Source organism: Pseudomonas petrae, assembly GCF_021728295.1.
GTDB classification, from domain to species: Bacteria; Pseudomonadota; Gammaproteobacteria; order Pseudomonadales; family Pseudomonadaceae; genus Aquipseudomonas; species Aquipseudomonas petrae.
In genome coordinates, this window is the sequence record NZ_JAKJXE010000002.1 from 114,184 (window position 1) to 171,456 (window position 57,273).

Sequence of the window (57,273 nt, forward strand, 5' to 3'; positions counted from 1 at the left end):
TGTTGTCGCCGACCTGGATCTGCGCCTGCTGGTTGTTCATCACTACCAGCGACGGCGCCGACAGCACCTGCGTGCGGCCGCTGGTTTCCAGGGCGTGAAGGGCGATCTGCAGGTTATTGCTGACGAAGGAATAAAACAGCGAATCGTTGGCGCCAAGGCCGGCGCCGCCACCACCCAGTGCGCCCTGACTGCCGGCGGTGTTCGCCACGGTGGTGCTGGTGGAATTGCCGGCCAGACGGCCGAGGTACCACTGCACGCCAAGGTCCAGCTCACCGGTCAGATTCACTTCAAGAATCCGCGTCTCGATCTGCACCTGCATCGGCGCGTTGTCCAGCCGCTTGATGGCGGATTCGATCTCGGCCCACTGGGCCGGGCGTGTGCGGATCAGCAACTGGTTGCTGCTCTGCTGCGCGGTGATGCGGGTGCTGTCGTCCAGACGCTTGCTGGCGCCAGACCCGCTGGAAGCCGCGTCCGCGCTGTCGCTCTGACTGCTGCTGTCGGCGCTGTCCTCGGAGGTTTCGCCATCCTGCTCTTCATCACCTTGCTGAGTGCCGTTCTGCAAACCACCATTGGCCCCACCCATGCCCGAGCCCATGCCGCCACCGATCCCGGAGGAGCTGCCGCTCAGGCCCTGACCACTGCCGCTCAGGCCGCCGCTGCTGCCGGTGCCGCTGCCGTTGAGCGATGACAGCGAACGCGTGCGCAGGCCCGGTGCGACCTTGGCCGCGCTGTCGTCCTTGATCTGGCCGTTGCCGTAAATCTGCCGCAGGTATTTGGCCAGGTCCGTGGCCTTCATGTTGCGCACGTCGTAGACGTACATCTGCGGCTCGTTGCCGCCACCTTCGTCGATGGTGTGAATCCAGTCACCGACTTCGCTCAGGTAACGTGGCTGCGAGGAAATCGCCACCACCGAGTTGGTCCGCTCGATGGGCAGAAACTTGACCATGCCCGCCAACGGCATGCCGCTGTCCGGGCCGAACATCTTCTGCAGCTCGGGCATCAGCTCGCCGACGCTGGCGCGTTGCAGGCCATAGACGGCGATGGACATGCCCTTGAGCCAGTCGACGTCGAAGGTGTCGATGGTGTCCTGATAGTTGGCCAGTTCATCCGGCGTACCGGCGAGGCTCAACACGTTGCGCGCCGGATCGACCAGCAAAAAAGCGTTGTCACGGGCGAAGGGTTTGAGCAGCTTCTGCATCTCGGTGGCCGAGATAAAGCGCAACGGGAACAGCCGTGCTGACAGCCCGGTGGACGGTCGCGCCACAGGCATTTCCGGCACCAGCTTGCCGGCAACGGCCTGATTGGCCGGCAGGATCACGTAACGGTCGCCCTGGCGGATCATTGCGTTGTCGGTCCACGACAGCAGCGTTTCGAGAATCGACAGCGCCTGCTGTTTGTTCACCGGTTGCGAGGTCGAAAAGCTGACGTCGCCTTTCACGCCCTGATTGATGCTGTAGTTCTCGTGCAGCAAATCGCCGAGCACGGTGTTGATCACCGCTTCGATGGGCTGGTTGGCGAAGTTGAAGGTGATGTCGCCGGCGGCCGCCGACGCGCCTTTTCCACTCGCGCCGGTCTGGGCCGAGCCCGCACCGCGCACGAACGTCTGGTTGCCACGAATGATCTGCTGGCGCGCGGGCGCAGGCTTGGCGCCGGGGTTGTTCGGGCTCGGCGCTTCGACCGGGTCGCTGACCGGGCCTCGCTGCGAGCCGGTGCCATTGAGTGCTTCCTGCATCAGGGCCGGATCGTTTTCGAAACGTTCCGGGGTGGAAGCGCATCCGGCCAGGGCCACGGCGGTGGCCAGGCACAACAACGGGCTGCGCAAACGGGAAAACTCAGGGGTGCGATTGTTCATGGTGTGGGTACGTTTGGAAGGGTAATAGGGGGGACGTTCGACGGCGGCGGCAGGCGCAGCAGGGGCAGGCGCAGTTCGCGGGTCTGGCCCTGATGGCTGAAAACGGCTTGCTGCGGCGTGACCGACTCCAGGGTCCAGCCGTTGTCCAGTGTGCTGCCGACGGCCAGCTTCAGACGGCGCTTCTGCGGCAGTTGCAGCAGCACCCACTGTGAAGCGCCATCGATGATCACGCCGCTCAGGCTGATGCCGTCCAGGGACGAGGCCTGGGATTTGCCGGTGACCAGATCGGGCTTGCGGTCCGGGCTGAACATCGATTGCTGCCACGTCAGCGTGAGGGCTTGGGCCGGTAGCGCAGGCAGTGCAGCAGGCCCGGCCGTTGGCGTGGCTTCGCGCGCTTCGCCGGCCGGCAACCAGTCAATGTCCTGACCGGCGCCGGTGCTCAGGCTGACGGCGACAGCAGCGAGGACAACCGTGGCCGCGCCGAGGGCGAGGGTGAGAGAGTCGAACTTCATGCGTCAGGCTCCTCGGTGGACTGCTCGGATGGATCGGGCTGCTGCCTTTCGGGCTGCGGCTCGGCGGCTGGCGCTTTCGACGGCAGCGCCTTGCGCGGCGCGGCCTGCTGCAGATAACCGCGCAACAGCAGATGCACCTGCAAGCGTCCGGCACCGCCACTGGCAGGGGCCGCGGTGGCGCGGCGAATGCTCAGGTTGTCGATGAACAGAAACGGCTGGCCGTATTCCAGTTTGTGCAGCAAACCCACCAACGGCTCCATGGCGCAGTCCAGGGTCAGGCTGACTTTGACCTGACGGTACGGCTCGGCACTGTCGCGCTCGGGGGTGATCGGCATGCGCTGGGTGACCTGGCAGCCGGGGCCCTGATCGGCGTGGGCCTTGACCAGATCGAGACTGCGTTGCATCAGATCGGCCGCCACGGCGCTGGGGTCTTCGCCGGGCAACAGGCTGCTGCGGCTCGACGGGTCGCGGCGGGCCGCCTGCAACTGCTGCTCAAGGCTCTCGCGCTGAGCGAGCGCGCCGGCGTAGCGTTGCTCTTGGTGGCGCAGGGTGTCGGCCTGATCCTGCAGGTCGCTCAACGGGTCAAGAAACCAGCTCTGCACCAGCAGCCACCACGCCGCCCACAGCACCAGGGCCAGAGCAATCAGCGCGGCGCCGCGACGTTCACGCGGGGTCAGTTCACGGCGCATCGGCAGCCTCCTTGCGCAACTGGGCGCGCAGGGAAAAGCGCTCTTTGCCGGTCTGCGCGTCGGGTTGAATGATCCCCTGGAACTGCGCGTCGGTGAGGGTGCGGCAGTCTTTCATGCGGCTGATGAGCGCGCTGGCCTTGGCGCTCTGGCCGGTGATCGACACGCTGCCGCCGTCGGCAATCTCCAGCTGCTCGACCCAGGTGTCGGCGCCCAGGCAACCCGTCAGGTCAGCCAGCACGCTGGAAGTGGTCGGCTGCGCGGCCTTTTGCTGGGCCAGATAGCGCGCGGCGCCCTGGGTGTTGATCAGCTCGCGGCGCAGGTTCTGCACGGCTTGCACCTGGCTGCGTTGCTCGTCGACGTGTTGTTGCATCGCTTCCACCTGGGCCGTGCGCGCGTCCAGCCAGAGCACCATGCAGGTCAGCAGCAAGGCGCCACAGACCACGGCGAGGAAACGCGGCAGGCGTGCGGAGCCTGCAACCGCGGGCTTCAGTTCTGTCGGCAGCAGATCAATGTTCAGCCGATCGCCGTTTGCGTTGCGCGCGTCCACCCCATACAGCGACAGGCCACGTGCCTTGCAGATGTCGATGATCGGCTGCAAACGCTCGCGCAACACCGCCACCAGCAGCACTTGCGCCAGGGTTTTGCCCTTGGCGGTGACACGCGCGACGTACTGCATCTGCTCGCGGGGGTAGGGCGTGTACTTGTCCAGCTCGAAACCGACCACGCTGTGCAGATCGCGCAGCGCCGCCAGCGGCAGTTGCAACGGCTGCGCCAGCACCATGCCGGCCGGGAGCATCAGGATCAACCGCTCGCCGGTCTCGTGGGCAATGTGCTCGGGCAACGGCCAGTCGATCAGCCGCTCGCGCACCTGAGGCATCAGCCGTGCGCGGACGCCGGCCGGGAGCATCGTCTGCAACTCGTTCAGCCAGGCCTGCCACAGATGGTGCGCCGGGCTGTCGCGCCACTGACTGCGCACCCGGGCCTGCAAGGGCGCCAGGTGCTGTAAAAGTGATTGCTTCATTCTTGCCAACGCAGAACGCGATACGGTCGCGCTCCCTCCTTCGATGGGTTCAATAACAACGTGACGTTGAGCGTCGTGGTGTAACCGCCGGGCAATGTCGCCTGGCTTCGAATACTGATGACCGGCCCTGCGTCTTCGCTGGCAGGTCCCGCTTGAGGCAGACCCAACGCTTGCCGCAGCCAGGGCGACGCCATGCGCGGATCGGGCGTGGTCAGGCCGCTCCACAACGTCACGTGCGGGCTGGCGCACTGGTACAGCGGCTGGCCGATGCCCTGCAGTTCCCGAACTTCCTCGACCATCCGCAGCGGCGCCCGGCCACCGCCGCGACGCTGCTCCAGACCCTGCGCCACTTGCCGCGCCAGGTCCGGATTCGCCCCGCACGCCACCAGCAGGCGGGTGAAGGATTCAGCCGGCGCCGCGTTGAGGTCGAGCTTGCCTGTCTCGCTGCCCAGACTCACCGCCAGCGCGGCGTCCTCGAAACGCAATCCGTGGGGCTGGTTGTCGGCTTTCCAGTGCCGTACCGGGTCGCGGTCCAGCTGAGCCAGCACCGCCATGCCGATGCCGGCCTCCGCCGCGAGTACTGCCTGGGTGTGCTGGCGTTGCCATAGCGCCTGGCGGTTCTGCAGGTGTACCGAGCCGAGCAAGCCGGCAAGGAGGGTGCTGAGCAGCGCCAGTACCCACAACACCAGGAGCAGCGCCACGCCGCGTTGGTTTTCGCCACGGCCTTTCATAACGTGTGCGCCTCGCCGGACAGATCCAGACGCAGGTTGATGCTCTGCAGCGGCCACGGCACGGGACCGGCCAGTTGCGCGTTGATGCGCACGCTGATCGGCAATCGTCCTGGCCACGGCCAGTGATCCAGCCACGCCGTGGATTCACCGGTGGGCGACACGCCGCGGTAACTCAATTGCAGCGAGCGCACTTCATGCAACAACACCTGGGGCTCTTCGGCCGGCAGCAAGGCCTGACCGCGCAACCGCTCCAGGCTAATCTGCAAACGCTGACCGGCCGCCAGCGTCACGCTGTGCCGGTACAAACCGCCGCCCAGGGTGGCGGGCAGCGGCGCATAGAAACTCATGGCCTGGGCGTCGCCCTCGAACACTGGCGCCTGGCCGGGCTCGGATCCGCTGGCCGCCAGGGGCAGCGCCTGGCTGATGGCGCTGCGCAGAAAATTCTGCGTCGAACGTATTTCATCGAGCCGCGTGCTGTAACGCTCGGCCTTGGCCATGGCGCGGTTGGCCCCGGTGATCGCGGCGCCGACCATCGTCAGCAGCACGCCGAGCAGGCTCAGCACCACCAACACTTCGAGCAAGGTAAAACCCTTGCTTGGGCGGGTCATTGAGCCGCGGGTCATCGAGCGGCACCCGAGTCTGAGCTGCGCACTTGCAGGCTGCTGTAATGGGCGCGGCGCGCTCCGTCGCTCACCTCAAGGTCCAGCCGCCACGCCGTCGCCGGGCTGTTGCCCCGGGGCAGCGCGCTGACATCCATCTGCCAGTTCACGCCGCTCCAGCGACCTTCGGTCCGACCCGGCTGCAAGCGACCGGCGCTGGCCTCATCCATCAGCGAACGCGCGGCCAGACTCAGCCGGTCACTGCGTTGCGCCTGCTGCAAGGCCCGCGCGCTCTGCCCGAACGCCACCACCAGCACGCTGCTGCACACCGCCAGCACAGCCAGGGCGGCGAGCATTTCCAATAATGTGAAACCGCGCTGACGCCTCAATTGAGCGTGCGCAACTGAACGTTGCCGGTCAGCCAGTTGATGTCGACGCGCCAGTGTTTGTCGCCCCGGGCCAGCAGCAGATGGCCGCCGCTGGAACCGCCGTCGGGATAGAACTCGAACGCCGGGCCCAGGCCGTCGGCGGTCTGCAATTGCACGCGCATGTCGGTGGGCAATTGCACCGGCTTCAGGTGCGGGCCCTGAAGCCGACCGTTGCGAAGATCAAAGCGCGTCTGCGCCGGTTGCCCGGTGACGATCGCCTGCACCCGCGCCGCCCGCAGCGATTGCACCACTTCGCTCAACGCCCGGCGCTCACTGGCCGCGTGCAAACCCCGCCCCACGCCGAAGCTCACCAGGCCGACGCTGATGCCGATCAGAACGATCACCACCAGCAATTCGAACAGGGTGAAGCCGCGGGCGCGGGGCAGGGCGCGCATGTTATTCCCAGTTACCGATGTCAGCCTTGTAGCCGTCACCGCCAGGCTGGCCGTCCTGACCAAAGAAGATCAGGTCAAAGCTGCCGTGCTCGCCCGGGTAGCGGTAGCCGAACGCGTGGCCGAACGGGTCTTTGAGGTCCGAAGGCTTGGCGTACGGGCCGGCCCAACCGGTAGCGTTGGCCGGCTTGGTCACCAGCTGCTGCAGATTGGCCGGCGGCGTACCGACGTCCAGGCCGTAGCTTTCGACCTTCATGCCGAGGCTGGCGAGTTGCGCCTTGCCTGCGCCGTATTTGCCCTTGTCGACGTTGCCGCCGACCTGACGCACGACGATGGTGGCGACAATGCCCAGCAGCACGATCACGGCGAGCATTTCCAGCAGGGTGAAACCGCCCTGGCGACGGCCTTGGGCAGCGTTGAATCGGGACATGTGTATTTCCTCAAATGTTACTGGTAAGGCTCATCAGCGGCAGCATGATGGCGAGCATGATCACCGCGACCATGACGGCCATGACGACGGTCAGGCTGGGCACCAGCGCGGCGAGCAGACGGTCGATACCGCGCTTGGCTTCGACGTCGAACACGTCGGCGACCTTGAGCAGCATGCCGTCCAGGTTGCCGGCCTGTTCGCCGACTTCGATCATCTGCAGGGCCAGTTCCGGCAGCAGCGGCTGCTCGCCGAACGCCTGGGCCAGCGTGCCACCACCCTTGACCCACTCCGTGGCCTGCTCGACCTGCGCGCGCAGGGCGTAGTTGCCGCACACCTGACGGACAATGGTCATCGCCTGCAACAGCGCGACGCCGTTGCTCAGCAGCGTGCCGAGGGTTCGCGCCAGACGCGCGGCTTCGATCCGCTGCAACAGCGGGCCGATGACTTTAATAAAGAGCAGGCGCCGGTCGTGACGCTGACGTCGCTGGGGATCGCGGCGCAGCACCGCGACGGTCCAGATCAGCCCGACGATGGCGCCAAGCAACAGCAATCCGTAGGCGCTGAGAAATTCCCCCAGCCACAGAATCGCCTGGGTGATGAACGGGATCGGCACGCCCAGATCACGAAAGATCGGCACGAACTGCGGCACCACGTAGGCCAGCAGCAGGGCCAGCGAACCCAGCACGCCGACCACCAGAAAGATCGGGTAGATCAGCGCATTGATCACTTCGCCGCGCAGCATCTGACTGCGCTCCAGGTACTCGCTGAGCTGACGCAGGGTGTTTTCCAGGGACCCGCCGGCTTCGCCTGCACGGACCATGCTGATGTACAGGCTGGAAAACTGGCCGTGCTCTTCTTCCAGCGCCTGGCTCAACGGTTTGCCGGCCTTGACCTGTTCGCGAATCCGTTCGAGCAGCGCCTGGCGCTTGGGCTCGTGGGTCTGCTTGAGGAGGATGGTCAGGGCGCGCTCGAGTGGCTGGCCGGCACCGAGCAGGGTCGCCAGTTGCTGGGTGAAGCTCACCAGCGCCGCGCCGTTCATCGCACCCCGGCGCATGGCCGCGCGCAGACCGCTGTTGGTGCTGGCCTCAAGGCTGAGCAGCAACAGGCCGCGTTTGTGCAGGGCCGATGTCGCGGCGTTCTGATCGGCCGCTTCGAGGGTGCCGTGTTGGGCGACGCCGTCGGCATCCAGTGCGCGGTATTTGAAGTGGGCCATGGTCAGTCGCCACGCGTGACGCGCAGCACCTCTTCAAGGGAGGTCACGCCGTCCACGGCCTGACGCAGGCCTTCTTCATACAGCGTGCGCAGGCCACCACGGCGCGCCGCTTGCTCAAGTGTCGAGGCGTCGGCCTGACGCATCAGCAGGCCGCGCAGTTCTTCATTCATGACCAGCAATTCGGTGATGGCGCTGCGGCCGTAATAACCGCCGCCAGGCAATTCGCTGGCGGGGCGGTACAGCATGATCGGGCGCTGATCGGTGAAGCGATCCAGACCGTGCTCGGCGACCAGTTCCGGCGGCGCTTCGAAGGCGACGCGCGTGAGCGGATCGAGCCTGCGCACCAGCCGCTGGGCCAGAATGCCTTTGACGGTGGAGGCGATCAGGTAGCTTTCAACACCCATGTCCAGCAACCGCGTGATACTCGCGGCGGCACTGTTGGTGTGCAGGGTCGAGAGCACCAGGTGCCCGGTCAGGGACGATTGAATGGCGATGCGGCAGGTTTCGAGGTCGCGCATCTCGCCGATCATGATCACGTCTGGGTCTTGCCGGACGATGGAGCGCAGGGCGCCGGCGAAGTCCAGGCCAATGGCCGGCTTGACCTGAATCTGGTTGATGCCCTCAAGCTGATACTCGACCGGATCTTCAACGGTGATGATCTTGCGCTCGGCGGTGTTGAGCCGTGACAACGCGGTGTACAGCGTGGTGGTTTTGCCGGAACCGGTGGGACCGGTAACCAGCAGAATGCCGTGGGGATTTTCCAGCACGTCGAGGAAGTTCTGCAGGCGCTCGCCGTCCATGCCCAGGCTGGGGAAGTCGAAACTGACGGTCTGCCGATCCAGCAGACGCATCACCACCGATTCACCGAAACTGGTGGGCACCGTACTCACCCGCAGGTCCAGCTCTTTACCCTGAATGCGCAGCATGATGCGGCCGTCCTGGGGCAGGCGACGCTCGGCGATGTCCAGTCGGGCCATGATCTTCAGTCGCGAAATGATCGCTGCTGACGAACTGGACGGTGGTGCCTCGGCTTCGTGAAGCACGCCGTCGATGCGATAGCGCACTTTCAGCTGGCTCTCGAACGGCTCTATATGAATGTCGGAGGCGCGTTGCTCGACGGCCCGCTGCAGGATCAGGTTGACCAGCCGGATCACCGGCGCCTCGGACGCGAGGTCCTTGAGGTGCTCGATGTCTTCTTCGGCGCCGCCGTGCTCGTCGAGGGTCTCGATCAGCGAGCCCATGGCCGAACGGCCCTGGCCGTAATAACGCTCGATCAGCCCGTCGACCTCACTGCCAGCACCCACTGACACGTACACCGGCGCCTGGCAGGCGTAGGCCACGGCGTCCAGCCCGTAGGCATTGCCCGGGTTGGCGGCCAGCACATGCACGCCATCGGCATGGGCGCCGATGGGCAGCAGGCGATAGTGGCGCAGGAAGCGTTCGCTCAATTCCGGCAAAGGCTCGCCGGACAGCGTCACGTTTTCCGCCAGCAGCAGCGGCGCCTGCAGCGTCGAGGCCCACGCCCGGGCCAGGTCCAGTTCCGAGACCAGCCCCAGACGGGTCAGCAATTCCGTCAGCGAACTGCCTTCGGATTCCTGGGCCAGTCGCTGTGCCCGTTCCAGATCGCCTGTCTTGAGCCCGGCATTGGCCAACAGCCAGGCACACAGCGCTTCGGCCGAGTGCGCGGTCAGTTGTTGGCTATTGATCGGTGACAGTTTTATGGACACAGCGGGGATTCAAATAAGTGAGGCCTCTGACGAGACCTCGTGGTGATGAATAAAACAGCGGTAATAAAGCAGCAACTAAACGTATGCGTTAGTTTGTCGCAGACGACGTGTTAGCGGTCGGACGCCCCCGCTTGTTTTCATCAGCCTGATTCTGTTTGGTGGCTTTCTTCACGGCTTTTGCATCTTGTGTCTGGGTCATGACAGTAGAATCTGCTGCGCCGGAAACGTTTTCCTGAGTATCGGAATCAGCGGCCATGGTTGCAGTTGCAAACGACAGGGTCAGTGCGGCGATGGCGCCCAGTACTGGCAGTTTCATGTGATGTTTCTCCAATGTTTTTCAGGTGTTTGAAATGATCGCAACGCTGGCGTGCAGCGCGGGCTCACCGCTCGTATCGGGGTTAAACCCAGTGTTTACGGGGTTTCAGGCGTCGAACGGTGAAAATTGCTAAACCTACAGACCTGTAGGTTTAGCAAGAGTTCAGATGATGTATCAAAAAATGTCGAGTTTGTTCGAGATTGATTTTTTTGTTTGACATCAATTGAAAACAATTGCCTTAATTTAAACGTCTCGGGCAATGCTCGTGCAGTTCGTTGGCTCATCGCCATTAACGTTAGTTAAAGAAGATCATATCGCCCCTACTCATCGTCCTGTTGTAACGCCACTTTCCGTTTGCCGATGTTTTTTCGAGAAACTTCGGTATAGGCAGCGTATTGCCTGAAACAAAGGCTTGTGGCGTGTCAACTGCGACAAATGAGCGCGGGTGATACTTGGAGAGCGTCCCCTATGCGAAACCGTACATCTTTTGGTGCCCACTCGGCACTGGCTTTGTTGAGCCTGGCCATCTGCCACGCCAACGCAGCCGACACCACGACCCAAGAGCAACTGGCGGCCAAGGAACTGCGCGCTGACAAAGCGGCAGAAAAAACCCTGGCGAAGATGACTCAGGAAGAAAAGCTGGCCTACATCGGCGGCATCGGTGGTTGGGACGTCAAGCCGCTCACCCAGTATGGCGTACCACAGATCCACGGCGCTGACGGCGGCGCAGGCATCCGTTACACCAGCGAAGGCAACGATCCGGGCGTGGTCTATCCGTCCGGCCCGAACCTGGCTTCCACCTTCAACCCGCGCCGCGCCATCGATTTCGGCCGCGCCCTGGGCTACGACACCGCCAGCGGCGGCTACCAGTTCGTCACCGGCCCAGGCATGAACCTGTACCGCATGCCATGGAGCGGTCGTGCCTTCGAATACCTCTCCGGCGAAGACCCGTTCCTCGGCGCCAGCCTGGGCCCTGCGGTGATCAACGGTATCCAGCAGCGTCGCGTCTGGGCGGAAGCCAAGCACTACGCCGGTAACGACCAGGAAACCAACCGCTTCATCCTCAATCAGGTCATGCCTGAGCGCGTCCTGCGCGAGATGACCCTGCCGCCGTTCGAATCCGCCACCAAGAACAGCACCGTGGCGATGATGATGTGCTCGTTCCAGAAAGTGAACGGCGAGTACGCCTGTGAGAACAAGCACCTGATCGCCGACATCCTGAAGAAGGAATGGGGCTTCAAGGGCCTGGTGCAGAGCGACTACAACGCCGTGGTTCACGGTCTGCCAGCGGCACAGGCCGGCACCGACCTGGACATGATGGGCGGCCAGATGAACAGTTCGGTGCTCAAGCCGTATCTGGACAGCGGCGAGCTGGACATGGCGACCATCGACGACAAGGTCCGCCGCATCCTGAAGAACGTCTACCTGTACCAGTTCGACAAGTTCGCACCCCTGACCACGCACAACATGAACAGCGCCACCAGCAACAAGGTCGCTCTGAACATCGCTCGCGAAGGCATCGTGCTGCTGAAAAACCAGGGCGACGTGCTGCCACTGGACAAGAACAAGGTCAAGCGCATCGCCGTCGTTGGCGACCTGGCCAAGTACGCGCCGCCGACCGGTTTCGGCAGTGCCCACGTTGACGCCACCCGTTACATCAGCGAGCTGAGCGGTCTGCGTCAGATCGCCCCGGGCGCCCAGGTCGAGTTCCTCGACACCCTGTCCCTCGATCCAACGGCCATGCACTGGACCACCACCGACAGCAAAGGCAACGCTGTCGCTGGCATGAAGACCGAGTACTTCAACAACGCCACCTGGTCCGGCGACCCGTCGGCCACCCAGATCGACACCTACGTCAATCTGGACTGGTCCACCGACACCGTGCCGAGCAACGGTGACACCGCCAACACTTCCATTCGCTGGAGCGGTCAGGTCACCCCGACCATCAGCGGCGACCAGGTCTTCAAAGTGCGTGCCGACGGCGCAGTGCGTCTGTGGGTGAACGGCGAGAAGGTCATCGACAACGGCGACGGTGAGAACATCACCAACAAAAGCATTCCGCCGACCATCCCTGTTTCCGGCAAGATCAAGCTGGAAGCCGGCAAGGCCTACGACGTGAAGCTTGAGTACTCGCGCCGTGACGGTTACCTGTCGACCATGGGCGGCCTGGTGGGCGTGCAGATGTCGACCGCTTCGCTGACCGCACCTTCTGACCTGTCGCAATACGACGCGGTCGTGGTTGCCGTGGGTAACAGCGCTGAATACGAAGGTGAAGGTTTCGACCACAGCTTCGATCTGCCTGAGTACCAGAACGAGCTGATCCAGAACATCGCCAAGGCCAATCCCAACACCGTAGTGACCATGCACGGCGGTACCGCGCTGAAAATGAGCGACTGGATCGACCAGGTTCCGGCTGCGCTGCACGCCTTCTACCCGGGTCAGAACGGTGGTCAGGCCCTGGCCGAGATCCTGTTCGGCAAGGTCAACCCGTCGGGCAAGCTGCCGATCAGTATCGAGCGCAACATCGAAGACAATCCGCTGTACAAGGATTTCCCGAACTTCGACAACACCCGCACGCTGAAAGAAATCACTTACGCCCACGACCTGACCATGCTCGGCTACCGTGGCTACGACAAGACCAACACCAAACCGCTGTTCGCGTTCGGTCACGGCCTGTCGTACACCCAGTTCACCTACAACAACATCTCGGTCACCCCGGGCGTTGCAGTGGGCAACACGCCGATCAAGGTCTCATTCGACCTGACCAACAGCGGCAAGCGTGCCGGTTCCGAAGTCGCCGAGCTGTACGTCGGCCAGCAGAACCCGAAAGTCGAGCGCGCCGTCAAAGAGCTGAAAGGCTACAAGAAGGTCTTCCTGCAGCCAGGCGAAACCCGTCACGTCACCATCGAACTCAACGATCGTTCGCTGGCGTACTTCGACGAGGCGAGCAAGCAGTGGGTGATTGATGCCGACACCTTCAACATCAGCCTGGGCGCGGCCTCGGACGACATCCGTCTGAATGCCAAGCTGGTCAACTCGTTCCGTCAGGAACTGTCGACCACCACCAGCAACCCGCTGCCACGTTCGGCGCTGAACTCGGTCAAAGTGACCCTGCCAGCGGTGAAGACCGGCGGTGTGCTTGATCAGACCGAAGACACCGACGCAGCCAATGGCAACACGGACTACGACGGCAACACCGAGTACTGAGTGATTGAAGCGGGAGAGGGCTGAGCAGTGGGCCGGCGTCGGGAACTGATCCCGGCGCTGGCTGAGGCCTGAACCCGAGTGACAAAGCATTGAGGCGATCCGGCCAGCCCGGATCGCCTCAATGCGTTTCAGGCGCGGATATCGCGCTCGACCTGGGCCATGTAACTGTCGAAACGCTGCACCAGGTCCACCGTCTCCGGGAAGCGCAGCCATTGCAGCTGCAGCCCGTCCATCATCGCCAGTATCTGGTGAATGATCGCGTCCAAATCCACATCCCCACGCACTTCGCCGGTGGCCACCAGATGGTCGAGCCGTGCCCGCATGCGCCCGTGAATCGTCACGTAGCGGGACTGAAACCACTCCCACCCCGGATGACTGTCCACCAGGCTTTCAGCGTTGAGCATGCTGAACGCGCGGATCACGCCGGGCGCCGTCGCGTTGGAACGGTTGATCTGCCGCAGGCCGCTGACGAAGCCCTGCAGCGTCGGCTCGCTGTGCAAGCTGCTCACCACCTTGTGATTGACCTCGTCGCGACGCGCGAGCACGCCCATCAGCAAGGCGACCTTGTTCGGGAAGTGATGCAGCACACCCGCCACCGAGATACCGACGATGTCGGCGATGCGGGCGATGGAAGCGCCGGTGTAGCCCTCCAGCGAAAACAGCTGCAGCGCGGCGTCGAGTAGTTCTTCGCGGCGCTTTTCACCCTTGGGTGCCCGACGGGTGCGGGGGAGCGTGTCTGACGTATTTCCTGTCATCGGGTTTACCTGGCGTCTCCATGAATTGCAGGTGTCTGGGCGCTTCGGCAAGCCTGTCGCGACGCCGGGTTGCGAGGACGCAACGGGCAGAAAGGGCGCGGCAAGTCGTCGCGGGTGCTGAAACGGCATGCTCTGTTTAAGGGCGCAACCGGGTTTTGGCAAGCGAAAACTGACATTCAGGACTGCCGGCAGTTGGGTGCCACCGTTCAGGTGAGCCCTGTCCAGAAAATGGGAACTCCCGCCGTGCGTGCCTCTCCCTTGAAGTAACTGCCATGCATGGAGATCCACTTATGAACGAACAAGCCAATCCCGGAATCGCCTATCTGATCGAATGCGCCGAGGAGACGACGATTGATTCGCGGCTGTTTGCCATTTATGAAGCCCTGGCCGAAGCGGGCGGGCTCGTTCCCCAGGAATATTTGATCAAGGTGGCACGAGAGACCACGGCAGGCCCCAAGCAGCAGTTATTGATCAGGCTGATCGGCAGAGCCAGTCGCGCTCAGGTTTATTGATCCAACCGGGCAGGCGACCTGCGCGCCCGCCACATTTGACTGCGCCCCCCTTTCACGATCCGGAGTGCTTGCCCCGCCGGCAACGCTCCGAGCAGTAACGCACCTCATCCCAGCAACGCGCCCATTTCTCTCGCCAGGTGAACGGCAGCCCGCACACGGCGCAGGTCTTCACCGGCAGCTCGCTCTTCTTCAAATCGCCTCCCCGGCGTCGAGTTTGCCCAGCAGCGACTCGCCCCTTTGCCACAGGGCGTCCTGTTTCGCTTCGGTCATACGGTCAAGGTTCTTGTAGACCATGCCCATCCGTTGATTGCCCCGTAGCAGGTTGCTGTGGCGCATCACGAAATGCCAGTACAGCGAGTTGAACGGGCAGGCGTCCTCCGTCGTGCTTTCCTTGACCTTGTAGGCGCAGCTGCCGCAGTAGTCGGACATGCGCTTGATGTACTGGCCGCTGGCGCAATAGGGCTTGGAACCGAGGTAGCCGCCATCGGCGTGCATGACCATGCCCAGGGTGTTGGGCAGCTCGACCCAGTCGAAGGCGTCCATGTAGATCGCCAGGTACCATTCGCAGATCTGCCTGGGCGCGATGCCGGCCAGCAGGGCGAAGTTGCCGGTGACCATCAGCCGCTGAATGTGATGGGCGTAAGCGTGTTCAAGGCTCTGACCGATGGCCTGGCCCATGCAGTTCATCTTGGTCTGCCCGGTCCAGTAGAACTCTGGCAGCGCGCGGGTGTTGCCGAAGAAGTTGCCGTCGGCGTAATCCGGCATCTTCAGCCAGTAAACGCCGCGCACGTACTCCCGCCAGCCGATCAGTTGGCGGATGAACCCCTCGGCGGCGTTCAGCGCAATGCCCCCCGACCAGTAGGCCGACTCGACGTCGCTGCACAGTTGGCGCAGGTCGAGCAGGCCAATGTTCAACGCCGCGCTGATGCGGGCATGGAAGAGGTAGGGCTCGTCGATGGCCATGGCGTCCTGGTAGTCGCCGAAGGCGGCCAGTCCGTAATCGAGAAAGTACTGCCACAGGGCCTGGGCGTCGGCGTGGGTCACCGGGTAGTCGAAGTCATCGAGGGAGCCGTAATGACCTGAGAACCGATCACGCACCAGCTCCAGCACGTCGCGGGTCATGGCGTCCGGGGCGAAGCGTGCGGGGTAGGGCGCCGAGACCTTCTTCGGCAGCGCCTTGCGGTTTTCCGCGTCGAAATTCCAGGCACCGCCCACCGGTGTGCCGTCGCTGTTGAGCAGCAGGCGCTGCTTGCGGCGCATCTCGCGGTAGAAGAATTCCATGCGCAGCTGCACCTTGCCGCTGGCCCACGTGGCGAACGCTTCGCGGGAACACAGAAAGCGCGTGTCGCTGTGCCAGACCAGCGGCAGGCCGCATTCCCGGACCGAATGCTCCAGACGCCAGTCGCCGCACTCGGTGGCGTGGACTTCTTCGGCCTTCAACGACGCGTGCCAGCGCTGCAATTCAGCAGGCACCGAGCCGGTGTTCAGCGGATCGTCCAGCGTTACGTACTGGACGATGATGCCGCGCTCCTGCAGCGCCTGGGCGAAATGGCGCATGGCGCTGAAGATCAGGGCGATTTTCTGCGGGTGATGGGCGACATGGGTGGCTTCTTCCATGACCTCGACCATCAGCACGGCGTCGCGCTCGGGGTCGAGTTCGGCGAGGGAGGCCAGGTCGAAGGACAACTGGTCGCCGAGGACCAGGCACAGGCGGCGGACGGGCATCATCGATCCGTACCCTGTGACGCGCAGGCAATGCCGGTTAGTAGCGTGGACCGACGGAGGAGAAATGAGCGAAGGTTGGGCACGGGATTCCTGAAGGGCAGGGAGTGATGGCGCCGAGCATAGCGGTTTGCCCGGCGCGCGGTCATGGGCTAGCTCGATACGTGGCGCCGGACGCACTGCATCAGGCCCTGCAACGGACCGGATTCCACCGGAGCGGGGACGCAGACCGTGCGCTCCCGGTCGCCTTCGCTGATGGTCAGCGTGTAATGCTGCATGCCGCGCAGCGCACGGGCCGGGTGCCGACCTTCCGGCAACGCGAAGAACTCGGACGCGTCGACCAGTTGCCGCAGCTCTTGCTGGTCAGGTTCGGGCAGGGCGTCCACCTCAATGGTGTTGGGCCTGTTCAGCCCGGGAAAATAGGCGACCCCGCCGCTTTCGCTGAATGAGATACGCATGGTGGTGGTTCCTCGTCATGGCGGATCATTGCGCGTTAATGCCCACGGCCGCCCAACCTTCTTTTACCGCGATTTGTGCTGCTTCGCCTACACCGTACAGCCGGCCGGCGACGTCGTGGGTGATCCGCGCAAACCGCACGAAGCCGGCATTGGGGCGCAGGCGTGAGTCGCGCAGCGCGTCGTACCAGATGCGCCCGGCCTTGTCCCAGGCATGACCGCCGATGCGCGTCGCCACGTGATAAAACGCATGGTTGGGAATGCCCGAATTGATGTGCACGCCGCCGTTGTCATCGTAGGTGTGGACGAAGTCGTCCATGTGACCGGGCTGCGGATCCTTGCCCAGCACTGTGTCATCAAAAGCGGTGCCGGGAGCTTTCATCGAGCGCAGGGCGCTGCCGGTGATCTTGTCGGTGAACAGGCCTTCGCCGATCAGCCAGCTGGCCTGCTCGGCGGTTTCTTTCAGGGCGTACTGCTTGATCAGCGAACCGAACACGTCAGACATCGATTCGTTCAGCGCGCCGGCCTGGTTGAAGTAGACGAGGCCGGCTTCGTCTTCGGTGACGCCGTGGGCCAGTTCGTGGCCGATCACGTCCAGTGCGATGGTGAAGCGATTGAACAGCGACTGATCGCCGTCGCCGAAGACCATCTGCGCGGAGTTCCAGAAGGCGTTGTTGTAGCCCTTGCCGAAGTGCACGGTGGCGTCGAGGGCCATGCCGGCGTCGTCGATGGAGTTGCGGTCGAACACGTCGAAGAAGAAATCGAAGGTGGCGCCCAGGCCGTCGTAGGCTTCGTCGACGGCCACATCACCGCTGACTGGCTGGCCTTCGCCACGTACGAGCGTGCCGGGCAGGGTTTCACCGCCGTCGGCGGTGTAGATGGAACGGCGTTTGCCGGTGGGTGTTGCAGCGGCCAGGTGAACGAGGCGCCGATCGGGTTGCGCGCTGAGGCGCAGGGAGCGGAAGGTGTTGTCTTTGGCCCGCGTGCGCAGCGCCGCTTCACGCTGGGCCTTGTTGCCGTTGCGCGCAATTTGGTCCAGCAGATACGGGGGAATGAGGCAGAGGATGGGGTTACGCGTGTGGTTCCTGCACATAGGCAATGCTCCTGAGTGACATCGTTCGATTGAGCGACGCTTCGCGGTCTCGCTTTAATCGACAAGCGCGGATGGTGCGGCGTTCCCCATTGCGACACCGCACGCAGTTAGTAGGACCGGCTTTAGCCGGGAAGAGCGTCTGCCTGGGGGCAGACTGTTTCGCCTTCGGCGAGTTACTTGGAAAAGCACCCCAAGTAACCAAGGGTGCTTGCTCCTGGCTTGGTTCCTCCTACGTCGGAATACCCTCACTCCGGTCTCGCTCCGTGGGCCCGCCGCCATCCGCCATCCATGGCGGGGGGCGGCTCTCGCGGCATCCATGCCGCTCGGCCCACTCCACGAGACCTGCGTTCAGCCTGCACCCAAGTCGCGATTGGCGGTGACTGGACCTTTTGTGTACGAAGATCAAAAGCAGATCAAAAGCTTCCCGGCTAAAGCCGGTCCTACAGTCAGAGTCAGTCCCACTGACTGCACGCGTTGCTTTTTAGTGGGACCGGCTTTAGCCGGGAAGAGGCCAGCTCAGGCGCCGACATTTTTGCTGATAGCACCCCTTCCCTGTGGGAGCGAGCTTGAATGATCGTGCCCACGCTCTGCGTGGGTATGCAGCCCACGACGCTCCGCGTCATCTGAGGGGCAGAGGTGGTGATGTTTGGAATGCAGGACGCGGAGCGTCCGGGTCGGCATTCCCACGCAGAGCGTGGGAACGATCACCATCTGCTTGTGATCTGCTTTTGATCTTCGTACACAAAAAGTCCAGTCACCGCAAAACGCGACGTTGGTGCAGGCTGAACGGAGGTCTCGTGGAGTGGGTCGAGCCGCATGGATGCGGCGAGAGCGCCGTCAGGACATGGATGTCCGTTCGGCGCGGGCCCACGGAGCGGGACCGGAGTGAAGGAACCCGACGAAGTCGGGCCAAACCAGGAGCAGGCACTTTTGCTTACTTTTGGTGCTTTTCAAAAGTAAGTCGCCGAAGGCGAAACCAGAGGCCCTTAGGCCGACGCTCTTGATCTTCTCTCAGTCTCCCCTAAACAGATGCCGCGCCGGGTTTTTCAGCCACAGTTGCAGTTCGGCTTCGGCCTGTTCCAGCGCCGTGCGGTTGAGCAGGCGGCGGAGCAGGGCGACGTTCACGGCGCGGGCGCGGAGGTTGAAGGCAGTGCTGCGGTCGCCGGCTTCGTCCGGTTGGTAGACGCCGAGCTTTTCGTAAAGCTGTTGCAGCCGGTTCTGCACGCTGCGCAGCGACAGGTTGCGGCGGGTGGCGATGGTGCGGTCGGTCAGGCCGAGGGCGATGTCCTGCAGCACTTCGTATTCGCCATCACTCAGCCCGGACAACTGATCGTGGGCCTTGAGCTGCACGCCGCGAATCTCGCGGTCGATCACGCACTGCTGCTCGATGAACAGCCCCCGCAATGCCAGACGCAGGCGCTCTTCCGACGCGGTCTTGAGGATGTAACCGTAGGCCGCCCCCTGGGGCACGATGCGCGCGATGCCCCGCACATAGGCCTCATCCGAGTAATTCGACCAGAACAGAATCGACGTGTCCGGCTGCTGTCGCCAAATGGTTTTGGCAGCTTCCACGCCGGTGCGGCATGGCATCTGCAGGTCCATCACCACGGCATCCACGGGGCTCTGGCTGAACATTTGCTCGCCGATCTGGCCGTCTTCGGCCTCCAGCAAACGCGTGCATTCCGGCAGGGCCACTTCGATCACTTCGCGCAGGAACGCCCGGTGCACCGGGTCGTCTTCAATCAGCAGGACTTGCATGGCGTCTCCGTTAAAAGCGCTGGCCCAGAAACAGCCGCCGTCTCATCAACAAGGGCGAGAGCAGCCAGCGGCAGGCAGACCCTGACCCGCGTGCCTCGCTCGTGGGGCCCGCGCTCGATATACAACTGCGCCGCCATCAGTTGCGCGCGCACCTGCATGTTCTGAATGCCGCCGCTGTTGAACCGATGCCCCAGGTCCAGCCCAACGCCGTCATCGTCAATCGTCAGCTGCAAAAGCCCGCGTTCGTGGCTGATGTGGATGACGATGCTGTCGGGCATGGCGTGCTTGATCGCGTTGTTCACCGCTTCCTGAATGATGCGGAACACCGCGACCTTCACCGACTCCGGCAAGCGATCGCCCATGCCGTCGGTGCTGTCCTGCAGACGCGTTTCGATGCTCAGGCCGCTGTCGCGTACGCTGCGCCGCAACAGGTCTTCAACGCCTTCTTCGAAGCCGAACAACTGCAGCACCGTCGGCTTGACCGCATCGATCAGTTGCCGCAGCTCCTGCATGCTGTCCTTGAGCGAGCAGGCGATGCCGCGCAAGTCCTCGCCCGGCACGCTGGGCAGGGTTTGCAGGCGGGCGATGCGCCGGTGCAGGCGGGTCATGTCGGCGAGGGTCTGGTCGTGCAAGTCCATGCCGACCCGCTGACGTTCACGCTCCAGTTCCTCGGTCAGGCGCAGCGCGCCCTGGCGCAGGCCTTCTTCTCGGGCACGCACTTGTGCTTCGGCGATGGCCAGTTGTTTGGCCTGTTCGGTCTGGCGCAGGGCATACACGTAGGAAGCCAGCAGATCGGCGACGTGCTGGGTGTGGCGCACGTCATCCAGGGTGTAGAAATGCTCGGTGTGTTTCGAGCAGCTCAGGGCGCCGATGATTTCGCCCCGCGCGCGTAAGGGCACGTGCAGGCGACTGCGCAGGCGGGCGTCGAAAATAGGGTGGTTGGCGGCGCCGGGGAAGGCGAAACGTGCGTCGTTCATGGCGTCGTGGGTCAGCAGAAACGCCTGCTCGCCCAACAGCACCGCTCGAATTGGGCTGGTATGCACCGGCATCGGCTGGGCGACATCGCCCCACAATGTGTGGACGCCGCTTTCGTAGGTGATGTGCTCGCGGCCGTCGAGAATGAACAGGCACACGTCGAGGTGGTCGTGGGGCAGGATCGGGCTGATTTCCCGGGAGACGGCGTCGATCATCGACTGGAAATCCAGCTGGCCGGCGAGGGCCCGGGAAATACCCAGAAAATGATGCAGCACGTCTTCGGCAAGGGTGTGCGGTCGCTGTGCCATGGGCTCCAACCTGTTTTTATTTTTGGAATCGAACACTTTTTAAGATAGAGCACGGAGCGGTCGAGTCATTATGGCCCCTGCACCGCAAAAAGAACGCAGGATCCTGCAGGTCGGTTGCGGGATCCCGCATCAGGTCTGCACGATTGACCACTGACGCTCCGCGCCGGCCAGTGCAGACTCGCCGCGTACTGTTCGTAATAAGGTGCGACCGACGCCGTCGGCCACCCTGCAGCCCCCATAAAAATAACAAGGGTTCAACTATGAAAAGTCGTCGTCATCCGCTACGCCGTTCGTTGCTCTGCGCTGCACTGGCCGTGGCGCCCCTGATGGCTCTGCCCGTCGCTGCCCACGCCGATACTGCCGACAAGAAGATCGCGCTCTCCAACAATTACGCCGGCAATTCCTGGCGCCAACTGATGCTCGCCAGCTGGCAGCAGACCACTGACAAAGCCGTCAAGGATGGCCTGATCGCGTCGGCCGACAGCTTCACCACGGCGGAAAACCAGGCCACCGAGCAGGCCGCGCAAATCCAGAACCTGATCCTGCAGGGCTATGACGCCATCGTCATCAATGCCTCGTCGCCGACAGCGCTCAACGGCGCGGTGAAACAGGCCTGCGACGCCGGCATCATCGTCGTCTCCTTCGACGGTACCGTCTCCGAGCCGTGCGCCTACCGCATCTCCATGGACTTCAAACAGACCGGCATCGAGCAGATGGATTACCTGTCCGAGCGCTTCCCCCAGGGCGGCAACGTCCTGGAAGTGCGTGGTCTGGCCGGCGTGTCGGTGGACGAGCGCATTCACTCCGGCATCACCGCCGGCGCGCAGAAACACCCGAACCTGAAAGTGATCGGAGAAGTGAACGGCAACTGGTCACCGACCGTGGCGCAGAAAGCCGTTTCCGGCGTGCTCCCCAGCTTGCCGAAAGTCGACGCCGTGGTGACCCAGGGCGGCGAAGGCGTCGGCATTGCCCAGGCCTTTGTCGCGGCAGGCCGCCCGTTGCCGGCGATCATCTTCGGCAACCGCGAAGAAGAGCTGAGCTGGTGGAAAAAGCAAAGCGACACCCAGGGCTATCAAAGCTTTTCGATCAGCAGCGGACCGAGCATTTCCAGCCTGGCGTTCTATGTCGCGCAGCAGTTGCTCGACGGCAAAAAAATGCCCCATGACCTGTTGTCGCCAGCGGTCACCGTCACCCAGCAGACCCTCGACGCCAGCCTGAAGGACCTGCCCAAGGGCGGGATCGTCAGCGAGACCTACAGCGTCGACGACGTCGCCAAGCTGAAGCCCGCCGCTTCCCTGTGAGCTTTTCCATTTGAGCACCGCGGGCCGCGCTGCCTGCGGCCCGCAAAGGAATTCTGACCATGAACGCAAATGGACCTGTGCGGGTGGCCTTCGCCGGCGCCGGCAAATCGTTCGGCGCCGTACGTGCCCTGTGTGATGTCGACCTGAGCGTGCGCGCCGGCGAGTGCCTGGGCTTGATCGGCCACAACGGCGCGGGCAAATCGACCCTGATGCAAGTGCTCGCCGGCACCCTGGCCGCCGATTGCGGGCAGCTGCTGATCGAAGGCCGCGACCTGCGCGAAGGCTATTCGGTGCAAGTGGCGCGGCAGCACGGCATTCGCTGCGTGTTTCAGGAGCTGTCGCTGTGCCCGAACCTCAACGTGGCAGAGAACACCCGACTGATGTCACCGGCCCTGCGCGGCTTCGGCTGGCGGCGTCGGGCCGGTGCGCTGATCGAAGCGATGCTGGAGCAGATTTTCCCCGGCCACGGCATCGAAGCCGATGACATCGTCGCTGACCTGTCCATCGGCAAGCGGCAGATGGTGGAAATCGCCCGGGCGTTCATCAACGTCGATGAGCGCCTTGATCTAATCATCCTCGACGAACCCACTTCATCCCTCGACGCGCGGGTTGCCGAGCAGCTGTTGCGTCACGTGCGGCGGTTCGTCGAGGGCGGCGGCAGCATCGTGCTGATCAGCCACATCCTCGGCGAAATGCTCGGCGCCTGTGACCGCATTGCGGTGATGCGTGACGGCAGAATCGTTGAAACCCGCGCGGCGCAGGCCTTCACCCACGATTCGCTGGTGGAAGTCATGGGCGGCACTGCACGTGAACAGCAGCAGGCGACACAGGATTACGCCTCTCGACGTGAGCACGGCAGCCCGCGCGTGCAACAGCGTCCGGCGCGACAGGCGGATGGCCGCACGGTGCAGGCGTTTACCGGCGAGATCGTCGGGCTGTCCGGGCTGGCCGGCCACGGCCAGAGCCAGTTACTGACCCAGGTGCTGCGCGACTGCGTCAAGCACGGCACCGGCGCCAGTTTCGTCGCCGGCGACCGCCAGACCGACGGCGTGTTTGCGCTGTGGTCCATTGGCGAAAACATCACCATCGGCTCGCTCAACCAGCTCAAGCGCGGCCTGCTGCTGGACCCCGACGCCGAGCAGGCCATGGCCGACGACTGGATGAAGCGCATGAGCATCCGCACCCCTGACATGCGCAACCCGATCCTGTCGCTGTCCGGCGGCAACCAGCAAAAAGCGTTGTTTGCCCGGGCGCTGGCCTCCGACAGCCAGATCATCCTGATGGACGACCCCATGCGCGGCGTCGATGTCGGCACCAAGCGCGAGGTGTATTCGATTCTGATGGAGGAGGCCGCCCGCGGCCGCACGTTCATCTGGTACACCACCGAACTGGAAGAGCTGACCTATTGCGATCACGTGTATGTGTTCCGCGACGGCCAGACCGTGCTCGACATGCCGCGCAGTGAATTGAGCGAGGAGCGCATCTTGCGCAGCTCCTTCGCCGAGGAAACCCCATGAATGCCCCGTTGAATTCTGTTGCCCGCGCACCTGTCGCGACGCGCAACAACGCCGCGCGCCGTGCCCGCATGCTCCGCGCCGCCTTGCCGGCGGTGTCGCTGGTGGTCTTGCTGGCGACCATCTTCATCATGCAACCCAGGGCCATGAGCTACATGGGCCTGCACCTGATGCTCAACCTGGCGGTACCGATTGCCCTGGCGACCATCGCGCAGATGCTGATCATCAGCGTCAACGACCTCGATCTGTCCATGGGCAGTTTCATCAGCTTCGTCGCCTGCGTGGCGGTGACGCTACTCGATCAGCACCCGTTTCTCGGCTGGCTGGCGCTGGCCGGGTGCGTGGGTGTGTATGCCTTGCTCGGCGCGCTGATCCATAGCCGCAACCTGCCGTCGATTGTCGTCACCCTGGGCATGTCGTTCATCTGGGTCGGCGGCGCGATTCTGCTGTTGCCGTCGCCCGGCGGGACGGCGCCGCAGTGGCTGCAAACCCTGGTGCGAATCAAGCCGCCGCTGATTCCGCTGGCGATCATCGTGTGCATCGTACTCGGGCTGGCGATGCATTTTTTCCTGATGCGCTCCACCGTCGGCGTGGTGCTGCGCGGCGCCGGCGGCAATCCGCTGGCGATCGCCAAGGCCGGCTGGTCGCTGCTGCGTATCAAGGTGGCGATGTACGCCATGGCTGGGGGCTTCGGCGTGTTGTCGGGGCTGTTTCTGGTGGGTCTGACCACGTCGGCCGACGCCAACGTGGCGCTGCGTTACACCCTGCTGTCCATCGCCGGGGTGATTCTCGGCGGCGGCGAATTCGTCGGCGGGCGCGTGTCGCCCATGGGCGCGGTGCTCGGCGCGCTGACCCTGGTGCTGGCCGGTTCGTTGCTGTCGTTCATCCGCATCTCGCCTGACTGGCAGATCGGCGCCCAGGGCGCGATTCTGATTTTCGTGCTGGCGCTGCGTGCGGCGGTCAATCGTCTGGAGGTACGCCCGCTATGAGCACGTCAACTGTTGCAGCGCTGCGCGGCAAGCCATGGCTGTGGTCATTCCTTGCCGCGTTATTGATCTGGGCGGCGACGCTGGTGTTCACCGGCGGGCAGGGTGCAGGCGCGCTGCTGTCCGGCGCGCTGGCGTTCTCGACCTTCTTCGCGATTGTCGGCATCGGCCAGATGTTCGTCATCAGCACCGGGCCTGGCAACATCGATCTGTCGATCCCGGCCAACATCGCCCTCAGCGGCGCGCTGGGCATGAAGCTGATGGACGGCCAGGACGCGAACATCTGGCTGGGCGTGATCGGCGTGCTGGGCATCGGCGTGCTGGTGGGCTGCGGCAATTTCGCGCTGATCCGCCTGCTGCGCATTCCTCCGATCATCGCGACCCTGTCGGCGAGTTTCATCCTGCAATCTCTGGCCATCGCCTATGGCCGCAGCGTGCGGGTGCCGCCGCCGGACAGTTTCTACACCTTCGCCACCGGCCGCGTGTTTGGCGTGCCTTACCTTGCCATCGTGGTGATCGCTGTGGCGGTGCTCATGGGTTACGTGCTGACCCGCACCCGCTACGGTCGCTCGGTGCTGGCCATCGGGCAGAACGCCCGCGCCGCCGAACTGGCCGGTATTCGGGTCGGTCGGATGCGCTTCGCCACCTACGTGCTCTGCGCCGTGTTCGGCAGCCTCTGCGGCCTGACCCTGGCCGGGTTTTCCGGTGGTGCGTCGCTGGGCATGGGCGAGGAATACCTGGTGGCCTCCATCGCCGTCGTGGTGATCGGCGGCACCTCGGTGGCGGGCGGGTTCTCCAACGTGCCGGGTATCTGGGGCGCGTCGCTGTTTCTGTACCTGCTGGTGAGCATGCTCAACACCTTCGGCGCCAGTGCCGGGGTGCGGCTGATCCTCACCGGGCTGATCATCATTGCGGTGATTACCGCTGTCAGCGGACGCAAAAATGCCCGCGCCTGAATTAAGGATCGACCCTGTGTCCGACGAACTCTACGAATGCCATGACAAGCGTTTCCACCGCCTGATCCTGCCCAACACCCAGCTTGAGCGCCTGTACGACCAGTGCCGCTGGGCCGAAGGGCCGGTGTGGTTCAACGACGGCGGCTATCTGCTGTGGAGCGACATCCCCAACCAGCGCATGTTGCGCTGGACGCCGGAGCAGGGCGTGTCCACGTTCCGCACCCCGTCGAATTTCGCCAACGGCAACACCCGCGACCTGCTGGGCCGGCTGATCACCTGCGAGCACGGCACGCGCAGCGTCACCCGCACCGAACCGGACGGTTCGATCACCGTGCTGGCCGAGCGGTTCGAAGGTAAACGCCTGAACTCGCCGAATGATGTGGTGGTGCACCGCGATGGCGCGGTGTGGTTCACCGACCCCAGCTACGGCATTCTCACTGATTACGAAGGCTATCAGGCCGAAGAAGAGCAGCCGGGCCGCCACGTCTACCGCATCGACCCGGACAGCGGCGAGATCGCCTGCATGGCCAACGATTTCGTGCAGCCCAACGGCCTGGCGTTCTCCCCGGACGGGCAGACCCTGTACATCGCCGATTCCGGGCGCTCCCACGACCCCGACGGGCCCCATCACATCCGCGCGTTCGAGGTGATCAATGGCCGCGAACTGGGGCAGTGGCGGGTGTTCGCGGTGATTGAACCGGGCGTACCGGACGGCATGCGCGTCGATGTGCAGGGCAATGTCTGGACCAGTGCCGGCGACGGCGTTCAGTGCTTCGCCGCCGATGGCACCTTGCTGGGCAAGATTCGCCTGCCGGAGAAGGTCGCCAACCTGACCTTCGGCGGCCCGCGCCGTAACCGCCTGTTCATCACCGCGAACACGTCGTTGTACTCGGTGTACGTGGCGGTGGCGGGGGCTCAGGTGCCTTGAGCGTTGGCTGAATGGCGCGCCGCGTTTTGTGCTGCGCGCCCGGTCCTCAAAGTTTGAAGCGACCGACCACGGTGCGCAGTTCGCCGGCCAGCAGCGACAGTTCGTCCGCCGTTACCGCGTTGTCCTCGATGCCTTCCATCAACATGAAGGTGCCGTTGCGGATCCCGGTGACGTTGCGGTTGATGTCCTCGGACACGGCGTGCTGCTGAACGGCAGCGCTGGCAACCTGGGTGTTCATGCCGACGATCGACTCCACGCCTTCGTTGATCGCGTTCAGGCTTGAAGACGTCTGATCGGCTGACGTCAGGCAATCCTGCGCCCGGTCCTTGCCTGCTTTCATCTGCTCTACGGCAGCGGTGGTCGCCATTTGCAATTGCTGGATGATCCGCTGGATTTCTGCGGTGGAGTTCTGCGTGCGTGAAGCCAGGGTTCTCACTTCATCCGCGACCACGGCAAAGCCACGGCCTTGCTCGCCGGCGCGGGCGGCTTCGATGGCGGCATTAAGGGCGAGCAGGTTGGTCTGGTCGGCGATGTTGCGGATCACTTCAATGACCCCGCCGATTTCCTGACTGTGCAGCGCGAGCGCCGCGACCTTTTGCGCGCTGAGGTCGACTTCGCCGGCCAGCGCCTCGATGGTCTGGCGGGTCTGCTGCATGACGTCCAGGCCTTTGCCCGATGCCTGGCTGGCCTGTTCCGCTGCACGCGCCGCGCCTTCGGTGTTCTGGGCGACGTCGGCGACACTGGCGGTCATTTCGTTGATCGCCGTGGCGACCTGTTCAGTTTCCCCCTGCTGGGCGTTCATCGACATTTTGGCGCGGTCGATGGACGCACTCAGGCGAGCCGACGCGTCGGACACCGAGCGCGAACTGCGCTCGACCTGAGCGAGGGACTCACCGAAGGCCTGGACCATGTGATTCAAGCCGGTGCCGATGTCGGCCATTTCGTCTTTGCCCGTCACGTTGACACGTGCCGTGAGATCGCCTTGGGCGATGCGACGCGTGGCGCCCAACATGGCTTCCATGGCTTGGCGCATGGCGCTGTAGATCCCGCTGAAGGCATAGATCAGCAGCAGGCCGGCGATGACGAACATGGCCAGCATGGCGGTGCGTTCAGCCGACTTGTCCTGAACCCGTTGCTCCAGCACCGCAGACAGTGCCGCCTGCAAAGCGTCCTGCGCCTTGTACAGCTCGGCGACCACGGCGTTGCCTTTTGCCGGCACCCCCTGCATGCCGGTGATGGTGTTTTGCGGTGAGGCAATCAAGTTTTCCAGGTCACTGCGAAAGCTATCCAGGCTCGAAAGCCCGCTGATCACAGGGGACTGGATGCGATCCGTGAGCGCCGGTTCCTGACGACGCAACAGGCTGAGGCTCTGCAGCAATTCCTGGCGAATCTGGGTTTCTTGCTTGAGCAGCGAGCTGAGCATGCCACGGGTGGCGTCTGTCAACGGCTGGCCTTCATGCAGACCGCTGGCCAGGCCGCGCAAGTGGCCGACGATGTTGATCTGACGCGGCAGACGCAGGGTGCTTTGATCGATCAGGAACAGCGAGGCGTAGTCTTCGTCGAGCACCATCCCGGAGGTGGCGGAGACGAAGTAGATGAAATTCAGCGTCTGGGTGAGCTGGTCGCTCCATTGATGAAACATGCTCGCCTGATCGGCGCCCGCACGGGTCTGGTTGATCAGCCCGTCGGCCCCGGAACGCAGGCGCTGCACGCGGTCGCCTGTTTCCAGCTCGACGGTGAACTGGCGGTTGGTGGTTTCCAGTTTGGTGAAGGCTTCCTGCAGTTTGGCCTGGTTGGCCGCGAGGTCAGGTTGGGCCGTTGGATCCCCGCTGAGCAGGCGGTTGGTCAATGCCCGTTGCAGCATCGACAGTCGCAGTACGGGGGTAACGTCCATCAGATAGCGCTGACCGACTTGCTCGGAATGGATGTTATCGATGCTGGCGTTGAGCTGATGCAACAGGCGCGCGCCCAAAAGTGCCAAGGGGAGCAAAACGATGATGGCAAGCAGCGCGAACTTGGCGGGAAAGCGCAGGCGGTCGGTCAGGTACACGGCAGGGGCAAGAATATTCATCCACATCTCAAGGCCCCAGATCGGGGTAATTGGGTTTTTGTCGGCGAGAACGTTCCTTTCTCTCGGGATTCAGTGGGGTTGACGACGTCGGTGCAGGAAGCGCTATGGCTGGGTGCGCGTCGTTTTGATCCATCTGTCGGCGCAGATCCTATTAACTTTATAAATAGGTATGCGTCCGTCCAGATCATCTACCCAGCCCCGCTAAGTCAGGACATGGTGTGTACCTAAACGCTTACGAGGCTCCAGCGGTAATCACTAAACAAGTGACTTCAAGCGCCTTTCGGGAGGGAGTGTGGAATGTAGCTCCTGGTCTCTTAGAGCTACTTCAACTGATTCGTAAATCTCCCTACCGCCCGTACTACCTGACGCGCTCCTTCCTGGATTTCGACAATTACCGCGCCCGCCTCGTTGGCCAGCATCAAACCCTGCTCAGCCTTGCCCCGGCTGGTGGCCATGCGGTGAACGGCAGCATCAGTCAAACTCTGATTCTGCTGTACCACTGTTACGATCTCTTCGGTTGCAACACTGGTGCGCCCGGCTAATTGCCGTACTTCGTCGGCTACGACTGCGAAGCCTCTGCCCTGCTCACCAGCTCGTGCGGCCTCGATGGCAGCATTAAGTGCAAGAAGGTTGGTCTGCTGGGCTATGCCGCCAATGGTCTGGACGATGGAGCTGATTAACATGGATTGCTTTTCTAAAGCCTCAATCCCAGCAGCAGCAGACTGTAGCTCATCGGAAATACTGCGCATGGTTTGTACTGTGTTCTGTACAACATCAGCTCCACGCTTGGCTACGGCATCTGTCTGCTGGGAGATATCAAATGCGATAGTTGCTGCCTTACTAACCTCTTCCTCACGGGCCAATTGGTCAGTGATCACAGTGGCGAACTTCACAACCTTGTAGAGCTGTCCCTGTGCGTTGCGCACCGGGTTATAGTTTGCTTCAAGCCAAACCACACGCCCCGCACTATCAACGCGCTTGAAACGGTCAGCCACAAAGTCTCCCCGACTGAGCGTTGCCCAGAACTCTTTGTAGTGGGAGGACGCTGCATCAACTGGATGACAGAATAGGCTATGGTGCTTATCTTTGATCTGCGCCAAGTCGTAGCCCATCGCACTCAGAAACTGATTGTTCGCGGTCAGAATCTGGCCCTTAAGGTCGAACTCGATCACCGCAGTGGAGCGCAGCAGCGCCTGGATGAAAGCAGCATTCTCGGCAGAAACATCAACAGTCTCCGTTATATTGGAACCAAATGCATGGATGCTTCGCAGTTCACCGCTCTCATCCACAATGGGCTGCCAAAGGCCACGGAACCAAGCTAATCTGCCGTCAGCCAGCTGAAAGCGATACGTATCGATAACAGCTTCACGGTTGTGAACGCTGTCCAGCAAGTTGCGGTAACAATCCAGCTGCCTCACATACGCAGGTATAAAATCTTCTATTGAATTCCCCAGCACCTGCTCGGCGCGGCAGCCCAGCATTTTTAGAAAACCATCGTTAGCCTCCGTTACCCGATACTGGCTATCAAGAACTACCCGCACCAAGCACGTATCAATGCCTTTCAGCAGTTGCCGAGATACTAATACCTCAGATTGCAGCGCCTGCAATTCCACTTTCAAGCGAGTATTGAACATAGCCAGACCTATAGTGAAAAAATTAGAGAAAGACGGTATTTCTGCTATGTATCACCGAAACTTTTAAAAGTGCTGTGGACTCCAGAAACTGGAGATAGCTCTCTTGTTGCCGCTGATCAAGCGGCGAGCCAACACATCATCCTGACCCCATTGCCTCAAGCAAGGGCATAAGGAAGGTGTGTTGCGCGGACGGTTACGATTCTTGTGGGCACAATTGATCGTACACCCTATTGAGCGCTCGAAAATTTATCTTTGAACTTATATTTATCTCGGCTGTATGCCTGATAAGCGTAGCGCCTTGGGCTGGCTGGTCGCAGCGGTGATCTGACTGATTTTTTTCACCGAGTGATGTGTGGGTCGACAAACACCCAAGACTAACGTTGGCTCGCTCAAACCACCTAAATACCTCCGTTCGGACACATTAGGCATGTCTTGAAAACTGAGTCTGGTTTAGCTTAGTGCCACGATGAGCGGCTCACACTTGGCTGACCCCTCGGCAGGTGTGCATGCGTAACCCAAGTGTCTATCGCTTTGAAAGCGAGATGTCCGAGTGGTGCAAATGGCTGTATGGCACCACGCTCCGAATGGCGTAACCAGACAAAACTCCTCCCCTATACCTGGCGTCATCACCCAGTGGTTGATCCGGATCTTGCTCCCCGATACAGACGTAAAATGGCCTGACTGCCGCAGCTTGGGAGAGGGTAGGTGACTTGGCCGGACGCTTACCTAAAAAGTTGTACAACCGAAAATATTTGTATAGATTTGATGCTGAATCGATTAACTGACGTCTTTTTGATATCATTTTTCTCAGCTCGGTCAAACTCTCTTTTGCCCCTGACCGCTGCGCGACCTTCCGTCATGATCGCGCGATGATCACGTGCGGGGAGTAGTGGCCATGAGATATCATTCAACCCGTATTTCTATAACCGAGGGCGCACGCCATGACCTGTTCGCTGGAAATTGAGCAGAAGCGCCTGTCAGCGGTTCACGCTTTGCAATGGCTGGAAACCGCACACAGTGAGGATTTCGACCGCCTGTGCCGCCTCGCCGCTGCGCACTTTCGCGTGCCGACGGTGCTGGTCTCGCTGGTGGAAAAAGATCGCCAGTGGTTTCCCGGGCGCGTGGGTTTCGACGCGAGCCAGACGCCTATCGAACAGTCGTTTTGCCGGTTCACCATCCAGACTTCCGAAGTCATGGTGGTCAACGATGCCCGCCTGGATCCGCGCTTTGCCGACAACGCGCTGGTCACCCGACCTGAGGGCATCCGTTTCTACGCCGGGGCGCCGTTGTGCAATCAGCACGGCGATGTGCTCGGCAGTTTTTGCCTGATCGACACAGTCCCCCGCACGCTGCAACCCGACGAAGTGGCTGTCCTCGAAGATTTTGCGCAACTGGTCATGGGCCAGGTCGAGCAGTGCCAGGTGATGCGCTACCGCCACCCGGTCAGCCGCCTGCCCAATTTGCAGCAGTTCTTGCTGGACACCCAGGGCGTTGCGGTGATCGGCAGTCAGGTGCGGCTGATGGTGGTGATCCGCACCCACCCGGTCGCGAGCGCTGCGGATGTCAGCGTCACCCGCAATCTGGATGCGCAGCAAACCTGCGGCGATATGGCGCACTGCCTGCGCCGCCGTCTGGATGGCATCGCCGAGCTCTACCACGTCAGCGAACTGGATTTCTGCCTGCAGATCAGCTGCGAGCGGCATCGCCGGGACGAGTTGATTCGCGTCCTGCTGACGCTGATTACCGAGCCTTTTACCCATCAGCAGATCGCGGTGGGCCTTGCATGCTGTGACGACGGCGAGCAATCCGCGGCGGCGCTCATGGGCAAAGCGACCCACGCGGCAGGGAGGGCCGTTTATCGACAGGTGCCGTGGGCGGCGTATGACGAAGCCGAGGATTGCGCTCAGCGTCGCGCCTTGACGCTGCTCAGCGAACTTGCCGAATCGCTGGTCAATGGCGACATCTATCTTGAGTACCAGCCGCGTTTCAGCCTGCAGGATGGCCGCTTGCTCAGTGTCGAGGCGTTGATTCGCTGGGTTCACCCTGTGCTGGGCAAGATCTGGCCGGGGGAATTCATTCCGCTGGTCGAGAGCGCTGGCAGGATCAGCACGGTGACCCGCTGGGTGATCGACCGCGCGCTGACCGATCTCAGTGGCTGGATCGGCGAGGAGGTGCGGCTGTCGCTCAACCTGTCGCCGCTGGACTTCGCCGATCTGGACATCGCCTTGACGCTGCAAAACGCCTGCAACAAACACGGCGTCCAACCCTCACGGCTCGAGGTGGAGATCACCGAAGGCGAGTGGATTCGAGCCGACAAACGTGTCATCGCGCAGCTCACCCGAATCCGCGAGCTGGGCGTTGACGTGGCGATCGATGATTTCGGCGCGGGCTACAGCAACTTTGCCTACCTGCATGAGATCCCGGCCAACATCCTCAAGCTGGACAAATCCCTGGTCACGGACCTTGAGAGCAACCCGCGCAACCGCATCATCGCGCGATCCGTGCTGCACCTGGCCAGTGAGCTGGGTTATCGGACCGTGGCGGAAGGCGTCGAGACTTTCTGTTGCATGAGCCTGGTGCGAGATTTCGGCTGCGAAGAGGCCCAGGGGTATTTCCTGAGCCGGCCGCTGAAACTGCAACAGCTTAAAGAGCAGTGCCAGAACATTGCGCTGACGTTCATCGCCGAGGTTGTGGGTACGTGGGTAGAGGAGGAGCGGGTTGGGGTGGTTGGGGGGAATCAGGTGATAGAAGCGGCGTGACGCCTGAGCCTTTCCCGCAGTAGGACCGGCTTCAGCCGGGAAGAGGCCAGTGTGACCACCCTCAATTCTGCGGCGTGATGCCTGACGCTTTCCCGGCTAAAGCCGGTCCTGCAGTCGAGGTCATGGCCGGTCATACAGTCGAGGTCACAGCCGGTCTCGCTGGCTGCACGTGCTGCTTTTAGTGGGACCGGCTTCAGCCGGGAAGAGGCCGGTGTGAACACCCTCAATTCTGCAGCGTGATGCCTGACGCTTTCCCGGCTAAAGCCGGTCCTACAGTCGAGGTCGCAGCCAGTCCCACCAATCGAGCGTGATTACTCGCCTGTTACCGGCGTTGGCTGGATGATTTCGACCCAGTAGCCATCCGGGTCCTTGATGAAGGCCAGGCTTTTCATGCGGCCGTCGGTCAGGCGTTTCTGGAAGTCCACGCCCAGTTCTTCGAAGCGCGCACAGGCGGCGTGCACGTCCGGCACCGAGATGCAGATGTGACCGAAGCCGCGCGGGTCGGTGTTGCCGTTGTGGTAGGAAAACTCAGGGTCTTTTTCGGTGCCGTGGTTGTGGGTCAGTTCGAGCACGCCGGGGATGCCTTTCATCCAGACGTTGCGCGCAGCGTCGTCCTGAGGGATCTGCGCTTTATCCACCAGCGCCAGGAAATACAGGCTGAATTCCGCTTCCGCGAAGTCGCGTTTTTCCACCAGGCTGAAGCCCAGCACGCGGGTGTAGAAGTCCAGGGAAGCGGTGGCATCCTTGACGCGCAACATGGTGTGGTTGAACACGAATTGTGCGGTCGAGGCGTCCGGGGTGGCCGTGACGCCGGGGAAAGTATTCAGGTCGTGCAGACTCATGGTTGTCTCCGGGTTAACGCTAAAATGTTGCGTAATGATACGGGCTCATGAACGACGCGCCAAACAGAAGGCGCATAAAGCCAGGCTTCCGGCTTGTGGGCAATGGATGACCGGCTCACACTTCGCGGCTCGACATTCAGGTACCGCCCATGCATCTCTCATTGCGCTCATGCGCCCGCGTTGCTTTCTGTTTCGTGCTGATGATTCCGGGCGTCGCGTCTTCGGCGGACGCCATGATCATCTGGCCCGAAGGCTGGGAAGTTGAAGCGCTGCCCCAGCCGCCGGCGAGCGAAGGTCAGCCCGCCGTGCAAATACGACAGCGTGCGGTTAAAAACGATCAGAACGGTGATCCGGCCATGGTGGTCGAGTTGACCCAGACGCAGCTTCAGCCTGGTCATTCTGTCAACGTGCAAAGCGTGCTGCTGGAAATGCGCAAGGCGGTGCAGGTCAATTTCGCCCGCGGTGGCTTTCAGAGTGTCTGCACGCGAATGAAGGACAGCACGCTGAGTGACATCCCCGCGATGGAGACCACGTGCACGATCACCCAGAACGGCAATCACGTCATGACCCAGACGCTCGTGGCGGCGGCCAGTCCGGAATTGGCGTGGTCGTTGTCATACGCCGGCTCGGCAGAAGGCTATGGGGCCCATAAAGACGAAGTGTTGCAGATCAGGAATGGACTGCGCCTGGGGTCGGCGCCGTAGGTCGAGGCGGGTTTACACAAATCGCGGGCATAAAGAAGCCCGCCGAAGCGGGCATTGGGGCGCTAATCCTTTAGCAGCCTCCATCCTCTATAAACCGGTGTGAAAAAAACGTGAAGCTCACGAGCCGTTCAGCCGCAGAGGGCAAAATTTATCGGCCACTATATGAAGGCTCATAGCCAGCTTCAGCGCGCACCCAGTCCATACTTAATGGGGTTAATGCAACTCGACAAGCTCGATGGTTGAGCGTGCTTTAAGCCAGCGGTGAAAGGGAAGCGATATATCACATTAATACGAGTCTGTTCAGCTAATTGTCAGGTTGAATATTAAATGCCGGGCCTGCGCCAGCACGCATTATTTAAACTGCGTAAAACGTTGGTCGCAATCATCAGCGTTTAAAGCACTTGTTCCATTGCCATATCCCTACATTTGCAGAGAAGCTCCGCGAGCAGAGCTTCCTCTCAATGTTGCAGGCCAATGTTGCAGAGAGCAGAGGTCTAGCGGCCGCGTAACCAGGAATCAACGGATTCAGCGCCGTATTGTAGTTTCCAGTTTTTCAAACCGCGATGATTGCCGCCTTTGGTCTCGATCACTTCGCCGGTGTGCGGGTTTTGATAGACCTTGACGACCCGCGGACGACGACGCTTCGGGGCCGCAGGCGCGGCACTGGAAGCGCCGGTGTGAGGGTCGAGGATGGCGATGATGTCCCGCAAGGTCTTGTCGTACGTGCTCATCAGGGCCTGAAGCTGCTGCTCGAACTCGATTTCCTTCTTCAATCCGACGTCGTTCTTCAGATACTCCAGCTGGGCCAGCTGCTCCTGAAGGGCTTTTTCTGCTGCGCGAAATTCGGCAAGTCTGGACAAAATGATACTCCGGCAATTAATGGCTGTTGTCAGCTCAATGCAAGCAACAATGCAAGCAACAAGACGCGCGTCTGGGTCTGCTGCTGTTGGTTCACCACTTTCTACCGCGCCCTTGACATCAGGATCAGCCGTCGACACTAACTTCATGGGGATGAACGTTGGTATCGCTACGGGGTAGTTCAGTTGTGGCGCGAGTAAATAATGCACGTTTTTTACGCGTTGTAAAATAGCGGATGACTAATTGTTAAGTGAAACATCCCGGCGACGATAAGCGGGTCTGACAAAAAAACAATAATAGGCGCAAACCGTTGTAAGTAATTTCTTATACTTTAGCGCTAATGGAAACTATGCCGTCCTAGAGGCCTTGCTGCAGGGCCGGATCATCTGCGTTCAACTGCTCCAGTTCAGCCAGGAGCACCTGCACCTTTTGCAGCTGCCCGGCCTCGGTCCAGTAGCGAATCAGCAGAATCCTCGCGCGGCGGTCGGCGGGTTCGCGCTGCAGAATGTCTTCCAGCTGACGCTGCGCGGCTTCGAGCTGGTCGAGATCGTGAAGCGCAACGGCGAGGTCGTAACGGTAACCGGTGTTGTCAGGCTCCAGCTCAATGGCCCGAGTCAGGGGGAGCAGGGCGTATTCGTTCTGTTTATGACGCAGCAGCCATTGGCCGAGTGCGTGTTGCGCCAGGGACGACTGGGGCTGTTTCGCCAGCCACTGGGCGAGCAACTGGCGCGAGCGGTCGGCCTGGCCCTGACCGTCGAGCAACTGCACCAGCGCCAGCCCGGTCTCAAGGTTGTCCGGCTCCAGTCTCGCGGCCATTTCCAGTGCCTCGATGGCCTTTTGCGGAGTGGCGTTATTGAGGTAAAGCCGGGAAAGCGCGAGCTGGCGTTGCGCGCTCGGCGGCTGGGCGGTCAGCGCTTGCTCATATTGCTGGGCGGCCTCTTGCAGCGCGCCGTAATACAGGCCCAGTTCATCCGGGCTCAGGGGCAGTAAGGCGCGCACTGCGCTGAAACGCACCTGATCATCGGCATCGTCCAGCAGCGGGCCGATCAGCGTGCTGCGTTGATCTTCCGGCAGCATGGCGGTCACCGTCTCGATGGCTGCCTGCTGAACCAGCGGAGCAGGGCGTTTGAGATCGCCGCGCAGAATTTTCACTGCCTGCGTGCTGGGGTAATTGACCAGTTCGGCGAGAAGCCCTGCACGACGGATGTCGGACAGGTCGGTACGGGTGAATTGTTGATACAGCACCCGCGCGGCGCCGGGCTTGCCGTCATGGGCCTGCTCCAGTGCTTCGGCGTAGCTGTGATTGACCTGCGGGGCAGCCGGCGGCGCATGCCAGTTTCGCACCAGCATCGCCATGGCGATGATCAGCAGCAACAGCGCCAGCGCAATTGCCACCTGCCAGCGGCGTTGAGCCTTTAGCTGAGCGGGTGTGCGCCGGGAAGACGATTCAGACATATCGGTTTCCGTGTGTGCGTGTGCAGCAGCTTCGGGGAGAGACCGCCGAGTGTCAAACGCTGTGGGGATGGGTTCCTCCCTCGGACGCTCGCTCGGTGGTTGTTCACAGTCCAGAAAAAAGCCCCGAACCTTGTGGGTCCGGGGCCTTTGAGAGCGGCAGATCGTGGCGGCAGATCAGGGCTGCAAATCTGCCGCCGGTCAAGCGATCCTGCCGTTCATCCCATGACGTCAGGCGTTCGGCTGCCAGCCACCGCCAAGGGCTTTGTAGATGGCGACGATGCCGCGATACAGATCGATTTCGGCCAGGGCCTGGCTGTCTTCGGCGGCCAGACGCTCACGTTCGGCGTCCAGCAGCACGAGGAAGTCAGCCGTGCCTTCGCGGTACTGGATGTTCGCCAGATTCGCCGCCGAACGGCTGGATTCACTCTGCCGCACCAGCGACACCAGACGCTGCTGACGCTTGTCGTAGTCGCTGAAGGCGTTTTCGGTTTCTTCCAGGGCCAACAGCACTTGCTGCTCGTAATTGGCCAGTGCGCCTTCGGCATCGGCGTTGGCGCCGCGAATACGCGCCCTCACACTGCCCAGGTCAAACGCAGCCCAAGTGATGCTCGGGCCGAGGCCCCACGCTTGAGCCGCGCCGGAACCGATCTGCGAACCACGGCTGGCGGTGAAGCCGAGAAAGCCGCTGAGGCTGACCCTTGGGAACAGGTCGGCGGTCTGTACGCCGATCCGCGCGGTCTGCGCCGCCAGTTGCCGCTCGGCACTGCGCACGTCCGGGCGGTTTTCCAGCAGTTTGGTCGGATCACCGATCGGCAGGGCCTTGGAGATCGCCGGCAGTTTGGCCGGGGCGAGGGTCACGGTCATGGCGTCCGGGCGCTCGCCAAGCAGGGTGGCGATGCGGTTGCGTTCACGTACCTGTTCGGCCTGAAGCTGCGGAATGGTGGCTTCCACCGCCGCCAGACGCGCGTCGGAACGCACCACGTCGAGTTCGTTGCCCACGCCTTCGTCACGCAACTGGGCCGTTACCTTGCGGGATTCCTGCTGGTTTTTCAGGTTGTCCCGGGCAATGTTCTCGCGCAGTTGGGCGCCACGCAGCTGGCCGTAGGCGTCGACCAGCTCGGCGATCATCGTCACCTGCAGCTGGTAGAGGTTTGCTTCGGCAGCCTGCTGGTCGGCGTCGCTGGCTTCCAGCTCGCGCTGGATGCGGCCGAACAGGTCGAGTTCCCAGGCCATGTCCAGGCCCAGGTCGTAACGTTCCTGATTGACCCGGTGCTCGGTTTCACCCGGCACTTGAGCGCGGCCGATCTGGCTGCTGGCGCGGCTGGTGACCACCGGCATGGCGTCGTTGCTGATGTCGTCACGAATCGCACGGGACGCCTTCAGTCGGGCGAAGGCGACGCGCAACTCGCGGTTGCCCTGCAGCGATTCGGCGACCAGTTTGTTCAGGGTCGGGTCGTCGAACTGCTGCCACCAGATGGTCTCGATGTGGCTTCGGTCATAGGCGCGCTGTGTGGCGGCCTGGATGTTGGCCGCGGCGGTTTCCGGCTTTTTATAGTCCGGGCCGACGGCGCAGGCCGCCAGCGCCAGCACCAACAGGCTCGGCAGGAAGAGTTTTGCAGCCTTCATCAATGAGCCTCCGAAGCGTTGGTCTGAATGCGTTGAGCCTTGGCCGCCTTGCGGGCCTCTTTGCGTCCAACGTAGTTTCGAATCAGTACATAGAAGACCGGCGTCAACAGCAGACCGAAGAAGGTCACACCGAGCATCCCGGAGAACACCGCCACGCCCATGGCATGACGCATTTCGGCACCGGCGCCGCTGGACAGAACCAGCGGAACCACGCCCATGATGAACGCGAAGGAAGTCATCAGGATCGGCCGCAGACGCAGGCGGCAGGCTTCAAGCACAGCCTCCAGCGGGGTCTTGCCCTTGTCTTGCTCATCCTTGGCGAACTCGACGATCAGAATCGCGTTCTTGCACGCCAGGCCCACCAGTACGATCAGGCCGATCTGGGTGAAGATGTTGTTGTCGCTCCCGGCAATGATCACACCGGCAATGGCCGACAGCAGGGTCATCGGTACGATCAGGATCACCGCCAGCGGCAGGCTCCAGCTTTCATACAGCGCTGCCAGAACCAGGAACGCCAGCAGTACGCAGAGCGGGAAGACCAGCAACGCGGTGTTGCCCGACAGGATCTGTTGGTAGGTCAGGTCGGTCCACTCGTAGGTCATGCCGTTGGGCAGTTCTTCCTTGAGCAGTTTTTCCATCGCCACCTGCGCCTGACCCGAGCTGTAACCCGGACCCGCCGCGCCGTTGATCTCGGCGGTGATGAAGCCGTTGTAGTGCATGACGCGGTCCGGGCCCGAGGTGTTGGTGACGTTGAGCAGCGTCGCCAATGGGATCATCTCGCCTCGGTTGTTGCGCACTTTCAACTGACCGATCTGTTCAGCGTCCTGACGGAACTGCTGCTCAGCCTGCACGTTGACCTGATAGGTCCGGCCGAAACGGTTGAAGTCGTTGGCGTACAGCGAGCCCAGGTAGACCTGCAGGGTGTCGAAAATGTCGCTGATCGGCACACCGAGGGTCTTGGCTTTTTCGCGGTCGATGGCGGCATCGACCTGGGGCACGTTCACCGTGTAGCTGGTGAACAGCGCGGCCAGTTCCGGCACGCTGCGGCTCTTGCCGATGATGTTCATCGTCTCTTTGTACAGCTCGTCGTAACCGAGGTTGCCACGGTCTTCGATCTGCAGACGGAAACCGCCGATCGTGCCCAGCCCCTGTACCGGCGGCGGCGGGAAGATCGCCATGTAGGCTTCCTGAATGCCCGCATACTTGCCGTTGAGGGCGCCGGCGATGGCACCGGCTGACTCGCTGGCCGCCGTCCGTTCTTCGAACGGCTTGAGCGTGACGAAAACGATGCCGGAGTTCGGGCTGTTGGTGAAACCGTTGATCGACAGGCCCGGGAACGCCACGGCGCTTGCAACACCCGGTTGCTTCAGCGCGATGTCGGACATGCGCTTGATCACGTCTTCGGTGCGGTCCAGGCTCGCGGCGTCCGGCAATTGCGCGAAGGCCACCAGGTACTGTTTATCCTGGGCTGGCACGAAGCCGGTCGGCGTGGTGGAGAAACCCAGCCAGGTCATGACGATCAGGCCGGCGTACACCACCAGTGCCACACCGCTGACGCGAATCACGCGGCCAACTGTGCTCACATAGCCGTTACTGGCCTTGACGAAGAACCGGTTGAACGGCCGGAACAGCCAGGCGCCAAACAGTTTGTCGAGGAAGCGCGAGAAGCCATCTTTCGGCGCATCGTGAGCGCGCAGCAACACGGCAGCCAGCGCAGGCGACAGGGTCAGGGAGTTGAAGGCCGAGATCACCGTCGAGATGGCGATGGTCAGCGCGAACTGTTTATAGAACTGCCCGGTGAGACCGGAGATGAACGCCGCCGGAATGAACACCGCACACAGCACCAGTGCCGTGGCGATGATCGGGCCGGTCACTTCACGCATGGCGATCTGGGTGGCCTCCATCGGCGGATGGCCGAGCTCGATGTTTCGCTCGACGTTCTCCACCACCACGATGGCATCGTCCACCACGATACCGATTGCCAGTACCAGTCCGAACAGCGACAGCGCGTTGAGCGAGAAGCCGAACAGGTGCATGACCGCGAAAGTACCGATCAACGACACCGGCACGGCGACCAGCGGGATGATCGAGGCACGCCAGGTCTGCAGGAACAGGATCACCACGAGTACGACGAGGATCAGCGCTTCGAACAGGGTGTGAATCACTGCCTCGATGGAGCCGCGCACGAAGATCGTCGGGTCATAGACGATGCTGTAGTCCATGCCTTCCGGGAAGTTCTTCTTCAGCAGTTCCATCTCGCCGCGCACTTCGTTGGAAATGTCGATGGCGTTGGAGCCTGGGCGCTGGAAGATCGGGATCGCCACCGCCGGCTGGTTGTTCAGCAACGAACGCAACGCGTACTGGCTGGAGCCCAGTTCGACGCGAGCGATGTCTTTGACCCGGGTGATTTCGCCGTTGTCGCCGGCGCGAACGATGATGTTCTCGAACTCTTCTTCAGAGACCAGACGGCCCTGGGTGTTGATCGACATCTGGAAGCTGGTGGCGCTCGGGGAGGGCGGTGCGCCCAGTTGACCGGCGGCCACCTGACGGTTCTGCTCGCGAATGGCGTTGACCACGTCGGTTGCAGTGATGTTGCGCGAAGCGGTTTTGTTCGGATCGAGCCAGACACGCAGCGAGTAGTTGCCCATGCCGAACAGCTGCACGTCGCCGACACCGTTCAGGCGCGCCAGCTCATCCTTGATGTTCAGAACTGCGTAGTTGGACAGGTACAGCATGTCGTAGCGCTGATCCGGCGAGGTCAAGTGGACCACCATCGTCAGGTCAGGCGAGGCCTTGTCCACGGTAATACCGATGCGCGTCACTTCTTCGGGCAGCTTCGGCTCGGTCCGGGTGACCCGGTTCTGGACCTGCACTTGCGCGGTGTCGAGGTTGGTCCCCAGCGCAAACGTGATGGTCAGGGTCAGCTTGCCGTCGGCGGTAGCCTGGGAGGACATGTAGAGCATGTTCTCGACGCCGGTGATCGCCTGTTCCAGTGGCGCGGCGACGGTTTCGCCGATCACTTTCGGGTTGGCCCCGGGGAAGTTGGCACGCACGACAACGGTCGGCGGCACGACTTCCGGGTATTCACTGATCGGCAGCTGGAACAGCGAGATCGCGCCGGCGATCAGGATCAGCAGCGAGAGCACCGCCGCGAAGATCGGTCGCGTGATAAAGAACTTGGAGAAATTCATCGAGTGTGTCCCTTAACCGCGTGGCGTGGCGGAAGCAGCAACCTTGGCGTCCAGCTTGGACTGCGCCTTGGGTGGGTTGCTGGCTTCGAGCGCCTGGCGTTGTTGTTGCAGTGCGGTGAGTGTTTCGGCGCTGGCCATCGGCGTGTCTTGCGGGTCAATCGGTGAACCCGGACGTACGCGCTGCAGACCGGTGACGACGATGCGGTCGTCTTTGCTCAGGCCGCTGCGCACGATGCGCAAACCCTCAAGCTTCGGCCCCAGATCGACGCTGCGGTAGATCGCCTTGTTGTCCTTGTCGACCACCAGCACGAATTTCTTGCCCAGGTCGGTGCCGACCGCTTCGTCCTTGATCAGCATGGCCGAGTAGGTGCCGCTGCCGACCAGCTTCAGGCGTGCGTACAGGCCGGGGGTGTATTCGCCCTTGCTGTTGTCGAACACGGCGCGGCCACGGATGGTGCCGGTGCGCGGATTGACCTGGTTGTCGACAAAGTTCATCTGACCCACGTGCGGGTTTTCCGCTTCGTTGGACAGACCCATGTACACCGGCGTGGTCGCGCCGCGTTTACCGTCGCGGGCCAGTTGGTTGTACTTGAGGAATACGCGCTCGTCGGCGTCGAAGTAGGCATAGACCTTGTCGGTCGACACCAGGCTGGTGAGGATGGTCTGGTCGGCGGTGACGATGTTGCCGGCGGTGATTTCCGCGCGGCTGACGCGGCCGGTGATCGGCGCAGTGACGCGGGTGAAGCTCAGGTTCAGGCGCGCCAGATCAAGCTGTGCCTGGATAGCGGCAACGGCAGCTTTGGATTCCTGGGCGGTGGTGGTGCGCGAATCGGCGAGTTCGGCGGAGATCGCGTTGTTGGTGCGCAGACGTTCGCCGCGTTGGGCTTCATTGGTGCTGCGCTGGGCAGCGGCCTTGGACTGCTGCAGTTGCGCTTCCAGACGATGCACTTCCGCTTCGAACGGGCGGGGGTCGATCTGGAACAGCAGGTCGCCTTTTTTCACCAGCTCGCCGTCAGTGAAAGCAACCGAATCGATCTGCCCGGAAACACGCGGGCGCACTTGAACGGTTTCCGGCGATTCGAGGCGGGCGGTGACTTCGTCCCACTCGTTGACCGGTTGCTCGATCACCTTGGCCACGTTGACTTTCGCCGCCGCCGGCGCAACCGTCGCTTCAGGCGTCCGGCCGCACGCGCTGATGACCACAAGGGTCAACGCGGCGAGGGGATAGCGCAAAGGAGTTAAAGACTGAAGCATGGGAGAATCCGCCGATGTTATTGAGATGGGCGGATAATGTTCTCGGGGGTGTTATTGCACGAATCGAATGACGCGAAGGTAACTATCAGTCGTAATGATGTTCGGCGTAATAAAAGGTCTGCAATCGGTCTGCCGCACTGTCCTGAAGGGCTTTAAGATAAATCCATTATGTTGGGTCCTATAAGCGTTAATCGCGGATAATCCCCGCTAAAATGGATTTATAAGTGTTGAGCCTAACCTTGGGCTGGCCCATACTTGCGCGCATCAATGGCAGACAGACTACGCCCCCTCATGTTGGATTTAAGCTTCAGCAAGCCCGATGAAATCGTCCGTCGACTCTGCGCCCGACTGCGCGCGGAGCGCCTCGCGCTGGAGATGACCCAGGCTGACGTGGCCAGTCGCGCGGGGGTGGGCGTCAATACCGTTTCCAATCTCGAAGCCGGGCGCAACGTCAGCTTCGAAAATCTGGTCCGGGTGGCCATGGTCCTCGGGCGAACCAAGGAGCTGGAAGGGCTGTTCATGCCACGGCTCGACAGTCTGGATGACATCCGCCGCTACGAAGACGCTGCCAACCGTCAGCGTATAAAGAGGAAGTCGGGCGATGCTTGAGCAGGTCGAGGTGTATTACAACGGCTGGGACGAGCGCTGGCTGTGGGGCACGTTAGCATCGACCACCGCCATCAGCGGGCGCCCGCAGATTGTCTTCGAGTACAGCGACGAGGCGCGGTCCAGAGGTCTGGAACTGTCTGGTTATACGCTGCCGCTGAAGGGCCCGAGCCTGCGCCGTGGCTTCGCCGCTCACCAACTGGGTCTGCCGGGGCCGGTCTATGACGCGTTGCCGGATGGCTGGGGCATGCTGCTGATGGACCGGTTGTTCAGGCGTCGCCACCTTAATGCGGCGCGCATCGGACCGCTGGAGCGGCTGGCCTACATAGGCAACACGGCCATGGGCGCGATGTCTTTCGAGCCTGTCGCGCCCGAGGGATTGGAGCCGCAAGGCCATGTCCCCATCGAGTTGCTGGCCGCCGAGATTCAGGAGGTGGTCCAGGGCGACGGCGGGGAATTTCTGCACACGCTGATGCGGGTTGGCGGCTCGCCCCAGGGCGCTCGACCCAAGGCGCTGGTCTACCGGGATCCCGAAACAGGCGCCTTCACCACTGCGGCGACGGCGGGTTATGAGGCTTGGCTGATCAAGTTTCCGGCCAAAGGCGAACACCCCGAGGTCTGCGCCATCGAGATGGTCTATGCCCAGTGCCTGCGTTTGTGTGGCATCAAGACGCCCGACACCCAGCATTTCGTGCTGCCCAATGGCCTGGCGGCGTTCGCCAGCCGACGCTTCGACCGGATCCAGGGCAAACGCGTGCCGATGCAGAGCCTCGCCGCGTTCACCGGCGCGGACTACACCTCGCCGGGGTCGCTTGACTACGTCAATTTCCTGCGCGCAACCCACCTTTGCACCAACGACGTCCGCGAGAAAGCCATCGCCTTCGAGCGTGCCGTGTTCAACGTTGCGTTCAACAACCGCGACGATCATCCGAAGAATTTTGCCTACCTCATGTCGGCGTCCGGCACCTGGACGCTGGCGCCGGCCTACGACGTGACCTTCTGCGAGGGGCCGGGCGGTTATCACCAGATGGACGTGCTGGGAGAGGCGCTGGCGATTGATCGAAAGGCGATGCTCCGGCTTGCTGAGGAGGCCGAAGTGTCGGCGGAAAAAGCAGGCGAGGTGATTGACCGGATTTGTGATGTGGCGAGTCGGTTCGCAGCGATCGCCGAACAGACCAGTCCGGGTCTGATCACCCCGGCAACCCTTGCGATGCTTCGGGCACGGATGGAAGAAAACGTCGCGCTATTGCGCTGATAAATGCTCCACTCGACATCAGCTTTCCGGCGTGACGTCTGGCGCTTTCCCGGCTGAAGCCGGTCCTACTAAATACACGCGGCGATCCAGTGGGACCGGCTTCAGCCGGGAAGAGGCCGGTTTGAACGCCACATGATTAGCGGTGTGACGCCTTACGCCTTCCGGGCTAAACCCGGTCCTGCATCCGAGTTCAGCATTCACACACTGGAAACACCATGTCGCCACCTCGTATTCGCAACATCGCCATCTGCGTCTTCCATCACCAAGGCAAGATTCTCGTCAACGCGTTTCCCGATCCGGTGAAGCAGCAAACATTGTTCCGTCCTCTGGGTGGCGGCATCGAATTCGGTGAGAGGAGTGCCGACGCCATCGTCCGGGAAATCCGCGAAGAGCTGAACCTTCCGATCCGTAACGTCCGGCTACTCGGCACCCTGGAAAGCCTGTTCACCTACCTCGGTAACCCCGGCCATGAAGCGGTTCAAGTGTACGACGCCGAATTCATCGACCCTGAAGTCTATGAACAAAACGGCCTGGAAGGGCAAGAGAGTAACGGTGAAAGATTCACCGCCGTGTGGCTCGACAGCACCAGGTTGAGCCACGACGGCGTGCTGGTCCCGGAGGGATTGCATGAGTTGCTGCGGTCACTGTCGCTGCTGTCATAACTCCTTTTAGAGCAAGCATGACCCGGTCTCATCCCGCCCGGTGCGCCGAGGTCTCGCGAGTGCATCCCAACTGCCGACTACCGACACCATCGCCAATCAGCCTTCACCCAACTCGCGCATCACGGCGTACAAGGCGGACTTCGCTTCAAAGCCAACGCCAGGAATATCCGGCAGCCCGACATAGCTGTTTTCCACCTTGATCCCGTCGGCGAAACCGCCGAAGGGCTGGAACACGTCCGGGTACGACTCGTTGCCGCCCAAGTGCAGGCCCGCGGCGATGTTCAAGGACATCTGGTGACCACCGTGTGGCACCACGCGGCGTGACGACCAGCCCATGTCTTCCATTACTTTCAGGGTGCGCATGTATTCCACCAGTCCGTAGGACAACGCGCAGTCGAACTGCACAAAGTCGCGATCAGGGCGCATGCCGCCGTGGCGCAGCAGGTTACGCGCGTCCTGATGGGAGAACAGGTTTTCACCGGTCGCCATGGGCAATTCGTAGTGATTGGTGAGCTCGGCCTGGAGTGCGTAATCCAGCGGGTCACCGACTTCTTCGTACCAGAAGAGGTTGTACGGCTTGATGGCCTCGGCGTAAGCAATGCCGGTTTCCAGATCGAAACGGCCGTTGGCGTCAACCGCCAGCCGGCGCCCGTCACCCACCACCTCCAGCACCGCTTCGATTCGGCGGATGTCTTCGTCCAGTGGCACCGCGCCAATCTTCATTTTGACGACGTCATAACCGCGATCCAGATAGCTCTGCATCTCTGCCTTGAGCTTGGTCTGGTCCTTGCCGGGGTAGTAATAGCCGCCCGCTGCATAGACCCAGACTTTGTCATCGGCCACGCCGTTACGGTAACGGTCAGCCAGCAGGCGATAGAGCGGTTTGCCTTCGATCTTGGCGACCGCGTCCCAGACCGCCATGTCAATGGTGCCCACGGCGACCGAACGCTCACCGTGGCCGCCTGGCTTTTCGTTGGTCATCAGGGCTTTCCAGATGGCGAACGGGTCCAGATTATTGTTTTCGTGATCGACAAGGGTGTCGGGGTCCGCTTCGGTGATGCGCGCCAGAAAGCGATCACGCATCAGCGCGCCCTGGCCATAGCGACCGTTGGAATTGAATCCGTAGCCGATGACGGGTTTACCGTCGCGAATCACATCGGTGATCACCGCAACGACCGAGCAGGTCATCTTGGAAAAATCGATGTAGGCGTTGGCGATGGGCGAGGCGATGGAGACGGTTTTCTCACGGATGTCGACGATGCGCATGGCGGGTTCCTCTTGCTGTTCGTGGCGCCACGTTAGGCTTTGCGACGCCACCCGCCCAATGCTATTAATGCCGCACCCTATGCACAGGAGGCATGGCCCCGTGGAACTCGTCTGGCTCGAAGATCTTTCAGCGCTGGCGGAGTACGGCAGCTTTGTCCGTGCCGCCGAAGCACGGCACGTTACCCAGCCGGCGTTTAGCCGCAGGGTTCGCTCGCTGGAAAACTGGATGGGGGTGGAGCTGTTTGTGCGCACACCCCAGGGCGCGACGCTGACAGAAGCCGGTCGGCAGATTTTGCCCAGTGCTCAGGAGGCCGCCCGGCACCTGTACCGGATGCGCAACGAGGCCCAGGAAGTGGCCGGGATGGCAGCGCGGTCACTTAAATTCGCGGCCACCCATTCGCTGTCGTTCACCTTCTTTCCCAAGTGGCTGCGAAGCTCGGAAAACGGCGCGCTCATCGAGGCCGTGCAGCTGCACTCCGACAGCATGGCCGTGTGCGAGCAGATGCTGATCCATGGCCAGGTGCAGTTTCTGCTCTGCCACCGCCACCCCGACGTGCCGCCACTGCTGGCGCCGGATCAGTTCATCAGCAAGAAGGTGGGCGAGGACGTGCTGGTGCCGCTGGCGAGCACGTCAACCCGCTTCGGTACCGCGCCCGGGGCCTTGCCGTATCTGGCTTACACCCATGAATCCGGGCTGGGGCGTATCGTCGCGCACCGACTGCGGGGCAAGGAAGATTACCTTCACCTCAAGCCCCTATTCAGCAGCCACCTTGCAGCGGTGCTCATGTCCATGGCCCTGGAAAGCAAAGGGGTGGCGTGGTTGCCGAAAAGCCTCACCGAGCAGGAAGTGCTGGAAGGGCGATTGGTGAGAGCGCTGGATGAAAGCTGGGATATTCCGCTGGAAATTCACCTGACCCGGCCAAAGGCGCAACTGAGTCAGGCGGGAGAGGCGTTTTGGGGCGAGGCGGGCGGTGACGCCGGGCTGCCTGTGGGCGGACGGGCTGGCTGATGAGATCTGCTTTCGAAACTCCCAATAAGCGTCCGAAAATGTTAGCCAGAACGGGGCGGTACGCGAAAATGATAATTTGATGGGTTGAAAGTATCCTTCCATTTGGAGACGCAATACCAATCATAGAATGGGCAGATGCCGGCCTCTCCAGTTTCAAGCCACGAGCCGGGTTGATCTGTTTGGGCACTACAGTGACATGCAAGGAGAGTTGGCAGGATGTTCAAGCTTAATTCGTTCCGCGAGACAGTAGAGGCTATTGCTGCATGCTCTGATGATCGAGCCCTATGGCAGCGATACGCCTGGGTCTACGTTCAAGGGGACTCAGCGTTGCTGGAGAGCCGGTTTTACCTGGTGTCGAATATTGATGAAGATGATGAGCGTCGTGTGTTGGACTTTGGCGACAGATTCGAGCTTTCGTCATGCCTGGAAGCGGCTAGTTTTGCGGACGTGTTGTGTGTACAGAAGCGACAGCAGCCGCACTCTAGCCTGGAGGACTACGCTATCGCCCTTGAGCATTACTCTGAACAAGATGCCTTCCTGGAGGTGCCCGGCGGTGATGACCCAAAGGCAGCAGAACCCGGTTTGGCGCGCGAGTTATACGCCGAGTACGACCTGTTTCTTGCTGAATGCTCGCCTGACCAGTTGGGTGTCGCGGCGCGGGAGGTCAGCGCTGTCCTTGAGATCAACATTGCCAGTGCGTTGCAGGCTTGTCGGGCGTTGCCCTTGTGCCTGGGAGAGCGCATGAACGGCGATCGGTGCTTGCAGATCGAAGCGCGCTTCTCCGCACTTTCGGTTCCGTTGCGGCGAGTGACCCACCGCTCATTTCCCTGGCAGTAAGCCGGCTTCAGGGCTATGGACGAATGAACGCGTAATCGTCATCAATTAGCTGTTGCAGGTAGTAATCGAAGCTCGGCGCAATCACTTCATAGCTATCCGGCTCATGCACAAAGCGCATGATCTGACCCACCTTGCCCCCTGGCGCTGGATTGAAGTCGATATACAACCTCGAAGTGCCCCCGTTTGTTGATGAATATCCAGCTATTCGCGTTTCCAGCTGGAGGCTTACTCCATCCATGTCCTGAACTCGTCGGCCTGGTCTGGAGTGTTGAGAGCGGTTACCCAGGCAATCTCGTCTTCCCCGCATTCAAAGTCAGAAACCGAAAATACATAAATGGCAGTGTCGAACGTCGTCGTCAGCTTTTTCAGGGCGATTACGCATTGCTCAAATATATGCCTGCGATGCGCCAAGAAATTGATTTCGGTGGTCGCGTCAGCCATGTTCCAGAGCATTTTCGACAGATCGTTAAAAAATTCCCCACCGTAGGCTTCGTGGCTCCATTCGGCAGGAGACCACTTGAAGTATTGCCCCTCATCCGGATATTCAGCTTCGACACGGGTTAGATGGTCTTGAGTGTTGAAAGAGGGTGCGAGTGTTCGTGCATCGGCGTCGGAATACAGCGCGAATCCACAGACCTGAGTGTTCGGAAAGTCCGCTCGAAACTGTTCAATGGCGCCCATGGACGCGTTGAGGACATCTCGTTGAAACTGCTCGATATTCAAAGTGGACATGAGTTTCTCGTCGCGGGGTTATGGCTAACGATCATTGGGCATCAGCGGGGGTCTGAGTGAAATTCCACGAACGCATCGTTTCGGTAAAAATACTCAAAGGCTTTTAGGTAGCACTCCAGCGATGCGTGAGGCAATTGCTGGTCGGCGTTGAAGATCACATCCTCAATCATGGCCTTATCCAGTGTCGACACCCAACCCTCACCGATCACCTGCGGGGGCAGGTAGTCGGTGGAGTCGGGAGCGAAATCCCGACTGTTCAGTGAGAACGCACCGTGGGTATCCAGTGTCCATTCAGTCGCTGGCAGGTAGAACCAGTTGTCAGGCATGTGTGCGATATTCTGCAGCACTTCCCGAATGCTGTAAGTTTTCACAGGGTCTCACGTCGGGCTGTTCCATCACGCGTATCAAACCACCCATCAGGCTAGGCAACAATCAAAGCCTATGGGGGAAAGCCAGTAATGCGATTAACACAAGGGTGGCCGGCGCTGCCTAATGGGTTGCTGCCGCCTGCTCCAGCAAGTATCGAGAACATTCTGCTCTGCGACCACCAGTGCCATTTGCCCGTAGTCAGGGTCGCGTTCGTAGTCACCAATTGGGCGAAAGAGTCGGTTTATCCCGAGACACCGAGTTTCTCGAACAGTGGCGGGGCGACTGGTAGTAGCGGGTCGCTTTGCTGTTCACAAGACCCAGCCCAACGCCCGTTGCAGGAGCACACCCATGAGCGACATCGAAATACTGTCTTTGTCTCCCGACGGTCGCTATCAAGTCCAGGCGATCCCGTGGGAAGCAGGCAACACGCATTGGCTGTTACCGCCGCAGATCATCGATACCCAAAACGGGAGCGTGGTGTTTGGCTTCGAGGATCGTCTGTGGTCGGCAGACCGCAGCACTTGGCTAAGCCCGACCCGGGTTGAACTCAAATTGCGCAAATACCCGGGCCACCGGGGGCGTCTGGGACTCACGGTGATCATCGAATGCGCGCGGCGCACCGCCGAATATGGCGATGGCACACACATCGAATTGACCCTTCTGGAAAGCACCCTTGAAGGCATGCTCGACCTGCTAGGCCGAACTCATTTATCAGCAAGGACCCAAACGATGAATCAGAAAGCCCTGGAACAGGCGCTGTTCGACGCCGCCAGACATACATTGCAAAAACGCCTCGATGAAGGTGTCAGCCCGCTGTACGCCGCAGCGTTTCATGCCAGCTATCGGGAAGAGGAGGCGGTTCTGTCGCTGCCCGGCTTTGCCGCAAACAGCCTGCAAGCGCTCAGCGAAGACTATCCCGATGAGGACGATGAAAGCTTCAGCTCGGTGAAGTGGAACCCGGCGGATTGGCGCTGGGATGGGAGATTAACGTTCATTGCCTCGGCAGCGAGTAGTGCTTGATGCGGCAAGGGTAACTATTACCGTCGCCTTTACAGGTGCCATCCAGGTATCGGTAATCAACGCGCACTACTTGTCCTTTTTTAGGCCAGCTTCGGCGTGGAAGCACAGCCTGATAGTCCGAAGTTTCCGGCGTAAACATGAAAGTCGTCCCTTGCTCCGGGCAGATAACAGTGGCCGTCTTGGCGCTCACTTTCAGGATCTCGGCCTGCAACTGTGGAAATGGTTTTGTCACGACATCAGTAATACGCAACTCCATCCTGCAGATTTGCCACGATGATGCCAGGACGGGTTGGCAGAACAGTGAAAGCATCACAGTAAGCAGCGCGTAGTAGGGGGCCTGATGTTTCATTGTTGGCGTTGTTCTTCAATAAATGTGCAAGGGCCATCCATTACAAGCTATCGGGATCCCCAAAAAACATCTGAATCCGCGACCGCAACCATCTTTCCCCCGGGTCGTTGTCCTGCGAGCCGCGCCAGGCCATGTGCAGCTCAAACGTACGCGATTCGATCGGCAACTCTTCCGAACGCACACCCCCGGCAGCCGTCAGCACGGCGGCAGCGTAATCCGGCACGGTCGCAACGATGTCGGTCCCGGCAATCAGCGTGGCCAGCCCGTTGAACTGCGGCACTGCCAGCACGACGTGGCGTTTGCGACCGATTTTTTCCAGATGCTCGTCGATAAAGCCGCCCAGGTCGCCGGCGAAGGACACCAGTGCGTGGGGGCGGGCGCAGAAGTCGTCCAGGGTGATCGGCCCCGGCATGGTGTCGGCGCGCAGCAGTTTGGGTTTGCTGCGGCGCAGCACTTTGCGCTTGGCGTTGGCGGGGAGATCGTCGGTGTAGCTGACGCCGATGGAGATTTCGCCGGAAGACAACAGCGCCGGCATGAGGATGTAGTTGGTGCGACGCACCACCAGCACGATCCCCGGCGACTCCGAGCGCAGGCGCTTCAGCAGTGAGGGCAGCAGGGCGAACTCGACTTCATCGGACAGGCCGATGCGGAACACCGCCGTGCTGGTGGCCGGATCGAAGTCGGCGGCGCGGCTGACGGCGGTGGAAATGGAGTCCAGGGCAGGGGACAGCAGGCCAAAGATCTCGATGGCCCGCGCGGTGGGCTCCATGCTGCGGCCGGTGCGCACGAACAGCGGATCGTCAAACAGCCCGCGCAGTCGCGACAGCGCCGCACTGATCGCCGGCTGACCGAGGAACAGCTTCTCGGCAGCGCGGGTGACGCTGCGTTCATGCATCAGTGTTTCGAAAACGATGAGCAGATTGAGGTCGACGCGACGCAGGTCGTTGCGATTCATGACGGGGGTCTCGGGGACATTGGTCGATACATTGGCGGCCCAGACGCGCGCCACGTGTTCAGCTCAGGCAGGGATATTACGGGTAAATACCGATTGTCTGCATTGTTGAATTTTCCTGCGTCGCTGTAAATGCGCTTCCCGTCACGCTCGCCGATGGCTGCCGATGAAACCTTGGCGCGTGAAAACACACCAATCCCTACGTACTGGCCCTTTGTGGCCCAATTCGTCGCAGCCGGCCTGGAGCACGGGATTCATCGATATTTGACCTCTGGGTTGCAATGTCGCGGTGAGCACCCAACAATGTGCGCCCTGCAGGCCCGGGACGGCCGCTGCAGATTCGGCGGCCGCCTGCACCATCAGAATCGATGGCAGGCATGTCGACTATTAATAGCCACTGATAGTGTTACCGGCGGCGCCCGGATAGAGTTCATGGCATCAAGGTTCATAAGGCGAGGTTCGAAATGTCCCGCACGATCCGTTTTCATCAGTTCGGTCCGGCCGAGGTGCTCAAAGTAGAAGAGCTGCCGGTCGCGTTGCCTGCACCCGGTGAGGTGCAAGTGCGCGTCCAGGCGATCGGCGTCACCTGGTACGACGTGCTGTGGCGGCAAAATCTGGCTTCATCTCAGGCTCGCCTGCCGGCGGGTCTGGGTTCCGAGATGGCGGGCGTCATTACTGCCATCGGCGATGGCGTCACCGACCTGAAGGTGGGTGACAAGGTCGCCAGCTTCCCTTCGGCAGACCCTAACGTGCACCCGGTTTACGGCGAGCTGATTCTGCTGCCTCGTACCTCAGTGACCCTCTACCCGGACGTGCTGACGCCCAACCAGGCGGCCGTTCACTACACGCCGATGCTGGTGGCGTACTTTGCTTTCGTTGAACTGGCGCGGGCAAAACCCGGGCAAACGGCGCTGGTCACCGATGCCGGCCATTGCGCGGGCCCTGCGTTCCTGCAACTGGGCAAGGCGCTCGGCATCAAGGTGATCGCGGCGACCAAGACCGACGCGTGCCGCGAATACCTGCTGAAAATGGGTGCGGACAAGGTGATCGTGACCGAAGAAGAGGATTTGCTTCTGACGATTAACCGCTACACCGACAACCGCGGCGTAGACATCGTCCTCGACGGTTTGGGTGGCCCGCAGATGTCGATTCTGGGTGATGTGCTGGCGCCACGTGGCAGTCTGATTCTCTATGGCCTGCAAGGCGGCAACCAGACGCCGTTCCCGGCGTGTGCAGCGTTTCAGAAGAACATCCAGTTCTTCGTGCACTGTGTGGGCAACTTCACCGGCAAGCCGGAGCTGGGCATCAAGCAGGACGAAGAGGCGATCAAGCGTGCATTGCGCGACATCAACCAGATGACGGCTGATGGCATGCTGGTTCCGCAGATCACCAAAGTGTTTCCCTTCGATCAATTGGTCGAAGCCCACCGTTTGATGGACGGTTGCCCAGTGGGCGGTCGCGTGGTGGTTGAGGTCGATCCATCCTGAGTGCAGACCATCGCGCTCATTGAATGCTCGACGCTTGACCTGGCGTCGGGATTGAGGTGTCGGAGACCGGTTTGAACGTATCCGCCCTGTCAGTCACTGGTCATGTGGTATCACTCAAGCCTTCCTGAATGTTATGGAAGGCTTTTTTGTTTATTGGGTGTTTAAGTTATTGATCACCCCGCGAAGTGTGTGACGTTGATAAAACTTTTAACGCAGTTGAAACGCTGCATTGTCGTTCTAATAAACACTGATTTAAACAACCCTGTTTAATTCCGATCCTGGTTTGTCGAAAAGAGAACCTGCGCGTGTCGGTGATGACTGGCTTGTAATTGTTCCGCATGGGTCGATAATAGTTTCAATAATTAAATGCTCAAGGAACGAGTCGATGCTTGTTGACCTGCCGCCCTCTGCTTTGCCTGATAATCGATCCGCCGCGCCCATCACTGTTGGGCCAGCCTCATGCGTGGGTATCAAGCTTCTTATAGCGAATAGTGTCGCCAGGCTGATCAGTCGGGTATTGAAACCATGAGTTCAATGCACGAACAAGCCATGAATTACGTCTATCAGCAAGTGCTGCAGCGCCTCTCGGGTTATTTGAATCGCAACGAACGAACCGCGTTGCAGTTGTTGATCCAGCGGTTGATCGTCGCCGCAGGCGGGATTGACAGGATCGGCGGCTATAAAGTGCTGGTGGCGTTCAGCGGCGGCAAGGACAGCGCCTATACCGTGGCCATGTTGCGTGCTGCTCAACTGACCATCGCCGCACGGGGGCCGGCAACGTTCAGGCTGCGGGTGGCCAATATGCGCCATGCGGGCATTACCTCGGCGGTCATGGGCAACATCGACCGCTGTTATTCCGCGCTGTTTCTGCACGACGACCCGAGGGTCGAGCTGCTGGTAATCGATCATCAGTACGTGCAGATTTTCGAGCCCGATTTGCCCTTCTCGACAGCGGGTCGTGAGCAGAACCGCTCCGACCTGCTGCTGGGCGGGCACCTGACGGCTGGCGATGCGCGGACCACTTTCTGCAACAGCTGTTATCTGGGCATGGCGGATTTCGTGGTCCGCGCCGCCAGCTGGGGTGACGGCGTCAATGCGGTGATCAGCGGCGACTCGCTCAAGGAGCAGAAGCAATACGCGACCTGGATCATGCGTTTGGCGCGCCATGGCGGGCGGCAAATCGAGCCCTGGCACACCTTGGGTTTCAGCGGTGCGTTGAGCGTCATCGACAGTGTCGGTCGCGCTTATTACGAGGAACTGTACGGCGAGTCAGCCGAAGCGTCGGGCTATAGCCGGCCACCGGTCTACCCGAACCGAACCATCGCCCCGACCTTGCTGACCGCCGCAGACCTGATCGGCTTCCGCACGGAGGAACACTGGGGGCTGCTCACTGACTTTCTGGGCTTCCGGTTTGATGACCTGGCGTTCAGCTTCAGCGAGTCCGACTGCGCCAACCCGCTGCTGATGGCCCACCTGCGCGGGCTCAAGGCCGAATTCATTGAAGGGCGGGCATACAGCGAAGGCATCGCCGAGTACCTGGAGCTGGCGGCGGCCATGATGCGCCGTAAACGCATGCCTGCCCGATTGATCGCCCAGGCGCTGGCAGCCTACGACAGCCCGGAAAAAATCGCCGATCGCCGTCAGCTTGCCGAAGGCTACGGTCAGGAGGCTTTTGGCCTGGGTGAAACCCAATGGGTCTGCCTGCTGTTCTCACCCTTTGTAGACGCCGGCGCGCGGCTCGAGGATTTCCTGCGTCGCTATCACCCCGGCATGCTGGTGGGGCTCAGCGATCTGCACAAGACGCTCGCCGGTCAGCTGGCCCCGGACCTGGTGCCGCACTGGCTGGTGGACGTCAGCGGCCTGAGCCTGAAGGGGCTGCAATCGCTTTACGCCAAGCGCCACGTGGACTTCAACGACGACCGTTCGATCATCGCCCGAATACGCGCCAGCGATCCCGACAAACGCCGGGTGGCGACGGTCGATCCGCACACCGGCGCCCAGACCACGGAACTGATTTCAGGGCGCTGATGGCTGGCCTGTGAACTGACGCGACGTGATGCGCTGAGCCTCGGGCCGTCAACGGGGCTCTTTCTCAATGACCCTGCGCCTGACGCATGGATGGGGTGTTCGATGAATAACAACAAGACCGACTTTGCCTTTCAGATGGTTTACCGCTACCTGCTAAGGCTGACCAACGAACTGTCCGCCGGGCCGGCTGTGCGCTTGCCCTCGTTGCGGCTGTTGGCACGACGGCTGCGGGTGTCGATTTCCACGGTGCAAAACGCCTACAGCCTTCTCGAAAAAGAAGGGCGAATCTGCTCTGTGCCCAAATCCGGCTATTTCGCGCTGCCCAACCCCTGCAACGACATCCCGTTGGAAGGCGATGACGTGTTCACGCGGTTTCATGCCAGCGCCCGGCGCCCGGACATGTTTGTCTTTGGCGCCGATGAGCCGACGCTGCTGATGTCGCTTCACGGCGCGTTGCTGAGCGTTGAGCGCGACCTGGTGCGTCACTATCCCTGCCAGCCCGACCCGCGTTTTCAACCCTTCGGCGATGTCGAATTGCGCACGGCATTGGCCGGCCACTACACCTCGTCCACCGAGCATTGCTGGCACCCGGACAACGTGTTCATCGGGCCGGACAAGACCGGCGTCCTGAAGACCGTGATCGAAGCGCTGCAACTGCGCGACGGCGCCGTGCTGGTGGAGTCGCCGTGCGGCTGGAGCATCCTGCGCACGCTGCAGACGTACGGGATTCGGGTGATTGAAATCTGCACCGATGCGCAAGGGGGGATCGACGTCGATGAACTGGGCGCAGTAATCCAGCGGGAAGACGTGAAGATGGCGATCGTGTCGTCGCAGATGGACGCGGTTCGCGGACAGATGATGCCTTGCGCCCAGCGTGCGCGGATGGCGGAGGTGCTGAACCTGCAGGGGGTGTGGGTGCTGGAGAACGATACCCATGGCGCCCTGTGTTTCGAGGACGGCCGTTCGCCGTTCCGGGATTTGATCGATCCGCAGCGGCTGTTGGTGTTGGGTGCGTTCGACAAGATGATCGGGCTGGAGGCGCCGTTCGGGTATCTGTTGAGCCGGCATTCGCGGGCGCTGTTGCATCAGCAGTGGGTGTTGCGTTCGTTTCGTTTGCCGCCGGTTCGGCAGAAGGCGATTGCGCGGTTGTATGCGTCGGGGCAGTTCGATCGGCATATGGGGGAGTTGCGTGGTTGTCTTGAGCAGCGGGTCGGTGAGTTGGCGAGCGGGGTGGAGGCTTATCTGGGGGATGAGGTGCAGTTTGTGCGTCCTCGGGGTGGGGCGTCGATCTGGCTGGAGAGTGTGCATCGGGTGGATACGGCGCGGGTGTTCAATCGGTTGCTGGAGCAGCGGATTGTGGTGGCGCCGGGGGAGTTGTTCAGTGTGCGGGGGTTGCATCAGCAGTGTTTGCGGATCAGCGGGACGGTGGATTGGGATCAGAATATTGAGTCGATGCTGGTGATTATTCGTAATGCGCTGGTGCAGGAGCGGATGGGTTAGGTTTCTTTCAGATCTAGATCAAGATCAAGGGCGTCTGCCTGGGGGCAGACTGTTTCGCCTTCGGCGAGTTACTTGGAAAAGCACCCCAAGTAACCAAGGGTGCTTGCTCCTGGTTGGGTTCCTCCTGCGTCGGAATACCCTCACTTCGACGACGCTCCGTGGGCACGCGCCGAACGGACATCCATGTCCTGACGGCGCTCTCGCCGCATCCATGCGGCTCTGCCCACTGCGCGTCGTCTGCGTTCGGCCTGCACCCAAGTCGCGTTTGGCGGTGTCTGGACTTTTTGCGTATGAAGATCAAAAGCTTCCCGGCTGAAGCCGGTCCTACAGGGGTCGCTGTCGGTCTCACTGGCTGTACGCGCTGCTTTTTAGTGGGACCGGCTTTAGCCGGGAAGAGGCCAGCAGGTGCGCTATCAATTTTGATTGT

The 57,273-nt window shown here is 61.6% G+C and carries 49 protein-coding genes and 3 pseudogenes (1 of these 52 only partly in view); 18 read left to right on the forward strand and 34 right to left on the reverse strand.

Going from position 1 to position 57,273, the window contains the following annotated elements; all coding sequences use genetic code 11:
* From gspD to L4G42_RS04140, 12 genes and pseudogenes are all read right to left on the reverse strand, one after another.
* On the reverse strand, positions 1-1,852 hold the 5' portion of the coding sequence (gene gspD / locus L4G42_RS04085) for a type II secretion system secretin GspD (protein WP_237252624.1). Its footprint begins 488 nt before the window's first position; the window shows 1,852 of its 2,340 coding nt (coding positions 1-1,852); it begins with the start codon at positions 1,850-1,852; the stop codon falls past the left edge of the window.
* Positions 1,849-2,364 carry a general secretion pathway protein GspN gene (locus tag L4G42_RS04090; protein ID WP_237252626.1) on the reverse strand — a complete coding sequence of 172 codons (516 nt, stop codon included), beginning with the start codon at positions 2,362-2,364 and terminating at the stop codon, positions 1,849-1,851. The genes gspD and L4G42_RS04090 overlap by 4 nt, the downstream gene beginning before the upstream one ends.
* A 98-nt stretch (positions 2,365-2,462) precedes the next feature.
* Positions 2,463-3,053, reverse strand: a pseudogene (gene gspM / locus L4G42_RS04095) (type II secretion system protein GspM); the annotation flags it as partial.
* Positions 3,043-4,074, reverse strand: a complete 1,032-nt coding sequence (locus L4G42_RS04100; RefSeq protein WP_237252628.1) for a PilN domain-containing protein — start codon at positions 4,072-4,074, stop codon at positions 3,043-3,045. The pseudogene gspM and the gene L4G42_RS04100, both read right to left, overlap by 11 nt.
* Complete coding sequence (locus tag L4G42_RS04105) at positions 4,071-4,805, reverse strand: type II secretion system protein GspK (RefSeq protein WP_237260579.1); 735 nt, start codon at positions 4,803-4,805, stop codon at positions 4,071-4,073. Before L4G42_RS04105 ends, L4G42_RS04100 begins: the two co-directional genes overlap by 4 nt.
* Entirely contained in the window at positions 4,802-5,413 is a 612-nt protein-coding gene (locus L4G42_RS04110; RefSeq protein WP_237252720.1) for a prepilin-type N-terminal cleavage/methylation domain-containing protein, read from the reverse strand. Before L4G42_RS04110 ends, L4G42_RS04105 begins: the two co-directional genes overlap by 4 nt.
* Before the next feature lie 11 nt (positions 5,414-5,424).
* Positions 5,425-5,793: a type II secretion system protein gene (locus tag L4G42_RS04115; RefSeq protein ID WP_272903933.1), complete on the reverse strand. Its 369-nt coding sequence runs from the start codon at positions 5,791-5,793 to the stop codon at positions 5,425-5,427.
* Positions 5,790-6,227 (reverse strand): GspH/FimT family pseudopilin, encoded by a 438-nt coding sequence (locus L4G42_RS04120; protein WP_133770114.1) that lies wholly within the window; start codon positions 6,225-6,227, stop codon positions 5,790-5,792. Before L4G42_RS04120 ends, L4G42_RS04115 begins: the two co-directional genes overlap by 4 nt.
* Before the next feature lies 1 nt (position 6,228).
* A complete protein-coding gene (gspG, locus tag L4G42_RS04125) occupies positions 6,229-6,654 on the reverse strand; it encodes a type II secretion system major pseudopilin GspG (protein ID WP_065989019.1) in 426 nt (141 codons plus the stop codon).
* Positions 6,655-6,664: 10 nt separating this feature from the next.
* Positions 6,665-7,867 (reverse strand): type II secretion system inner membrane protein GspF, encoded by a 1,203-nt coding sequence (gspF, locus tag L4G42_RS04130; RefSeq protein WP_237252634.1) that lies wholly within the window; start codon positions 7,865-7,867, stop codon positions 6,665-6,667.
* A gap of 2 nt (positions 7,868-7,869) precedes the next feature.
* A complete protein-coding gene (gene gspE, locus L4G42_RS04135; protein ID WP_237252721.1) occupies positions 7,870-9,588 on the reverse strand; it encodes a type II secretion system ATPase GspE in 1,719 nt (572 codons plus the stop codon).
* 94 nt (positions 9,589-9,682) lie between these two features.
* The gene (locus L4G42_RS04140) at positions 9,683-9,910 is read right to left on the reverse strand and encodes a hypothetical protein (protein WP_237252637.1); all 228 of its coding nucleotides are present in this window, start codon (positions 9,908-9,910) and stop codon (positions 9,683-9,685) included.
* A gap of 435 nt (positions 9,911-10,345) precedes the next feature.
* Between L4G42_RS04140 and L4G42_RS04145 the strand changes: the two genes are divergently transcribed.
* A complete protein-coding gene (locus L4G42_RS04145) occupies positions 10,346-13,117 on the forward strand; it encodes a beta-glucosidase (protein ID WP_419789330.1) in 2,772 nt (923 codons plus the stop codon).
* A 128-nt stretch (positions 13,118-13,245) separates the two neighbouring features.
* Here the strand turns inward: L4G42_RS04145 and L4G42_RS04150 are convergent, their stop codons facing one another.
* Entirely contained in the window at positions 13,246-13,872 is a 627-nt protein-coding gene (locus tag L4G42_RS04150; protein ID WP_237252640.1) for a TetR/AcrR family transcriptional regulator, read from the reverse strand.
* A 290-nt stretch (positions 13,873-14,162) separates the two neighbouring features.
* Between L4G42_RS04150 and L4G42_RS04155 the strand changes: the two genes are divergently transcribed.
* The gene (locus tag L4G42_RS04155) at positions 14,163-14,384 is read left to right on the forward strand and encodes a hypothetical protein (protein WP_237252642.1); all 222 of its coding nucleotides are present in this window, start codon (positions 14,163-14,165) and stop codon (positions 14,382-14,384) included.
* A 52-nt stretch (positions 14,385-14,436) separates the two neighbouring features.
* Here L4G42_RS04155 and L4G42_RS04160 read toward each other — a convergent pair whose 3' ends face one another.
* From L4G42_RS04160 to L4G42_RS04185, 6 genes are all read right to left on the reverse strand, one after another.
* Positions 14,437-14,577, reverse strand: coding sequence for a DUF2256 domain-containing protein (locus L4G42_RS04160; protein WP_237259552.1), 141 nt, complete (start codon positions 14,575-14,577; stop codon positions 14,437-14,439).
* On the reverse strand, positions 14,574-16,112 hold the full coding sequence (locus tag L4G42_RS04165) for a cryptochrome/photolyase family protein (RefSeq protein WP_237252646.1): 1,539 nt from the start codon (positions 16,110-16,112) through the stop codon (positions 14,574-14,576). The genes L4G42_RS04160 and L4G42_RS04165 overlap by 4 nt, the downstream gene beginning before the upstream one ends.
* 146 nt (positions 16,113-16,258) lie before the next feature.
* Positions 16,259-16,564: a protealysin inhibitor emfourin gene (locus tag L4G42_RS04170; protein ID WP_237252648.1), complete on the reverse strand. Its 306-nt coding sequence runs from the start codon at positions 16,562-16,564 to the stop codon at positions 16,259-16,261.
* 25 nt (positions 16,565-16,589) lie between these two features.
* Positions 16,590-17,654 (reverse strand): M4 family metallopeptidase, encoded by a 1,065-nt coding sequence (locus L4G42_RS04175; RefSeq protein ID WP_237252650.1) that lies wholly within the window; start codon positions 17,652-17,654, stop codon positions 16,590-16,592.
* A gap of 1,011 nt (positions 17,655-18,665) precedes the next feature.
* Positions 18,666-19,412 carry a response regulator transcription factor gene (locus L4G42_RS04180; protein WP_237252652.1) on the reverse strand — a complete coding sequence of 249 codons (747 nt, stop codon included), beginning with the start codon at positions 19,410-19,412 and terminating at the stop codon, positions 18,666-18,668.
* Complete coding sequence (locus L4G42_RS04185) at positions 19,397-20,695, reverse strand: GAF domain-containing sensor histidine kinase (protein WP_237252654.1); 1,299 nt, start codon at positions 20,693-20,695, stop codon at positions 19,397-19,399. The genes L4G42_RS04180 and L4G42_RS04185 overlap by 16 nt, the downstream gene beginning before the upstream one ends.
* 260 nt (positions 20,696-20,955) lie before the next feature.
* On the opposite strand from L4G42_RS04185, the gene L4G42_RS04190 reads away from it, so the two are divergent.
* From L4G42_RS04190 to L4G42_RS04210, 5 genes are read left to right on the forward strand one after another with little or no spacing between them, the layout of a single operon-like run.
* Positions 20,956-21,996, forward strand: coding sequence for an ABC transporter substrate-binding protein (locus L4G42_RS04190; RefSeq protein ID WP_237252656.1), 1,041 nt, complete (start codon positions 20,956-20,958; stop codon positions 21,994-21,996).
* Positions 21,997-22,055: 59 nt separating this feature from the next.
* Positions 22,056-23,513, forward strand: a complete 1,458-nt coding sequence (locus L4G42_RS04195) for a sugar ABC transporter ATP-binding protein (protein ID WP_237259551.1) — start codon at positions 22,056-22,058, stop codon at positions 23,511-23,513.
* Entirely contained in the window at positions 23,510-24,499 is a 990-nt protein-coding gene (locus tag L4G42_RS04200) for an ABC transporter permease (RefSeq protein ID WP_237252659.1), read from the forward strand. The genes L4G42_RS04195 and L4G42_RS04200 overlap by 4 nt, the downstream gene beginning before the upstream one ends.
* Positions 24,496-25,452 carry an ABC transporter permease gene (locus tag L4G42_RS04205; RefSeq protein ID WP_237252661.1) on the forward strand — a complete coding sequence of 319 codons (957 nt, stop codon included), beginning with the start codon at positions 24,496-24,498 and terminating at the stop codon, positions 25,450-25,452. The genes L4G42_RS04200 and L4G42_RS04205 overlap by 4 nt, the downstream gene beginning before the upstream one ends.
* Positions 25,439-26,380, forward strand: coding sequence for an SMP-30/gluconolactonase/LRE family protein (locus L4G42_RS04210; protein ID WP_272905091.1), 942 nt, complete (start codon positions 25,439-25,441; stop codon positions 26,378-26,380). Before L4G42_RS04205 ends, L4G42_RS04210 begins: the two co-directional genes overlap by 14 nt.
* Positions 26,381-26,426: 46 nt before the next feature.
* On the opposite strand, the gene L4G42_RS26195 is transcribed toward L4G42_RS04210, so the two are convergent.
* The 4 genes and pseudogenes from L4G42_RS26195 to L4G42_RS26210 all read right to left on the reverse strand — a co-directional run.
* Positions 26,427-27,290, reverse strand: a complete 864-nt coding sequence (locus tag L4G42_RS26195; protein ID WP_419789336.1) for a methyl-accepting chemotaxis protein — start codon at positions 27,288-27,290, stop codon at positions 26,427-26,429.
* Positions 27,291-28,457 (reverse strand): annotated as a pseudogene (locus L4G42_RS26200) (HAMP domain-containing protein); the annotation flags it as partial.
* Between the two features lie 314 nt (positions 28,458-28,771).
* Positions 28,772-29,329 carry a methyl-accepting chemotaxis protein gene (locus L4G42_RS26205; protein WP_419789337.1) on the reverse strand — a complete coding sequence of 186 codons (558 nt, stop codon included), beginning with the start codon at positions 29,327-29,329 and terminating at the stop codon, positions 28,772-28,774.
* Positions 29,309-30,085: pseudogene (locus L4G42_RS26210) on the reverse strand (PAS domain-containing protein); the annotation flags it as partial. The gene L4G42_RS26205 and the pseudogene L4G42_RS26210, both read right to left, overlap by 21 nt.
* A gap of 941 nt (positions 30,086-31,026) precedes the next feature.
* Here L4G42_RS26210 and L4G42_RS04225 point away from each other — a divergent pair.
* Positions 31,027-32,844 (forward strand): sensor domain-containing diguanylate cyclase, encoded by a 1,818-nt coding sequence (locus tag L4G42_RS04225; RefSeq protein ID WP_237252668.1) that lies wholly within the window; start codon positions 31,027-31,029, stop codon positions 32,842-32,844.
* 311 nt (positions 32,845-33,155) lie between these two features.
* Here the strand turns inward: L4G42_RS04225 and gloA are convergent, their stop codons facing one another.
* Complete coding sequence (gene gloA, locus L4G42_RS04230) at positions 33,156-33,686, reverse strand: lactoylglutathione lyase (protein ID WP_237259548.1); 531 nt, start codon at positions 33,684-33,686, stop codon at positions 33,156-33,158.
* Between the two features lie 200 nt (positions 33,687-33,886).
* On the opposite strand from gloA, the gene L4G42_RS04235 reads away from it, so the two are divergent.
* Entirely contained in the window at positions 33,887-34,390 is a 504-nt protein-coding gene (locus tag L4G42_RS04235; RefSeq protein WP_237252723.1) for a DUF4946 domain-containing protein, read from the forward strand.
* A gap of 494 nt (positions 34,391-34,884) precedes the next feature.
* Here the strand turns inward: L4G42_RS04235 and L4G42_RS04240 are convergent, their stop codons facing one another.
* The 5 genes from L4G42_RS04240 to mexE all read right to left on the reverse strand — a co-directional run bounded on the left by L4G42_RS04240 (position 34,885) and on the right by mexE (position 42,774).
* Positions 34,885-35,250: a histone-like nucleoid-structuring protein, MvaT/MvaU family gene (locus tag L4G42_RS04240; protein WP_237252725.1), complete on the reverse strand. Its 366-nt coding sequence runs from the start codon at positions 35,248-35,250 to the stop codon at positions 34,885-34,887.
* A gap of 355 nt (positions 35,251-35,605) precedes the next feature.
* Positions 35,606-36,703, reverse strand: coding sequence for a tetratricopeptide repeat protein (locus L4G42_RS04245; protein ID WP_237252672.1), 1,098 nt, complete (start codon positions 36,701-36,703; stop codon positions 35,606-35,608).
* Positions 36,704-36,931: 228 nt separating this feature from the next.
* The gene (locus L4G42_RS04250; RefSeq protein WP_237252674.1) at positions 36,932-38,329 is read right to left on the reverse strand and encodes an efflux transporter outer membrane subunit; all 1,398 of its coding nucleotides are present in this window, start codon (positions 38,327-38,329) and stop codon (positions 36,932-36,934) included.
* Positions 38,329-41,520, reverse strand: a complete 3,192-nt coding sequence (locus tag L4G42_RS04255) for an efflux RND transporter permease subunit (RefSeq protein WP_237252675.1) — start codon at positions 41,518-41,520, stop codon at positions 38,329-38,331. Before L4G42_RS04255 ends, L4G42_RS04250 begins: the two co-directional genes overlap by 1 nt.
* A 12-nt stretch (positions 41,521-41,532) precedes the next feature.
* Complete coding sequence (mexE, locus tag L4G42_RS04260; RefSeq protein WP_237252677.1) at positions 41,533-42,774, reverse strand: multidrug efflux RND transporter periplasmic adaptor subunit MexE; 1,242 nt, start codon at positions 42,772-42,774, stop codon at positions 41,533-41,535.
* A 291-nt stretch (positions 42,775-43,065) separates the two neighbouring features.
* Between mexE and L4G42_RS04265 the strand changes: the two genes are divergently transcribed.
* The 3 genes from L4G42_RS04265 to L4G42_RS04275 all read left to right on the forward strand — a co-directional run bounded on the left by L4G42_RS04265 (position 43,066) and on the right by L4G42_RS04275 (position 45,297).
* Positions 43,066-43,383 (forward strand): helix-turn-helix domain-containing protein, encoded by a 318-nt coding sequence (locus L4G42_RS04265; protein ID WP_237252679.1) that lies wholly within the window; start codon positions 43,066-43,068, stop codon positions 43,381-43,383.
* A complete protein-coding gene (locus L4G42_RS04270; RefSeq protein ID WP_237252681.1) occupies positions 43,376-44,635 on the forward strand; it encodes a type II toxin-antitoxin system HipA family toxin in 1,260 nt (419 codons plus the stop codon). The genes L4G42_RS04265 and L4G42_RS04270 overlap by 8 nt, the downstream gene beginning before the upstream one ends.
* A gap of 215 nt (positions 44,636-44,850) precedes the next feature.
* Positions 44,851-45,297 (forward strand): NUDIX hydrolase, encoded by a 447-nt coding sequence (locus tag L4G42_RS04275; protein WP_237252682.1) that lies wholly within the window; start codon positions 44,851-44,853, stop codon positions 45,295-45,297.
* A 96-nt stretch (positions 45,298-45,393) separates the two neighbouring features.
* On the opposite strand, the gene L4G42_RS04280 is transcribed toward L4G42_RS04275, so the two are convergent.
* Positions 45,394-46,563: a mandelate racemase/muconate lactonizing enzyme family protein gene (locus L4G42_RS04280; protein WP_237252684.1), complete on the reverse strand. Its 1,170-nt coding sequence runs from the start codon at positions 46,561-46,563 to the stop codon at positions 45,394-45,396.
* A gap of 100 nt (positions 46,564-46,663) precedes the next feature.
* On the opposite strand from L4G42_RS04280, the gene L4G42_RS04285 reads away from it, so the two are divergent.
* Together L4G42_RS04285 and L4G42_RS04290 are read left to right on the forward strand one after the other, a co-directional pair.
* Positions 46,664-47,572, forward strand: coding sequence for a LysR family transcriptional regulator (locus L4G42_RS04285; protein WP_237252685.1), 909 nt, complete (start codon positions 46,664-46,666; stop codon positions 47,570-47,572).
* Between the two features lie 216 nt (positions 47,573-47,788).
* Entirely contained in the window at positions 47,789-48,409 is a 621-nt protein-coding gene (locus tag L4G42_RS04290) for a DUF7716 domain-containing protein (RefSeq protein WP_237252687.1), read from the forward strand.
* 225 nt (positions 48,410-48,634) lie between these two features.
* On the opposite strand, the gene L4G42_RS04295 is transcribed toward L4G42_RS04290, so the two are convergent.
* Both L4G42_RS04295 and L4G42_RS04300 read right to left on the reverse strand, forming a co-directional pair.
* Positions 48,635-49,141, reverse strand: a complete 507-nt coding sequence (locus L4G42_RS04295; protein WP_237252688.1) for a DUF4303 domain-containing protein — start codon at positions 49,139-49,141, stop codon at positions 48,635-48,637.
* 41 nt (positions 49,142-49,182) lie between these two features.
* The gene (locus L4G42_RS04300; protein WP_237252690.1) at positions 49,183-49,512 is read right to left on the reverse strand and encodes a DUF7716 domain-containing protein; all 330 of its coding nucleotides are present in this window, start codon (positions 49,510-49,512) and stop codon (positions 49,183-49,185) included.
* A gap of 346 nt (positions 49,513-49,858) precedes the next feature.
* Between L4G42_RS04300 and L4G42_RS04305 the strand changes: the two genes are divergently transcribed.
* The gene (locus L4G42_RS04305) at positions 49,859-50,530 is read left to right on the forward strand and encodes a DUF4303 domain-containing protein (protein ID WP_237259547.1); all 672 of its coding nucleotides are present in this window, start codon (positions 49,859-49,861) and stop codon (positions 50,528-50,530) included.
* Here the strand turns inward: L4G42_RS04305 and L4G42_RS04310 are convergent.
* Together L4G42_RS04310 and L4G42_RS04315 are read right to left on the reverse strand one after the other, a co-directional pair.
* Positions 50,502-50,879, reverse strand: coding sequence for a hypothetical protein (locus tag L4G42_RS04310; protein WP_237252693.1), 378 nt, complete (start codon positions 50,877-50,879; stop codon positions 50,502-50,504). The genes L4G42_RS04305 and L4G42_RS04310 overlap by 29 nt on opposite strands.
* A 40-nt stretch (positions 50,880-50,919) precedes the next feature.
* Positions 50,920-51,834, reverse strand: coding sequence for a LysR family transcriptional regulator (locus L4G42_RS04315; RefSeq protein ID WP_192173641.1), 915 nt, complete (start codon positions 51,832-51,834; stop codon positions 50,920-50,922).
* A gap of 461 nt (positions 51,835-52,295) precedes the next feature.
* Between L4G42_RS04315 and L4G42_RS04320 the strand changes: the two genes are divergently transcribed.
* From L4G42_RS04320 to L4G42_RS04330, 3 genes are all read left to right on the forward strand, one after another.
* Positions 52,296-53,318, forward strand: coding sequence for a zinc-dependent alcohol dehydrogenase family protein (locus L4G42_RS04320; protein ID WP_237252695.1), 1,023 nt, complete (start codon positions 52,296-52,298; stop codon positions 53,316-53,318).
* Between the two features lie 525 nt (positions 53,319-53,843).
* The gene (locus L4G42_RS04325) at positions 53,844-55,346 is read left to right on the forward strand and encodes a hypothetical protein (RefSeq protein WP_237252697.1); all 1,503 of its coding nucleotides are present in this window, start codon (positions 53,844-53,846) and stop codon (positions 55,344-55,346) included.
* 102 nt (positions 55,347-55,448) lie between these two features.
* Positions 55,449-56,846 carry an aminotransferase-like domain-containing protein gene (locus L4G42_RS04330; protein WP_237259546.1) on the forward strand — a complete coding sequence of 466 codons (1,398 nt, stop codon included), beginning with the start codon at positions 55,449-55,451 and terminating at the stop codon, positions 56,844-56,846.
* The last annotated feature ends 427 nt before the right edge of the window (positions 56,847-57,273 follow it).

Excerpts from the sequence above, each read along its gene's own strand:
- L4G42_RS04090 (WP_237252626.1), bottom strand. The coding sequence starts at position 2,364 with ATGAAGTTCGACTCTCTCACCCTCGCCCTCGGCGCGGCCACGGTTGTC.
- L4G42_RS04100 (WP_237252628.1), bottom strand. The coding sequence starts at position 4,074 with ATGAAGCAATCACTTTTACAGCACCTGGCGCCCTTGCAGGCCCGGGTG.
- L4G42_RS04105 (WP_237260579.1), bottom strand. The coding sequence starts at position 4,805 with ATGAAAGGCCGTGGCGAAAACCAACGCGGCGTGGCGCTGCTCCTGGTG.
- L4G42_RS04110 (WP_237252720.1), bottom strand. The coding sequence starts at position 5,413 with ATGACCCGCCCAAGCAAGGGTTTTACCTTGCTCGAAGTGTTGGTGGTG.
- L4G42_RS04120 (WP_133770114.1), bottom strand. The coding sequence starts at position 6,227 with ATGCGCGCCCTGCCCCGCGCCCGCGGCTTCACCCTGTTCGAATTGCTG.
- gspG (WP_065989019.1), bottom strand. The coding sequence starts at position 6,654 with ATGTCCCGATTCAACGCTGCCCAAGGCCGTCGCCAGGGCGGTTTCACC.
- gspF (WP_237252634.1), bottom strand. The coding sequence starts at position 7,867 with ATGGCCCACTTCAAATACCGCGCACTGGATGCCGACGGCGTCGCCCAA.
- L4G42_RS04140 (WP_237252637.1), bottom strand. The coding sequence starts at position 9,910 with ATGAAACTGCCAGTACTGGGCGCCATCGCCGCACTGACCCTGTCGTTT.
- L4G42_RS04145 (WP_419789330.1), top strand. The coding sequence starts at position 10,346 with ATGAGCGCGGGTGATACTTGGAGAGCGTCCCCTATGCGAAACCGTACA.
- L4G42_RS04150 (WP_237252640.1), bottom strand. The coding sequence starts at position 13,872 with ATGACAGGAAATACGTCAGACACGCTCCCCCGCACCCGTCGGGCACCC.
- L4G42_RS04155 (WP_237252642.1), top strand. The coding sequence starts at position 14,163 with ATGAACGAACAAGCCAATCCCGGAATCGCCTATCTGATCGAATGCGCC.
- L4G42_RS04165 (WP_237252646.1), bottom strand. The coding sequence starts at position 16,112 with ATGATGCCCGTCCGCCGCCTGTGCCTGGTCCTCGGCGACCAGTTGTCC.
- L4G42_RS04170 (WP_237252648.1), bottom strand. The coding sequence starts at position 16,564 with ATGCGTATCTCATTCAGCGAAAGCGGCGGGGTCGCCTATTTTCCCGGG.
- L4G42_RS04175 (WP_237252650.1), bottom strand. The coding sequence starts at position 17,654 with ATGTGCAGGAACCACACGCGTAACCCCATCCTCTGCCTCATTCCCCCG.
- L4G42_RS04180 (WP_237252652.1), bottom strand. The coding sequence starts at position 19,412 with ATGCAAGTCCTGCTGATTGAAGACGACCCGGTGCACCGGGCGTTCCTG.
- L4G42_RS04185 (WP_237252654.1), bottom strand. The coding sequence starts at position 20,695 with ATGGCACAGCGACCGCACACCCTTGCCGAAGACGTGCTGCATCATTTT.
- L4G42_RS04190 (WP_237252656.1), top strand. The coding sequence starts at position 20,956 with ATGAAAAGTCGTCGTCATCCGCTACGCCGTTCGTTGCTCTGCGCTGCA.
- L4G42_RS04195 (WP_237259551.1), top strand. The coding sequence starts at position 22,056 with ATGAACGCAAATGGACCTGTGCGGGTGGCCTTCGCCGGCGCCGGCAAA.
- L4G42_RS04200 (WP_237252659.1), top strand. The coding sequence starts at position 23,510 with ATGAATGCCCCGTTGAATTCTGTTGCCCGCGCACCTGTCGCGACGCGC.
- L4G42_RS04205 (WP_237252661.1), top strand. The coding sequence starts at position 24,496 with ATGAGCACGTCAACTGTTGCAGCGCTGCGCGGCAAGCCATGGCTGTGG.
- L4G42_RS04210 (WP_272905091.1), top strand. The coding sequence starts at position 25,439 with ATGCCCGCGCCTGAATTAAGGATCGACCCTGTGTCCGACGAACTCTAC.
- L4G42_RS26195 (WP_419789336.1), bottom strand. The coding sequence starts at position 27,290 with ATGGTCCAGGCCTTCGGTGAGTCCCTCGCTCAGGTCGAGCGCAGTTCG.
- L4G42_RS04225 (WP_237252668.1), top strand. The coding sequence starts at position 31,027 with ATGACCTGTTCGCTGGAAATTGAGCAGAAGCGCCTGTCAGCGGTTCAC.
- gloA (WP_237259548.1), bottom strand. The coding sequence starts at position 33,686 with ATGAGTCTGCACGACCTGAATACTTTCCCCGGCGTCACGGCCACCCCG.
- L4G42_RS04235 (WP_237252723.1), top strand. The coding sequence starts at position 33,887 with ATGATTCCGGGCGTCGCGTCTTCGGCGGACGCCATGATCATCTGGCCC.
- L4G42_RS04245 (WP_237252672.1), bottom strand. The coding sequence starts at position 36,703 with ATGTCTGAATCGTCTTCCCGGCGCACACCCGCTCAGCTAAAGGCTCAA.
- L4G42_RS04250 (WP_237252674.1), bottom strand. The coding sequence starts at position 38,329 with ATGAAGGCTGCAAAACTCTTCCTGCCGAGCCTGTTGGTGCTGGCGCTG.
- L4G42_RS04255 (WP_237252675.1), bottom strand. The coding sequence starts at position 41,520 with ATGAATTTCTCCAAGTTCTTTATCACGCGACCGATCTTCGCGGCGGTG.
- mexE (WP_237252677.1), bottom strand. The coding sequence starts at position 42,774 with ATGCTTCAGTCTTTAACTCCTTTGCGCTATCCCCTCGCCGCGTTGACC.
- L4G42_RS04265 (WP_237252679.1), top strand. The coding sequence starts at position 43,066 with ATGTTGGATTTAAGCTTCAGCAAGCCCGATGAAATCGTCCGTCGACTC.
- L4G42_RS04270 (WP_237252681.1), top strand. The coding sequence starts at position 43,376 with ATGCTTGAGCAGGTCGAGGTGTATTACAACGGCTGGGACGAGCGCTGG.
- L4G42_RS04275 (WP_237252682.1), top strand. The coding sequence starts at position 44,851 with ATGTCGCCACCTCGTATTCGCAACATCGCCATCTGCGTCTTCCATCAC.
- L4G42_RS04280 (WP_237252684.1), bottom strand. The coding sequence starts at position 46,563 with ATGCGCATCGTCGACATCCGTGAGAAAACCGTCTCCATCGCCTCGCCC.
- L4G42_RS04290 (WP_237252687.1), top strand. The coding sequence starts at position 47,789 with ATGTTCAAGCTTAATTCGTTCCGCGAGACAGTAGAGGCTATTGCTGCA.
- L4G42_RS04295 (WP_237252688.1), bottom strand. The coding sequence starts at position 49,141 with ATGTCCACTTTGAATATCGAGCAGTTTCAACGAGATGTCCTCAACGCG.
- L4G42_RS04305 (WP_237259547.1), top strand. The coding sequence starts at position 49,859 with ATGAGCGACATCGAAATACTGTCTTTGTCTCCCGACGGTCGCTATCAA.
- L4G42_RS04310 (WP_237252693.1), bottom strand. The coding sequence starts at position 50,879 with ATGAAACATCAGGCCCCCTACTACGCGCTGCTTACTGTGATGCTTTCA.
- L4G42_RS04315 (WP_192173641.1), bottom strand. The coding sequence starts at position 51,834 with ATGAATCGCAACGACCTGCGTCGCGTCGACCTCAATCTGCTCATCGTT.
- L4G42_RS04320 (WP_237252695.1), top strand. The coding sequence starts at position 52,296 with ATGTCCCGCACGATCCGTTTTCATCAGTTCGGTCCGGCCGAGGTGCTC.
- L4G42_RS04325 (WP_237252697.1), top strand. The coding sequence starts at position 53,844 with ATGAGTTCAATGCACGAACAAGCCATGAATTACGTCTATCAGCAAGTG.
- L4G42_RS04330 (WP_237259546.1), top strand. The coding sequence starts at position 55,449 with ATGAATAACAACAAGACCGACTTTGCCTTTCAGATGGTTTACCGCTAC.